The organism is Blautia sp. NSJ-175, assembly GCF_022867815.1.
GTDB classification, from domain to species: domain Bacteria; phylum Bacillota; class Clostridia; order Lachnospirales; family Lachnospiraceae; genus Blautia; species Blautia celeris.
Genome location: NZ_JALIFQ010000015.1, coordinates 1 through 57,671, shown reverse-complemented (window position 1 = coordinate 57,671; position 57,671 = coordinate 1). Strand labels below are relative to the sequence as shown.

52 protein-coding genes and 1 other annotated feature are annotated in these 57,671 nt (G+C 48.1%); of the genes, 48 read left to right on the top strand and 4 right to left on the bottom strand.

Features of this window, described 5'->3' with window-relative positions; all coding sequences use genetic code 11:
• Positions 1-293 precede the first annotated feature (293 nt).
• From cooS to rpsA, 22 genes are all read left to right on the top strand, one after another.
• Entirely contained in the window at positions 294-2,177 is a 1,884-nt protein-coding gene (gene cooS, locus MUB35_RS20825; protein ID WP_033141773.1) for an anaerobic carbon-monoxide dehydrogenase catalytic subunit, read from the top strand.
• Between the two features lie 18 nt (positions 2,178-2,195).
• Positions 2,196-2,642 (top strand): 4Fe-4S dicluster domain-containing protein, encoded by a 447-nt coding sequence (locus MUB35_RS20820; RefSeq protein WP_033141772.1) that lies wholly within the window; start codon positions 2,196-2,198, stop codon positions 2,640-2,642.
• 1 nt (position 2,643) lies between these two features.
• Entirely contained in the window at positions 2,644-3,870 is a 1,227-nt protein-coding gene (locus MUB35_RS20815) for an NAD(P)/FAD-dependent oxidoreductase (protein ID WP_244806772.1), read from the top strand.
• Positions 3,871-4,324: 454 nt separating this feature from the next.
• Positions 4,325-5,548, top strand: coding sequence for a tyrosine--tRNA ligase (tyrS, locus tag MUB35_RS20810; RefSeq protein ID WP_033141770.1), 1,224 nt, complete (start codon positions 4,325-4,327; stop codon positions 5,546-5,548).
• 367 nt (positions 5,549-5,915) lie between these two features.
• Entirely contained in the window at positions 5,916-7,232 is a 1,317-nt protein-coding gene (locus tag MUB35_RS20805; RefSeq protein ID WP_244806771.1) for a hypothetical protein, read from the top strand.
• A gap of 190 nt (positions 7,233-7,422) precedes the next feature.
• Positions 7,423-8,109, top strand: a complete 687-nt coding sequence (locus MUB35_RS20800) for a hypothetical protein (RefSeq protein WP_244806770.1) — start codon at positions 7,423-7,425, stop codon at positions 8,107-8,109.
• Positions 8,110-8,256: 147 nt separating this feature from the next.
• Positions 8,257-8,545, top strand: a binding site (T-box leader).
• A 75-nt stretch (positions 8,546-8,620) separates the two neighbouring features.
• Positions 8,621-10,087, top strand: coding sequence for an anthranilate synthase component I (gene trpE / locus MUB35_RS20795; protein ID WP_244806769.1), 1,467 nt, complete (start codon positions 8,621-8,623; stop codon positions 10,085-10,087).
• The gene (locus MUB35_RS20790) at positions 10,084-11,688 is read left to right on the top strand and encodes a bifunctional anthranilate synthase component II/anthranilate phosphoribosyltransferase (RefSeq protein WP_244806768.1); all 1,605 of its coding nucleotides are present in this window, start codon (positions 10,084-10,086) and stop codon (positions 11,686-11,688) included. The genes trpE and MUB35_RS20790 overlap by 4 nt, the downstream gene beginning before the upstream one ends.
• Positions 11,689-11,704: 16 nt before the next feature.
• Complete coding sequence (gene trpC / locus MUB35_RS20785) at positions 11,705-12,502, top strand: indole-3-glycerol phosphate synthase TrpC (protein WP_244806767.1); 798 nt, start codon at positions 11,705-11,707, stop codon at positions 12,500-12,502.
• Positions 12,492-13,151 (top strand): phosphoribosylanthranilate isomerase, encoded by a 660-nt coding sequence (locus MUB35_RS20780; protein WP_052099519.1) that lies wholly within the window; start codon positions 12,492-12,494, stop codon positions 13,149-13,151. Before trpC ends, MUB35_RS20780 begins: the two co-directional genes overlap by 11 nt.
• Before the next feature lie 60 nt (positions 13,152-13,211).
• Complete coding sequence (gene trpB, locus MUB35_RS20775; RefSeq protein WP_033141766.1) at positions 13,212-14,396, top strand: tryptophan synthase subunit beta; 1,185 nt, start codon at positions 13,212-13,214, stop codon at positions 14,394-14,396.
• Positions 14,389-15,171, top strand: a complete 783-nt coding sequence (trpA, locus tag MUB35_RS20770; RefSeq protein ID WP_244806766.1) for a tryptophan synthase subunit alpha — start codon at positions 14,389-14,391, stop codon at positions 15,169-15,171. The genes trpB and trpA overlap by 8 nt, the downstream gene beginning before the upstream one ends.
• Positions 15,172-15,469: 298 nt before the next feature.
• On the top strand, positions 15,470-16,906 hold the full coding sequence (locus MUB35_RS20765; protein ID WP_033141764.1) for an acyl-CoA carboxylase subunit beta: 1,437 nt from the start codon (positions 15,470-15,472) through the stop codon (positions 16,904-16,906).
• 14 nt (positions 16,907-16,920) lie between these two features.
• On the top strand, positions 16,921-17,688 hold the full coding sequence (locus MUB35_RS20760; protein ID WP_033141763.1) for an OadG family transporter subunit: 768 nt from the start codon (positions 16,921-16,923) through the stop codon (positions 17,686-17,688).
• Positions 17,689-17,706: 18 nt separating this feature from the next.
• Complete coding sequence (locus tag MUB35_RS20755; RefSeq protein WP_033141762.1) at positions 17,707-18,078, top strand: biotin/lipoyl-binding carrier protein; 372 nt, start codon at positions 17,707-17,709, stop codon at positions 18,076-18,078.
• A gap of 116 nt (positions 18,079-18,194) precedes the next feature.
• Positions 18,195-19,352, top strand: coding sequence for a sodium ion-translocating decarboxylase subunit beta (locus MUB35_RS20750; RefSeq protein WP_033141761.1), 1,158 nt, complete (start codon positions 18,195-18,197; stop codon positions 19,350-19,352).
• Positions 19,353-19,393: 41 nt separating this feature from the next.
• Entirely contained in the window at positions 19,394-20,806 is a 1,413-nt protein-coding gene (locus MUB35_RS20745) for an oxaloacetate decarboxylase subunit alpha (RefSeq protein ID WP_033141760.1), read from the top strand.
• Positions 20,807-20,973: 167 nt separating this feature from the next.
• On the top strand, positions 20,974-21,897 hold the full coding sequence (locus tag MUB35_RS20740; protein WP_033141759.1) for a MurR/RpiR family transcriptional regulator: 924 nt from the start codon (positions 20,974-20,976) through the stop codon (positions 21,895-21,897).
• Between the two features lie 24 nt (positions 21,898-21,921).
• Positions 21,922-23,160 carry an NAD(P)/FAD-dependent oxidoreductase gene (locus MUB35_RS20735; RefSeq protein WP_244806765.1) on the top strand — a complete coding sequence of 413 codons (1,239 nt, stop codon included), beginning with the start codon at positions 21,922-21,924 and terminating at the stop codon, positions 23,158-23,160.
• Between the two features lie 21 nt (positions 23,161-23,181).
• Complete coding sequence (gene cmk / locus MUB35_RS20730; RefSeq protein ID WP_244806764.1) at positions 23,182-23,850, top strand: (d)CMP kinase; 669 nt, start codon at positions 23,182-23,184, stop codon at positions 23,848-23,850.
• Between the two features lie 11 nt (positions 23,851-23,861).
• A complete protein-coding gene (gene ispH / locus MUB35_RS20725; RefSeq protein WP_033141756.1) occupies positions 23,862-24,713 on the top strand; it encodes a 4-hydroxy-3-methylbut-2-enyl diphosphate reductase in 852 nt (283 codons plus the stop codon).
• Positions 24,694-25,788, top strand: a complete 1,095-nt coding sequence (gene rpsA, locus MUB35_RS20720) for a 30S ribosomal protein S1 (RefSeq protein ID WP_033141755.1) — start codon at positions 24,694-24,696, stop codon at positions 25,786-25,788. The genes ispH and rpsA overlap by 20 nt, the downstream gene beginning before the upstream one ends.
• A gap of 104 nt (positions 25,789-25,892) precedes the next feature.
• On the opposite strand, the gene MUB35_RS20715 is transcribed toward rpsA, so the two are convergent.
• A complete protein-coding gene (locus MUB35_RS20715; protein ID WP_244806763.1) occupies positions 25,893-27,008 on the bottom strand; it encodes a ribonuclease H-like domain-containing protein in 1,116 nt (371 codons plus the stop codon).
• A 175-nt stretch (positions 27,009-27,183) separates the two neighbouring features.
• Here MUB35_RS20715 and MUB35_RS20710 point away from each other — a divergent pair, with 175 nt between their 5' ends.
• The 21 genes from MUB35_RS20710 (at position 27,184) to MUB35_RS20610 (ending at position 46,742) form a co-directional block, all read left to right on the top strand.
• On the top strand, positions 27,184-28,083 hold the full coding sequence (locus MUB35_RS20710) for a putative ABC transporter permease (RefSeq protein ID WP_033141754.1): 900 nt from the start codon (positions 27,184-27,186) through the stop codon (positions 28,081-28,083).
• Between the two features lie 38 nt (positions 28,084-28,121).
• A complete protein-coding gene (gene rsxC, locus MUB35_RS20705) occupies positions 28,122-29,444 on the top strand; it encodes an electron transport complex subunit RsxC (protein ID WP_033141753.1) in 1,323 nt (440 codons plus the stop codon).
• Between the two features lie 12 nt (positions 29,445-29,456).
• Positions 29,457-30,416: an RnfABCDGE type electron transport complex subunit D gene (locus MUB35_RS20700; protein WP_033141752.1), complete on the top strand. Its 960-nt coding sequence runs from the start codon at positions 29,457-29,459 to the stop codon at positions 30,414-30,416.
• Positions 30,413-31,027, top strand: coding sequence for an RnfABCDGE type electron transport complex subunit G (locus tag MUB35_RS20695; RefSeq protein WP_033141751.1), 615 nt, complete (start codon positions 30,413-30,415; stop codon positions 31,025-31,027). The genes MUB35_RS20700 and MUB35_RS20695 overlap by 4 nt, the downstream gene beginning before the upstream one ends.
• 1 nt (position 31,028) lies before the next feature.
• The gene (rsxE, locus tag MUB35_RS20690; protein WP_033141750.1) at positions 31,029-31,730 is read left to right on the top strand and encodes an electron transport complex subunit RsxE; all 702 of its coding nucleotides are present in this window, start codon (positions 31,029-31,031) and stop codon (positions 31,728-31,730) included.
• Between the two features lie 12 nt (positions 31,731-31,742).
• A complete protein-coding gene (locus MUB35_RS20685) occupies positions 31,743-32,324 on the top strand; it encodes an electron transport complex protein RnfA (protein ID WP_033141749.1) in 582 nt (193 codons plus the stop codon).
• A gap of 13 nt (positions 32,325-32,337) precedes the next feature.
• Entirely contained in the window at positions 32,338-33,126 is a 789-nt protein-coding gene (locus MUB35_RS20680) for an RnfABCDGE type electron transport complex subunit B (RefSeq protein WP_033141748.1), read from the top strand.
• Positions 33,126-34,139 (top strand): FAD:protein FMN transferase, encoded by a 1,014-nt coding sequence (locus MUB35_RS20675; protein WP_244806762.1) that lies wholly within the window; start codon positions 33,126-33,128, stop codon positions 34,137-34,139. Before MUB35_RS20680 ends, MUB35_RS20675 begins: the two co-directional genes overlap by 1 nt.
• 101 nt (positions 34,140-34,240) lie before the next feature.
• A complete protein-coding gene (locus tag MUB35_RS20670; RefSeq protein ID WP_052099517.1) occupies positions 34,241-34,612 on the top strand; it encodes a NusG domain II-containing protein in 372 nt (123 codons plus the stop codon).
• A 61-nt stretch (positions 34,613-34,673) separates the two neighbouring features.
• Positions 34,674-35,165, top strand: a complete 492-nt coding sequence (locus MUB35_RS20665) for a Gx transporter family protein (protein WP_244806761.1) — start codon at positions 34,674-34,676, stop codon at positions 35,163-35,165.
• Entirely contained in the window at positions 35,162-35,779 is a 618-nt protein-coding gene (gene ruvA, locus MUB35_RS20660) for a Holliday junction branch migration protein RuvA (RefSeq protein ID WP_033141746.1), read from the top strand. Before MUB35_RS20665 ends, ruvA begins: the two co-directional genes overlap by 4 nt.
• A gap of 12 nt (positions 35,780-35,791) precedes the next feature.
• Complete coding sequence (ruvB, locus tag MUB35_RS20655; protein WP_033141745.1) at positions 35,792-36,796, top strand: Holliday junction branch migration DNA helicase RuvB; 1,005 nt, start codon at positions 35,792-35,794, stop codon at positions 36,794-36,796.
• Positions 36,797-36,918: 122 nt separating this feature from the next.
• Positions 36,919-37,329 (top strand): cell division protein ZapA, encoded by a 411-nt coding sequence (locus tag MUB35_RS20650; RefSeq protein WP_033141744.1) that lies wholly within the window; start codon positions 36,919-36,921, stop codon positions 37,327-37,329.
• 102 nt (positions 37,330-37,431) lie between these two features.
• Positions 37,432-39,645, top strand: a complete 2,214-nt coding sequence (locus MUB35_RS20645; RefSeq protein ID WP_244806760.1) for a U32 family peptidase — start codon at positions 37,432-37,434, stop codon at positions 39,643-39,645.
• A gap of 8 nt (positions 39,646-39,653) precedes the next feature.
• Positions 39,654-41,045: an FtsW/RodA/SpoVE family cell cycle protein gene (locus tag MUB35_RS20640; RefSeq protein WP_033141742.1), complete on the top strand. Its 1,392-nt coding sequence runs from the start codon at positions 39,654-39,656 to the stop codon at positions 41,043-41,045.
• Positions 40,957-42,453 (top strand): peptidoglycan D,D-transpeptidase FtsI family protein, encoded by a 1,497-nt coding sequence (locus tag MUB35_RS20635; protein ID WP_148392725.1) that lies wholly within the window; start codon positions 40,957-40,959, stop codon positions 42,451-42,453. The genes MUB35_RS20640 and MUB35_RS20635 overlap by 89 nt, the downstream gene beginning before the upstream one ends.
• A gap of 279 nt (positions 42,454-42,732) precedes the next feature.
• On the top strand, positions 42,733-43,185 hold the full coding sequence (locus MUB35_RS20630; RefSeq protein WP_033141740.1) for an NUDIX hydrolase: 453 nt from the start codon (positions 42,733-42,735) through the stop codon (positions 43,183-43,185).
• Between the two features lie 118 nt (positions 43,186-43,303).
• Positions 43,304-44,830 carry a polyphosphate:AMP phosphotransferase gene (gene pap / locus MUB35_RS20625; protein ID WP_103732087.1) on the top strand — a complete coding sequence of 509 codons (1,527 nt, stop codon included), beginning with the start codon at positions 43,304-43,306 and terminating at the stop codon, positions 44,828-44,830.
• 60 nt (positions 44,831-44,890) lie between these two features.
• Positions 44,891-45,229 carry a hypothetical protein gene (locus tag MUB35_RS20620; protein WP_033141738.1) on the top strand — a complete coding sequence of 113 codons (339 nt, stop codon included), beginning with the start codon at positions 44,891-44,893 and terminating at the stop codon, positions 45,227-45,229.
• Between the two features lie 11 nt (positions 45,230-45,240).
• Positions 45,241-46,287, top strand: a complete 1,047-nt coding sequence (locus MUB35_RS20615; protein ID WP_244806759.1) for a hypothetical protein — start codon at positions 45,241-45,243, stop codon at positions 46,285-46,287.
• 20 nt (positions 46,288-46,307) lie between these two features.
• Positions 46,308-46,742, top strand: coding sequence for a GerW family sporulation protein (locus MUB35_RS20610; RefSeq protein WP_033141736.1), 435 nt, complete (start codon positions 46,308-46,310; stop codon positions 46,740-46,742).
• 295 nt (positions 46,743-47,037) lie between these two features.
• Here MUB35_RS20610 and rpmB read toward each other — a convergent pair whose 3' ends face one another.
• Positions 47,038-47,226, bottom strand: coding sequence for a 50S ribosomal protein L28 (gene rpmB / locus MUB35_RS20605; RefSeq protein WP_018598007.1), 189 nt, complete (start codon positions 47,224-47,226; stop codon positions 47,038-47,040).
• 217 nt (positions 47,227-47,443) lie between these two features.
• Here rpmB and MUB35_RS20600 point away from each other — a divergent pair, with 217 nt between their 5' ends.
• The 5 genes from MUB35_RS20600 to MUB35_RS20580 all read left to right on the top strand — a co-directional run bounded on the left by MUB35_RS20600 (position 47,444) and on the right by MUB35_RS20580 (position 55,954).
• Positions 47,444-47,800, top strand: coding sequence for an Asp23/Gls24 family envelope stress response protein (locus MUB35_RS20600; protein WP_033141735.1), 357 nt, complete (start codon positions 47,444-47,446; stop codon positions 47,798-47,800).
• An 18-nt stretch (positions 47,801-47,818) separates the two neighbouring features.
• Positions 47,819-49,468 (top strand): DAK2 domain-containing protein, encoded by a 1,650-nt coding sequence (locus MUB35_RS20595; RefSeq protein WP_244806758.1) that lies wholly within the window; start codon positions 47,819-47,821, stop codon positions 49,466-49,468.
• Between the two features lie 108 nt (positions 49,469-49,576).
• Positions 49,577-51,634 carry an ATP-dependent DNA helicase RecG gene (recG, locus tag MUB35_RS20590; RefSeq protein WP_244806757.1) on the top strand — a complete coding sequence of 686 codons (2,058 nt, stop codon included), beginning with the start codon at positions 49,577-49,579 and terminating at the stop codon, positions 51,632-51,634.
• An 18-nt stretch (positions 51,635-51,652) separates the two neighbouring features.
• Positions 51,653-55,450: an ABC transporter permease gene (locus tag MUB35_RS20585; RefSeq protein WP_244806756.1), complete on the top strand. Its 3,798-nt coding sequence runs from the start codon at positions 51,653-51,655 to the stop codon at positions 55,448-55,450.
• 84 nt (positions 55,451-55,534) lie between these two features.
• Positions 55,535-55,954 carry a DUF6465 family protein gene (locus MUB35_RS20580; RefSeq protein WP_033141731.1) on the top strand — a complete coding sequence of 140 codons (420 nt, stop codon included), beginning with the start codon at positions 55,535-55,537 and terminating at the stop codon, positions 55,952-55,954.
• 133 nt (positions 55,955-56,087) lie between these two features.
• Here MUB35_RS20580 and MUB35_RS20575 read toward each other — a convergent pair whose 3' ends face one another.
• The gene (locus MUB35_RS20575) at positions 56,088-56,309 is read right to left on the bottom strand and encodes an alpha/beta-type small acid-soluble spore protein (protein ID WP_033141730.1); all 222 of its coding nucleotides are present in this window, start codon (positions 56,307-56,309) and stop codon (positions 56,088-56,090) included.
• Between the two features lie 367 nt (positions 56,310-56,676).
• On the bottom strand, positions 56,677-57,671 hold a 995-nt coding region (locus MUB35_RS20570; protein ID WP_244806755.1), incomplete at its 5' end, for a tyrosine-type recombinase/integrase.

The window sequence follows — 57,671 nt, the reverse complement described above, 5'->3', positions numbered from 1 at the left end:
CCTTAGAGCTCTTCACTAAGTGCTTGCTAACGTGTGGATCTTGAAAGATTCTCTAAACGCTCTTAAACGTCCGTACAGGGAAACCTGCGGCCAGGTCCGGCTGTTTTTCTGGGATGGGACATGTTGAAAAAATTGGGCGGCAGGTTTAGTAATGCGGATGAAAGAGATAAGAAAAAAATTTTTACGGTTATACTTGACTAATTTTATCTAGATTGTTATAATATTAACAGTCAAGGAAATATTTAGGTAAAAGGATAGTTATTTAATTATTTATTTTTAGGAGGATATTTAAGATGAATCAGTGTTTTGGTTGTAACACATGTGCTAGTGCGGATAAGAAGCTGGAGGGGTATATCCGGGAGCTGCCGATGGAGACTTCACATCACAGGGTGGAAGGGCAGAGCACGAAGTGCGGGTTTGGTCTGCAGGGTGTCTGCTGCAGGCTTTGTGCAAATGGGCCCTGCCGGATCACACCTAAGGCGCCGAGAGGAATCTGTGGTGCTACGGCAGATGTGATCGTGGCTCGTAACTTCCTGAGGGCTGTGGCAAGCGGGTCAGGGTGTTATATACATATTGTGGAAAATACGGCGCTGAATGTGAAGAAGACAGCTATGGCAAAAGGGGAGATCAAAGGAGAAAAATCCCTGAAGAGGCTGGCTGAGATTTTCGGTGTGGAAGGCAAAGATAAATGGGAAACTGCGCAGATCGTTGCCCAGAAGGTGCTGGATGATCTGTATAAACCGGAATATGAGAAGATGGAGCTGGTTGAGAAGATGGCTTACGCTCCCAGATTCCAGAGATGGCAGGAGCTTGGAATCCTGCCGGGCGGCGCGAAAGGCGAGGTGTTCCATGGAGTTGTAAAATGCTCTACTAACCTGAACTCAGATCCGGTGGATATGCTGACAGATTGTCTGAAGCTGGGTATTTCCACAGGTATTTACGGACTGACACTGACGAATCTTCTGAATGATGTGCTGCTGGGTGAGCCGGAGCTCAGACTGGCGCCTGTGGGACTCAGGGTGATCGATCCGGATTATATAAATATTATGATCACAGGACATCAGCACACGATCTTTGTGGATCTGCAGGAGAGGCTGACTTCAAAAGAGGCTGTGGAGAAGGCAAAGGCTGCCGGAGCAAAAGGATTTAAGCTGGTTGGATGTACCTGTGTGGGACAGGATCTGCAGCTTCGCGGGGCGCATTACACAGAGGTGTTTGACGGTCATGCGGGAAACAATTACAGCAGTGAGGCTGTGCTGGCTACAGGCGGTATTGATGCGGTGCTCTCTGAGTTTAACTGTACACTTCCCGGTATTGAGCCTATCTGTGAGGAGCTGAAGATCAAACAGATCTGTCTGGATGATGTGGCGAAGAAGGCAAATGCAGAGCTGAAACCTTATGTATTTGAAGAGAGAGAAAAACAGAGTGAAGAGATCATAGATGAGATCGTTGCGGCTTACAAAGCAAGAAGAGGCAGTGTGCCCATGAATCTTCTGCCCGAACATGGAAATGACAACACCCTTACAGGTGTCAGCGAAGTGTCCTTAAAGGAATTCCTGGGCGGCAATTGGAAACCGCTGATCGACCTGATCGTTTCAGGTGATATCAAGGGTATTGCCGGTGTGGTTGGATGTTCTAATCTGACAGCGGGCGGCCATGATGTGCTGACAGTGGAAATGACAAAAGAGCTGATTGCAAAGGATATTCTGGTACTGACAGCAGGCTGTTCTTCAGGAGGTATTGAGAACTGCGGACTGATGACTCCGGAGGCTGCGAAATATGCAGGTCCGAAGCTGCGCGCTGTATGTGAGAAACTGAATATTCCTCCGGTATTGAACTTTGGACCATGTCTTGCGATCGGACGTCTGGAGATTGTTGCTACAGAGCTGGCAGAGGCAATCGGTGTTGATATTCCGAAGCTTCCTCTGGTACTGTCTGCTGCACAGTGGCTTGAGGAGCAGGCTCTGGCGGATGGATGCTTTGGCCTGGCTCTGGGACTGCCGCTGCATCTGGGACTGCCGCCTTTTGTGACAGGAAGCAAAGTGGTGACAAAAGTGCTGACAGAGGATATGAAATCCCTCACAGGCGGGCAGGTTATTATCAATGGTGATGCAAAAGAGAGCGCTGAGATTCTGGATAAAATTATCGAGGAAAAACGTGCAGGCTTAAATATCTGATACAGGGGGGATGCGGTTATGAAGAGAATTATGGTGGATGCCAGCAAATGTGACGGCTGTAAAAGCTGCTCCCTGGCCTGCATGCAGGCGCACCGGGAAACACCGGGGACAATTTACGACCTAGACGTGACAGACATTTCCAACGAGACCAGAAACTTTATATATAAAAATCCGCAGGGCGGCTATACTCCTATTTTCTGCCGCCACTGTGATCAGCCGGAGTGTGTGATGTCCTGTATGAGCGGGGCACTTACAAAGGATGAGAAGACCGGGCATGTGCTGTACAATGAGGAAAAATGCGGTTCCTGTTTCATGTGTGTCATGAACTGTCCGTACGGAGTTTTAAAACCGGATGAAAAGACGCATTTAAAAGTGATCAAATGTGATTTCTGCATTGACAAAGGCGAGGAACCCAGTTGTGTAAAAGCCTGTCCAAAAGAGGCTATCTGGGTAGAGGAGGTGTAGCATGGGATATGTGATTTTAGGCGTGGGTGCTGCGGGCATTACTGCGGCAAAGACCATCCGGAAAGCAGAGAAAGAGGCGGAGATCACCATGATCTCCACGGACCGACAGGTACATTCCCGCTGTATGCTGCACAAATATTTGAGCCATGAGCGGACAGCCGAAAAGCTGAGCTTTGTACCGGAAGATTTTTTTGAGACCAACAGGATTCACTGGATAAAAGGAAAAACCGTTACAGGTCTCGATACTGCAAAAAAGAAAGTTATATTGGAAGACGGCGGGGAAGTTCCCTATGATAAGCTGCTGATCGCCACAGGCGCTGGGAGCTTTATCCCTCCTGTGGGAAATTTGCGGGAAGCTGCCAATGTATTCGGGCTGCGTCATCTGCGCGATGCGGAAGCAATTGATAAAATGGCAGAAAGCGCAGAGCAGATTGTCATCATCGGTTCCGGCCTGGTGGGGCTGGATGCGGCTTACGGTCTGATGGAAACAGGAAAGAAGGTATCCATTGTGGAGATGGCAGATCAGATTCTGCCTATCCAGCTTGATAAAACGGGTGCTCTCGAATATCAGAAACGTTTTGAGGCGGCAGGTGCTTCCTTTTATCTGGGAAGAAAAGCCGCTGAGACGAAAATGGATAAAAACGGCAGGATCACGGAGGTGATTCTTGACAATGGAGAGTCACTGCCGTGTGATATGGTGATCGTGGCGGCGGGTGTGAGAAGTGCCACCGCAGGTCTTGATGGTGAAGGAATCGTGGTTGACAGAGGCATGAAGGTCAATGATTATCTGCAGACCGGTGCTGCCGATGTCTATGCTGCCGGGGATGTGACAGGGCTTTCCGGTATCTGGCCAAATGCCCAGAAACAGGGAGAGACGGCTGCCCTCAATATGATGGGGGGAAATGTGGAATATGAGGATCGGTTTGCAATCAAGAATACCATTAATTTCTTTGGGCTGGTATCTCTCTGTGTAGGTCTGATCGTTCCGGAAACTACCGATGTGGTGATCGCCAGAGAAGATGCAAGCAATTATAAACGCGTGATAATCCGTGGCGGAAAAGTAGTGGGTGTGCTTCTTCAGGGAGATATTTCCCATGCAGGTATCTGGCAGTATCTCATTAAAAATGAGATTTCCATTTCAGGGATTGAAAAGGATATCTTTGATCTGAATTTCGGTGATTTTTACGGAATCAGAGAGAACGGGGAATATACCTGGCGCACAGCGTGATGATGACCTGTGATTTTTATAAAAAAGGGCTTGACAAACTGAAGTTTTAACGGGTATACTTGGTGACATATACAGAAATGCTGTGATGGGAACAAGTAATCCCCGTGGGCTTCCACAGAAAGCTGCCGGCTGATGAGAGGCGCGGAAGGAAGCGGACGATGAATACCTCCCTGAGCTTCACACCGAACAGTGGTTATGCTGCGGACAGCAGTGTAAGGCTTAAGTAGGCTGTGACGGAGTGGCACACGTTATCGTGCAGATGAGTATCGCCTTGTCAAAAGGCCGTACTTACTGAGGCAGACGATGTGAATCGTCTGTGAAAAAAGGTGGTAACACGGAAGCAGATACAGCTCCCGTCCTTTGTAAAGAGGACGGGAGCTTTTTACTGCGCGCAGGTGTGCGGATACCGCTTTCGTCCGGTTAGAATTTACAGATAAGTAAAGGAGAAAACACTATGAAAATCTATGAAGAACTGACTGCCAGAGGCCTGATCGCACAGGTGACAGATGAAGAAGAGATCCGTGAGCTGGTGAACAATGGAAAAGCAACATTTTACATCGGTTTTGATCCTACAGCCGACAGTCTGCATGTGGGACATTTTATGGCGCTGTGCCTGATGAAGCGTCTGCAGATGGCAGGCAACAAGCCGATCGCCTTACTCGGCGGCGGCACCGGCATGATCGGAGATCCTTCAGGAAGAAGCGACATGCGCCAGATGATGACAGAGGAGACGATCCAGTATAACTGTGACTGTTTCAGAAAACAGATGAGCCGTTTTATTGATTTTTCAGAGGGAAAAGCCCTTATGGTAAATAATGCAGACTGGCTTCTGGACCTCAATTATGTGGAGATGTTGAGAGAAGTGGGCGCTCATTTTTCCGTAAACAATATGCTTCGCGCAGAGTGCTACAAACAGCGCATGGAAAAGGGACTGAGTTTCTTTGAATTTAACTACATGATCATGCAGAGCTATGACTTTTATATGCTGTACAAGAACTACGGCTGTAATATGCAGTTCGGCGGGGATGACCAGTGGAGCAACATGCTGGGCGGTACAGAGCTGATCCGCCGTAAGCTTGGAAAAGACGCCTATGCTATGACCATTACCCTGCTTCTGAACTCAGAGGGCAAGAAGATGGGCAAAACCCAGTCAGGAGCTGTCTGGCTGGATCCCAATAAGACATCACCTTTTGACTTTTATCAGTATTGGAGAAATGTCAGCGACGCAGATGTGCTGAAATGTCTGCGCATGCTTACATTCCTGCCTTTAGAGCAGATTGATGAGATGGACAAATGGGAGGGCAGCCAGCTCAATACAGCAAAAGAGATTCTGGCTTATGAGCTGACCAGCCTGGTACATGGCGAGGAAGAGGCCGGAAAATCCCAGGAGGCAGCAAGAGCTTTATTTACCAGCGGAAATGCAGCAGATATGCCGTCAGCCGTCATTGAACAGTCAGATCTGCAGGACGGAAATATTGACCTTATTTCACTTCTGCACAAGAGCGGATTGGTGGGCAGCCGTTCCGAGGGAAGAAGAGCCATCGAACAGGGCGGCGTTGCCATTGACGGTGAGAAGATCACAGATGTAAAATATCTGGTTCCGGGAGAAAAACTGGACGGGGACGGAATCGTTCTGAAACGCGGAAAGAAAAATTTCCGGAAAGTGACAATAAAATAAAGCCATAAGGATTCGGTCAACAGAGCCGCAGCAGGTATTCGTCCATAAGAATTATCTTATAATAGGACGGATATCTGCTGTGAACTGTGTCAGCCGTTACGTTTTGTGCAAAATCATCAAATTATTTTTTCTTTGTTAATGCCATTGCATTTTAACTCAGAATATGGTAATCTGGATTTACGAAAAGGTCAGCGCTGAACAATCGAAAACGCGCAGAAAACAATTCTAAAATTAAGACAATATGACACACATTTCCAAATTCTATGGAATTCCCATATTATTTCCAATTATAAAGATTCAGAGCAAAGGAATACCAACATTGTTTTTCTGATTGCGAAGCGCCTGCCGGAACAGAGAGGTTATGAGAATGAACAAAAAAGGAATGATATTTGAAGGGCTGAAAGTGCGCAATGAGATTAAAAAGGCAATGTATCAGGAGGAAAATCTGCCGGACCGCATACAGGAGGAGAACCGTTACCTGACAGAAGCGGAAGGCGAGGACACAGGTAAAAGTGTGCTTAAATGTGAGCGGGAACTGACACGTGTTCTGGAAAAGCTGATGAATGAGGATGGGGAGGAAATCTGCCTTGATGTGACCTATTTTCTGGTTTTTGCAGCAGCGCAGAATCCTGTCTGCCAGGAGGAACTGAAGACACTTACACCGGAGCAGATTCTTGAATATCAGAAGATTTTTTTGGACAATGGGTATCATGGAGAGTATTTCTTGTCCTGCCTGGGCTATGAGGAATATTATTATGCACAGGTGCTCTTTGGCATGCTGGAAGTGATGCGGGAGGGAAGCAGAGAGAAAGCGGAGGATGCTTACAGGCTGTTTATGGGGCTTATCCGCAAAGGCTGGCACAGTGCCAGAAAGGAACTTTTTAAAGAAGAGACCCTGGAGTTTCAGTGTATACAGGAATGGGCAGAACCTTATACAGAACAGCCGGCCATGGGAATGAGCCAGATATGTGTTATTTATCTGCTGGCAGAAGCCTGTCATGTGGAGATAAGGAAAAATGTGAATTATTACCTGATACTGGAGTGTATGATTGACAGAAATACGATCTGGGACAGCAAAAAAGAGGAGATTCTGGAATATGAGGTCTGGGGAAGGCAGGGATATGCGGACAGCAGTTTCAGCAGAATGCTGGCGGAGACTGTACGGAATCCGTTTCAGGCAGTGCTGGGATTTCAGGTGGAAGGATATGAAGAGTTCGATTGTTACCTCCAGAATCTTTTCCATTTGGGAGGCATTGACAGAAATGTGCTTGGCGGGGAAGTGCTGGATGAGAGGACGCGTGAGATTCTTCTGGAGATCGGTGAATTTGAAGAAAAATCCGGTTTGGAGAAGTACATTTACTCCCTTTACATTGTTTTGCTGTCCGGTTATGTAAAAAAATGCCTGGATAAGATCCTTGAAAATAATCCGGCCAGATGGCAGAGGTGCGTAGACCGGGAGGCAGAAGAAAAAGATACTTTAAAAAAACAGATCAATGAGCTGGAAGTACACTGCAGAAGCGTAAAGAAGAGAAACCGTGAACTGGAAGAAAAATTGGAGCAGGCAGAACGAACCGTACGCCGCAAAGAGAACCAGATGCAGCGCGCAGTAAAGCAGCACCAGTCTGAAAAACAGGAATTGATAAAGCTGAGAGAGCGCCAATATAATACCGGAAAAGCGGGCTGATGACTTTTGCATAATAGTCTGCAAAAGGGCAATGCTGTAAATTGCGAAAGCAATATTTTTAGCAGAATTAACAAAATATTATATGCAAAAATAGGCACTATTTTTTAACAGTATAAATGGATTTTATCAGCAAAGTATGATATACTTTGAATACAAGAAAGGTCAGTAAAACAATATGAGAGAAAACCAATTGTTAGAGTTAATATATGAGGAATTGACTGTCGTAAAAAATAATACGGAATCTATGAAAGAGGACATTGTTACATTAAATGAAAATGTCAGTATTTTGAAAGAGGATGTCAATGAACTAAAGGGAGATGTAAATGCCCTGAAGAAAGATGTCAGTGTCTTAAAAGAAGACGTCAGTGAGTTAAAAGAAGATGTCAGTGTCTTAAAAGAAGACGTCAGTGAGTTAAAAGAAGATGTCAGCGTCCTGAAGGAAGACGTCAGTGAGTTAAAAGAAGATGTCAACGTCCTGAAGGAAGACGTCAGTGAGTTAAAAGAAGATGTCAGCGTCCTGAAGGAAGACGTAAATGGATTAAAAGAAGATGTTAGTGTCCTGAAAGAAGATGTAAATGGGTTAAAAGAAGATGTCAGTGTCTTGAAAGAAGATGTCAACGGTTTAAAGGAGGATGTCGGAATCCTGAAAGTAGATGTCAGCGGATTAAAAGAGGACGTGATTCTTCTGAAAAAGGACGTCAATCATTTAAAGGAGGAAGTCACCAGAATAAAAGCAGCGCAGGCTCGTACGGACCGCCGGATTTCTTTCATTTACAAAGAATTGAAAAATATGGATGATGCCATATTGGGAGAGGTTGAAAGAGTACATGAAATCCTGGACCGCCATGCAGCGGACGGGAGTAAACATTTCGCATAATTTACACGTGCACTTCTAAACGGGCAGTGTTTCATTATTCTATGAAATGCTGCCCGTTGTCTCTGCTCTCTGCAGAAAATTAAAATCAACTATTGACAAATAAAACACATGGCATTATAATTGAAAAAAAGTTGAATTGATTAACACTTTAAACCGATGAACAAGAGGAGTAGGTAAGAATATTTACTTCCAGAGAGCCGTTGCTGGTGGGAATGCGGCAGTAAGAGTTTTTACTGAATGGACTTGTGAGGGCAGCTTGAAACCTTTGTGATCCGAATAGGATTTGGGAGAAGGAAGTAGACGCTGACGGGGAGCTTATCCGTTATCAAGGAGCAGTGTATGATAGTACATGAAAGAGCGGTTCATATTACGTTAAGTATATGAGCAATATGGGTGGTACCGCAGGAGTTTTGAATTTACAGCTCTTGTCCCATTGGAGAAATCTGATGGGGCAGGAGCTTTTTTATTTACAGAAAAACCTGATCTCGCTCTTTGGAAAGGGAGGAAAAACATGACGATTACACCAGACTGCAACACAATCCTGAAACTGGCAGAAAAATATTCCATTGTACCTGTATGCAGAGAAATCTATGCGGATGTTACAACACCTATTACGCTGCTCCGCAAACTTACAGGGTTCTCGAAAAGATACTATCTTCTGGAGAGTATCGAGGGCGGGGAGACTTGGGGAAGATATTCCTTTTTGGGATATGACCCGGTCATGCGGGTAACCTGCAGGGACCGCAAAGTATATATAGAAAAGCAGGGGAAGACAGAAACTGTGGAGACAGAAAAGCCTCTGCATGTACTGAGAGAAATCATGAAAGATTACAAGTCTCCGAGGCTTTCCGGTATGCCTCCGTTTACCGGCGGTTTTGTGGGATATTTCGCATATTCCATGGTGGGCTATGCGGAACCGGTACTCAATATTAAAAAAGGCACATTTCCGGATTATGATGTGATGCTTTTTGACAAGGTGATCGCCTATGACCATCTGAAACAGAAAATCTGTATCATTGTCAATATGCGGACTGATAAAGTGATGGAGAATTACGGGGAAGCCACAGCGGAGATCGCCAGAATTGCCGGACTGATCAAAAGTGCACCGGTGCCTGCCATAGCCGGTGAACCGGAGCAGATAGATTTCACCTGCAATGTAAGCAGAGAAGAATACTGCAGCATTGTGGAGAAAACGAAAGAATACATAAGAGACGGAGATATCTTCCAGGCTGTCATTTCCAGACAGTTCAGCAGCCCTATGAAGGGAAGTCTCCTGAATGCCTACCGGGTCCTGCGCACCACGAACCCGTCCCCATACATGGTATATCTCCACTTTGATGAGGAGGAGCTGATGAGTACCTCACCGGAAACACTGGTCCGTCTTCAGGACGGCAGACTGATAACCTTCCCGGTGGCAGGCTCCAGACCAAGGGGCATGGATGCAGAGGAGGATGAAGCTCTTGAGAGGGACCTTCTGCAGGACGAAAAGGAGCTGTCAGAGCACAATATGCTGGTGGATCTGGGAAGAAACGACCTGGGACGTATCAGCCGGTTTGGCTCTGTGGAAGTGACGAAATACATGATGATTCACCGCTACTCGAAAATTATGCACATCTGTTCCCAGGTGGAAGGTTCCATCCGGGAGGATAAGGATGCACTGGATGCCATTGAGGCTGTGCTTCCGGCAGGAACTCTTTCCGGAGCTCCGAAAATCAGAGCTTGTGAGATCATTGAGGAGCTGGAAAGCACAGAGAGAGGTGTATATGGCGGTGCCATCGGTTATTTGGATTTTGCCGGCAATCTGGACACCTGCATTGCCATCCGCATGGCAGTCAAAAAGGACGGAAAGGTCTATGTGCAGGCCGGCGGCGGAATTGTGGCAGACAGTGTATCGGAGCTTGAATATGAAGAATCGGCAAATAAAGCGGCAGCGGTTATGCAGGCCATCCAAAATGCCGGGGAGGTGGATGAGTTATGATAGCATTGATTGACAATTACGACAGTTTTACTTACAACCTGGTACAGATGATAGGAACTATTAACCCTGACATCCGCGTGATCCGGAATGATGAGATGACAGTGGAGGAAATCGCCGCATTACAGCCTTCCCACATCATCCTCTCACCGGGACCCGGATACCCAAAAGATGCAGGCGTATGTGAAGCCGTCATTCAGAGACTGCAGGGCAGAGTTCCCATCCTGGGGGTCTGCCTGGGACATCAGGCAATCTGTGAGGTGTATGGTGCCAGGATCGGCCATGCCAGACATCTGATGCACGGCAAAAAAAGCAGGGTGCGCATTCAGACGGAAAGCCCTGTCTTCGCAGGCATGGAGGAGGAGATTGATGCAGCCAGGTACCATTCCCTCATAGCAGAAGACGGTACCATCCCTGACTGTCTGCAGGTATTATCCACAGATGTGGAGAACGGGGAAATCATGGCAGTGGGCCATAGGGAATATCCGGTGTACGGACTCCAGTTCCATCCGGAATCCATACTCACACCAAAAGGAAAAAGCATATTGGAGAATTTTTTAAATATAAAAGCCGGAAGAGGAGATAAGATCATGATCAAAGAGGCAATTCACACACTGATGGACGGTAAGGATTTAAGCTATGAAGTGGCAAAGGCAGTTATGCACGAAATGATGGACGGCATTGCCACACAGGCCCAGATGGGAGCTTTTCTGGCTGCGCTGCGCATGCAGGGCGAGAGTATTGACGAGATCACGGCATTTGCTGAGGTCATGAGGGAAAAAGGAATTAAGATAAAGCCGGAGAGAGAGGTCATAGATATTGTGGGAACCGGCGGAGATGAGGCGGGAACATTCAATATTTCCACAACTGCCGCATTTGTGGTTGCAGCAGGCGGTGTACCCGTGGCAAAACACGGAAACCGCAGCGTATCCAGTAAAAGCGGTGCTGCGGATGTTCTGGAACATCTGGGCGCCAATGTGGCTCTGGATGCAAAGCAGAATGAGACGATCCTCAATAAGACCGGCATGTGCTTCATGTTTGCGCCTGTTTACCACTCCTCCATGAAATATGCAGCTCCGGTCAGAAAGGAGATGGGGGTCCGTACAGTCTTCAATATTTTGGGCCCTCTGTCCAATCCGGCAGCTGCCACCATGCAGCTTCTGGGTGTATATGACAAAAACCTGGTGGAGCCGCTGGCTAAGGTGCTGGGCAATCTGGGCGTGACAAGAGGTGTGGCCGTGTGCGGCGAAGATGGCCTGGATGAGATCACCCTGACCGGGGAAACTACAGTCTGCGAAATACGTTTCGGCGAGACTTCCTGCTACACCATTTCACCGGAACAGTTTGGCATGGAGCGCTGTGAGCTGGCCCAACTGGTGGGTGGTTCCCCTGCAGACAATGCCCAGATCACAAGAGACATTTTATCAGGCCGTGAGACCGGTCCAAAGCGCGACGTGGTTCTTTTAAACGCGGGTATGAGTCTCTATCTGGGAATTGACGGCATTACTCTGCAGGAGGGTATTAATATGGCAAGAGAGTTGATAGAGAGCGGAAAAGCGCAGGCGAAATTCGATGAGTTTGTTAAGGCCACAAGAGAACAGTAAAGGAGGGGACTGCAAAATGATTCTGGAGCAGATAGCAAGAGATACAAAGATCCGCGTGACAAATCAGAAAAAGAAGGTTCCCCTCGGAACGCTGAAAAAAACCGCATACAGCATGGAGACAGAGACAGGATTTCCTTTTGAAAAAGCACTGGCAAAAGAAGGTCTCAGTTTCATTTGCGAGGTGAAAAAAGCGTCTCCCTCAAAGGGAATCATTGCAGAGGATTTTCCTTATCTGGATATTGCCAGGGAATATGAGGTAGCTGGGGCAGACGCCATTTCCTGTCTGACAGAGCCGAAATATTTTCTGGGCCGTGACAGCTATCTGAAGGAAATCGCGGAAACTGTAAAGATCCCGGTTCTCAGGAAAGATTTTGTGGTGGAGGAATACCAGATTTATGAGGCAAAGGTCCTGGGAGCCGGCGCTGTGCTCTTAATCTGCGCCCTCATAGAACCGGAGCTTTTAAAGCGTTATATCCAGGTGTGCGACACCCTGGGGCTTTCCGCTTTGGTGGAGGCCCACGACGAGAAGGAAATCTCCCATGCTGTGTGGGCGGGAGCCAGAGTCATTGGCGTAAATAACCGCAACCTAAAAGATTTTAGTGTAGATGTGGGAAACAGCACAAAGCTTCGCGCTCTGGCGCCGAAAGAAGTTCTGTTTGTGGCAGAGAGCGGTATCAAGGGACCTGAGGACATTGTTCGTTTAAAAGAAAATGAAGTGGATGCGGTGCTGATCGGCGAGACACTGATGAAGAGCAGAGACAAGAAAAAAATGCTCTCTTACCTGAAAGGGGAGGGAACATCCGATGGGCAGTAAAGTGAAGATCTGCGGTCTTGTAAGGCCGGAGGATATTGAAACGGCAAATCTGTGCCGGCCGGATTATATCGGATTCGTCTTTGCGGACAGCCGGCGCCGGGTTTCGATAGAGCAGGCGGAGTGTTTGAGAGCAGGACTGGCGGACGGGATTCTGGCAGTCGGCGTCTTTGTAAACGCCCCGGCACAGGAAGCGGCCCGGATCGCCGAAAAGGGGATCATAGATATCATTCAGCTTCATGGAGATGAGGATGAAGCCTATATTCGGACTATAAAAAAATATACCCGGAAACCGGTCATAAAAGCTGTCCGTGTACAGAGCCGAGAACAGATTCTAAAGGCCGAAGAACTGCCCTGTGAATATCTGCTTCTCGATACATATACAAAGGGGCAGTATGGCGGAAGCGGAAAAGGGTTTGACCTGTCCCTGATTCCAAGCCTCAAAAGACCTTTTTTTCTGGCCGGCGGCCTGAATGCTGAAAATGTATCAGGTGCACTGAGAGAAAGCGGCGCGTTTGCCGCAGATGTAAGCAGTGCGGTTGAGACAGGAGGATATAAGGACAGGGAAAAGGTTGAGGCATTTATCCGGGCAGTACGGGAGCAGCAGACAGATACCTGCCGCCACTACTCTTTTGCACGGTCAGCGCAGTAAATGCGCAGACCTGACTGAACAGTTACAAAGGATCGATCATATAAGGAAGAGGATGAAGAGATGAGTAAAGGAAGATTTGGTAATTACGGAGGGCAGTACATTCCGGAGACACTTATGAACGCAGTACATGAACTGGAGGAGGCATATGAAAAATACAGCAAAGACCCGGAGTTTAACAGGGAACTGGACGATCTGCTGAAAAATTATGCCGGACGTCCTTCCCTGCTGTATTATGCAGAGAAGATGACAAAAGATCTGGGAGGCGCTAAGATCTATCTGAAGAGGGAGGATTTAAATCACACAGGTTCCCACAAGATCAACAATGTCTTGGGACAGGTGCTCCTTGCCAAAAAGATGGGCAAAACAAGAGTCATCGCTGAGACGGGAGCAGGACAGCACGGGGTTGCCACAGCTACGGCAGCAGCACTTATGGGGCTTGAATGTGAAGTCTTCATGGGACGCGAGGACACGGACCGCCAGGCTTTGAATGTATACCGCATGGAACTTCTGGGGGCGAAGGTACACCCTGTTGACAGCGGCACCGCGACTTTGAAGGATGCGGTAAATGAGACCATGAGGGAATGGACCAGAAGGATGGATGACACCCTGTATGTGCTGGGGTCTGTTATGGGGCCTCACCCCTTCCCCATGATCGTCCGCGATTTCCAGAAAATCATCGGAAAAGAGATCAAGGAGCAGCTGCAGGAAAAGGAAGGCAGACTTCCGGATGCTGTGATCGCCTGTGTGGGCGGCGGCAGCAATGCCATGGGAGCCTTTTATGAATTTATCCGGGAGGAGCAGGTACAGCTTATCGGATGTGAAGCGGCAGGCCTTGGCGTGGATACAGAAAAGCATGCTGCCACCATCGCCAGAGGTTCAGAAGGTGTCTTCCACGGCATGAAATCCCTGTTCTGCCAGGATGCGTACGGACAGATCGCGCCGGTATATTCCATCTCCGCGGGGCTTGATTACCCCGGCATCGGACCGGAACACGCCAATTTGAATGAGACAGGCAGAGCAGAATATGTGCCGATCACAGACGTGGAGGCAGTGGAGGCATTTGAATACCTCTCAAGGACCGAGGGCATTATCCCGGCCATAGAAAGCGCCCATGCAGTGGCATACGCAAGAAAACTGGCACCAACTATGGACAAAGATAAAATCATTGTTGTAAATATTTCCGGCAGAGGCGATAAGGATGTGGCTGCCATAGCACGATACAGAGGAGTGGAGATCTATGAATAAAATACAGCAGGCATTTGAAAACAAAAAAGCATTTATTCCCTTTATCACAGGCGGGGACCCCACGCTTGACGTGACAGAGCAGCTTCTGTACGCCATGGAGTCGGCAGGGGCTGACCTGATCGAGATCGGCATACCGTTTTCCGATCCCACAGCGGAAGGCCCTGTGATCCAGGAGGCCAACGAGAGAGCTCTGAAAGCGGGATGCACAACAGATAAATTGTTTGACATGATACAAAGGGCGAGAAAGAAAGTCACTGTGCCTATCGTATTTCTGACTTACGTGAATCCTATTTTTACATACGGCAAGGAGCGCTTCATGAAAAGATGTGTGGAGTGCGGGATAGACGGCATCATTGTTCCGGATATGCCCTATGAGGAAAGACAGGAGCTGGCACCTGCCTGCGACGCCTACGGGATTGATATCATCCCCCTCATAGCGCCCACGTCAAAGAACCGCATCACCATGATCGCAAAGGCAGCAAAAGGCTATATCTACTGTGTCTCCTCCTTGGGAGTGACCGGGGTGAGAAGTGAGATCAGGACAGACATCGGTGCCATGGTGGAGCTAGTCCGTCAGGCTACGGATGTACCGTGCGCAGTGGGGTTCGGAATATCTACCCCCGAGCAGGCGTATCACATGGCAAAGGTTTCAGACGGAGCCATCGTGGGTTCTGCAATTGTTAAAATTGTGGCAAAATACGGAAAAGATTGTGTGCCTTATGTGGCTCAGTATGTAAAAGAAATGAAGGCGGCAGTGGACCGGGCAAAGGGTTGAAAACAGCGGAGGATGGGCAGTTCCATCCTCCCTTTTTATGCAGAAAAATCCATATGGCGGAATATTACCTGCGCGTATTATGCAAGTCTGACAAAAAACATACACAATAATTAAATATTTCACAAATTCTTGTTGAAAAATTCCCGGAAAAAGGGTACAATTATAATCGGCAGAAATTGGTTTTGTCTTTTAACTCAACAAAGTAAAACCAGGAGGCGATTTCTGCATGAAAGCCGGATTATCACGCAGATTTTTCGTGCAGAATCCAGGTAAATAATAAAAAATGGAGGGCTGATAAATGAGTAATACAGCACAAAGCTTGGCAAGTAAAAGAATTGCTTCTTTACTTGATGAGAACAGTTTTGTTGAAATCGGCGGCTGTGTCACAGCCAGAAACACAGATTTCAACTTATCTGAAAAGGAAACACCGGCAGACGGTGTCATCACCGGTTACGGTGTCATTGACGGCAGCCTGGTGTATGTGTACAGCCAGGATGCTTCCGTTCTGAACGGAACCATCGGTGAAATGCATGCCAAAAAGATTGTCAGACTTTACGACCTGGCAATGAAGACAGGCGCTCCGGTGATCGGACTTGTGGACTGTGCAGGTCTGAGACTGCAGGAAGCTACAGACGCACTGAACGCTTTTGGCGAAATTTACACCAAACAGGTTATGGCGTCAGGTGTGATTCCGCAGATCACAGGTATCTTCGGGACCTGCGGCGGCGGTCTTGCAATCGTTCCGGCTCTTACCGATTTCACCTTCATGGAGGAGAAGAGCGGTAAACTGTTTGTAAACTCCCCCAACGCTTTAGAGGGAAATGAAATTTCCAAATGTGATACATCCAGCGCAAAATACCAGAGCGAAGAGGCTGGCCTGGTAGATGTTCTGGGAAGTGAGGAGGAAATCCTTGCACAGATGAGACTGCTGATATCTATGCTGCCTTCCAACTACGAAGACAATTCTTCCTATGAAGACTGCACTGATGATCTGAACCGTGTATGCCCGGAACTGGAAAACTGTGTTGGTGATACTGCCATTGCTCTTTCCCAGATCGCGGACAACAATGAGTTCTTTGAGGTAAAAGCTGCATACGCAAAAGACATGGTGACAGGCTTCATCCGTCTGAACGGCGCTACTGTGGGCTGCGTTGCCAACAGAAGCGAAGTTTACAACGATGAAGGGGAGAAGACAGAGTCCTTTGACAAGGTTCTCTCTGTGAGAGGATGCAAGAAAGCAGCAGATTTCGTTAAATTCTGTGACGCTTTTGAAATTCCGGTACTGTCTCTGACAAATGTAAAAGGCTACAAAGCTACAAAATGCTCAGAAGCCAACATTGCCAAGGCAGCGGCACAGCTTACTTACGCATTTACAAATGCAACCGTACCGAAGGTGAACATCGTGATCGGTGAAGCGTTCGGAAGTGCATATCTGGCAATGAACAGCAAATCCACAGGAGCGGACATGGTATTTGCATGGCCGGGCGCTCAGATCGGTATGATGGACGCGCGTCTTGCAGCTAAGATCATGTATGCAGACAGCGATGCTGCTACGATCAATGAAAAGGCCGCTGAATATGCTGACTTACAGTCAAGCGCAATGGCTGCTGCCAAGAGAGGTTATGTGGATTCCATCATCGAGGCAGAAGATACAAGAAAATATGTGATTGGTGCTTTTGAAATGTTATTCACAAAGAGAGAAGATCGTCCCAGCAAGAAACACGGCACGGTTTAGGCGAGGTGAATCATATGAAGCAGACATGGAAAAAATTAATTGGTTTAATCCTGATCGGAGTATGCGTCCTGGCTATGACAGCCTGCGGCAGCAGCAAAGACTCCACAGGCGGTTTGAAAAAGCTGGACGATGCCACCGTTGACTCTCTGGTGGAGAGCTTCGGAAGTGTTGTCGGCAACATTGCCAATCTGGATGAGGAATCCATCGCAAGCCTGATGGAAGGTGACGATGCCTTCAGTGCTTCCGCAGCCAGCGCATGGGACGGAGCCGGAGAAGATCTGGGAACATATGTTGAGACAACCAAGGGCGAGGTGGAGGACAAAGACGGCAGCTATATTCTTACGCTGACCTGTACTTTTGAGAAACGCAGTGCAGACTGCATCTTTACTTTGGACAAAAACGGCAATCCTCTCAGCGTGACTATTGACCCGCAGTACTCAATGGGCGAAAAAATGGCACAGGCAGGACAGAATACACTTCTGGGTGTTGGTACTGTTTTTGTAATGCTTATCTTCCTGTGCTTTGTTATTTCCTTAATGAAATACATTCCGGGCTTTGTAGAGTCCTTTGGCAAGAAGAAAGCTGTTCCGGAAGAGATTCAAGTTCCGGCTGCCCCGGCTGCTCCTGTTATTCCTGAAGCAGCGGAAGAAGAGGTTGTGGATGACGGTGAGCTGATTGCAGTCATTGCAGCGGCGATCGCAGCATCTGAAAATACATCTACAGACAGTTTTGTAGTTCGTTCCATCAGAAAATCAACAAAAAGAAATTGGCAGAGAGCCTAATCACAGGAGGAAATGGTTATGAAATCTTATACAATTACAGTTAATGGCGTTGCATACGATGTAACAGTGGAAGAGGGCGCAGGAAACGCAGCAGCTCCTGCGGCAGCACCGAAAGCTGCTCCAAAAGCGGCACCGAAAGCTGCTCCGGCAGCAAAACCTGCAGCATCTGCAGCAGGCGCAGTGGCAGTTACCGCATCTGTTCCCGGTAAAGTATTCAAAGTGGAAGCAAGTGTGGGACAGGCAGTAAAAGCCGGCGATAACATTGTCATCCTGGAAGCCATGAAAATGGAAATTCCGGTTGTTGCTCCGCAGGACGGTACCATTGCAAGTATTGACGTGGCAGTTGGTGATTCCGTAGAAAACGGCGATACACTGGCATCCATGAACTAGAATTTGCAAGCATTTGTAAATTCCCGACAGCTAAGAGATAAATCTTGCTGATACAATAGAAAGCACACATCGAGAACTTTCTATTGTCACGAATACGAACAATGGGAGGTAATATAATGTCTAACGTTACAGATACACTGTCTAACCTGCTCCACCAGACAGCGTTTTTCAATCTGACATGGGGAAATTACCTTATGATTTTAGTTGCCTTTGTTTTCCTTTTCCTGGCAATTAAAAAAGGATTTGAACCGCTTCTTCTGGTGCCGATTGCTTTCGGTATGCTGTTGGTTAATATCTATCCTGATATTATGGCACAGCCATACACGGATGCAGCAGGAATCGAGCACGCAGGTGGACTTCTTCACTATTTTTATCTGATGGATGAATGGAGTATTCTTCCGTCCCTGATCTTCATGGGTGTTGGTGCCATGACAGACTTTGGCCCGCTGATCGCAAACCCCAAGAGCTTTCTTATGGGTGCGGCAGCACAGCTGGGTATCTACATGGCGTACTTCCTGGCTATCTTCATGGGATTCAACGGAAAGGCAGCAGCGGCTATCTCCATTATCGGCGGTGCTGACGGCCCGACCTCCATCTTCCTGGCAGGTAAACTGGGGCAGACAATGCTCATGGGACCCATTGCGGTGGCGGCATATTCCTATATGTCCCTGGTTCCGATCATCCAGCCGCCGATCATGAAACTTCTCACAACAGAGAAGGAGCGCAAGATCAAAATGGAACAGCTCCGTCCGGTTTCCAAACTGGAAAAGATCCTGTTCCCGATCATCATCACCGTTGTTGTTTGTCTGATTCTTCCTACAACAGCTCCGCTGGTTGGTATGTTAATGCTTGGTAATCTGTTCCGCGAATCAGGTGTTGTAAAACAGCTGAGCGAGACAGCTTCCAATGCCCTTATGTATATTGTAGTTATCTTACTGGGAACTTCCGTAGGTGCTTCCACAAGCGCTGAGGCATTCCTGAAACTGGACACTCTGAAAATCGTCGTATTAGGTCTGGTCGCATTCGCAGTCGGTACGGCAGGCGGTGTGCTCCTCGGTAAGTTAATGTGCAAACTGTCCGGCGGCAAGATCAACCCGTTGATCGGTTCTGCCGGTGTATCTGCTGTTCCTATGGCAGCCCGTGTATCCCAGAAGGTCGGTGCTGAGGCAGACCCCACCAACTTCCTGCTGATGCATGCAATGGGCCCGAACGTCGCAGGTGTTATCGGTACTGCGGTAGCGGCCGGTACCTTCATGGCAATTTTCGGTGTTTAACAGTATGAAAACATGTTTTAAAAATTTAGGAGGAAATTAAGATGGCAGAGGTAGTAAAAAAACCGATTAAGATTACTGAAACAATCTTACGTGATGCACATCAGTCCCTGATTGCGACCAGAATGTCCACAGAGCAGATGCTGCCCATCGTAGATAAATTGGATAAAGTGGGTTACCACTCCGTAGAATGCTGGGGCGGTGCCACCTTTGACGCGTCCCTTCGTTTCTTAAAAGAAGATCCGTGGGAGAGACTGCGTAAGTTCCGTGATGGTTTCAAGAACACGAAACTGCAGATGCTGTTCCGCGGCCAGAATATTCTGGGATACCGTCCTTATGCAGATGACGTGGTAGAGTATTTCGTACAGAAATCTGTTGCAAACGGTATTGATATCATCCGTATTTTTGACTGTCTCAACGATTTAAGAAACCTGCAGACAGCCGTAAAAGCATCCAACAAAGAAAAAGGACATGCACAGGTTGCCCTGTCCTATACCCTGGGCGATGCTTACACCCTGGACTACTGGGTAGATATGGCAAAAAGAGTAGAGGATATGGGTGCGAATTCCATCTGTATCAAGGATATGGCAGGTCTGCTTGTTCCGTACAAGGCAACTGAGCTGGTAACTGCTCTGAAAGCTGCTGTAGATATTCCGATCCAGCTTCACACACACTACACCTCAGGTGTAGCTTCCATGACCTACTTAAAAGCAGTAGAGGCAGGCGTTGACGTAATTGACACCGCTATGTCTCCTTTCGCTCTGGGAACTTCCCAGCCGGCTACAGAGGTTATGGTTGAGACCTTTAAAGGAACACCTTACGATACAGGATTTGACCAGAACCTTCTGGCGGAGATTGCTGACTACTTCCGTCCGATCCGTGACGAAGCTCTGGACAGCGGCCTGCTGAATCCCAAGAACCTGGGTGTTAATATTAAGACTCTGCTGTATCAGGTACCGGGCGGTATGCTCTCCAACCTGACCAGCCAGTTAAAAGAACAGCACGCAGAAGACAAATTCTACGATGTTCTGGAAGAAGTGCCGAGAGTGCGTAAGGACCTGGGCGAGCCGCCTCTGGTTACACCGTCCTCACAGATCGTTGGTACACAGGCTGTATTCAACGTGATCATGGGCGAGCGCTACAAAATGGTTACAAAAGAGACAAAAGACGTTCTCAGCGGAAAATACGGTGCTACAGTAAAACCGTTCAATCCTGAAGTACAGAAGAAATGTATCGGTGACACAGAGCCGATCACATGCCGTCCGGCTGATTTGATCCCGGATGAGCTGGATACTTTAAGAAGTGAAATGGCACAGTGGTCCGAGCAGGAAGAGGACGTATTGTCTTATGCATTATTCCCGCAGGTTGCTACCGAGTTCTTCAAGTACAGAGAAGCACAGGAGACGAAGGTAGATCCGAAAGCTGCGGATACAGAGAACGGGGCTTATCCTGTTTAATGTTCAGCATAGAAAGGCGAAGGTGCCGTAACTGACGGTGCCTTTGGCCTTTTTTTCTTTTTTTAGTGAAAAATCTTCGGATTTGTGATATTATAACCCATGTATGGGCAAAAACCGCTCATAAATTACGAAATACCCTACGGGTATGTTTTGAAGAGGGGACAGACATGGGTAATGCGGAAAATTTACTCAGTAAGATGAATAAACAGTACCAGAGCTTCAGCAAGGGGCAGAAAAAACTGGCCACATACATCAATGACAATTACGACAAGGCTGCTTTTCTGACTGCCGCCAGGCTGGGAGAGACCGTCGGAGTCAGTGAGTCTACGGTGGTGCGGTTTGCTATCCATCTGGGGTATAAAGGGTATCCGGAGTTCCAGAAGGCTTTAGAGGAGCTGGTGAGGAATAAGCTGAACTCCATACAGCGGATGGAAGTGACTTACGGCAGGGTTCCCCAGTCGGAGATTCTGGATACGGTGCTGCATTCGGATATTGATAAGATCAAGCTGACAATGGAGCATATAGACCACAGTGCCTTTGAACTGGCTGTGGAGACAATCCTCAAAGCGAAAAGTATTTATATTGTAGGGATACGAAGCTGTGCTCCACTGGCAAGCTTTCTGGGATTTTATTTTAATCTTTTGTTTGATCACGTACATCTGATGCATACGAACAGCTCCAGTGAGCTGTTTGAACAGATGATCCATATCAGCGGGGATGATGTTATCATCGGAATCAGTTTTCCGAGGTATTCCATGCGGACTTTGAAAGCCCTGGAATTCGCCAATAACAGGAGTGCCAAGGTGATCACCCTGACAGACAGTATCCATTCTCCGATGAATCTGTATTCCTCCTGTAACCTGATCGCTAGAAGTGATATGGCTTCTATTGTGGACTCGCTGGTGGCGCCGCTGAGTGTGATCAATGCACTGGTGGTTGCGCTCTGTATGAGAAAGCAGAAGGAAGTGGTGGCAACTTTGGAGGATCTGGAGAAGATTTGGGACGAATATCAGGTTTATAATAATGACGAGATCAATATGGCTGACGGACAGGACATAGAACTGAAAAATCCGGGCGGCATGGAGGATTAGATTACGCGAATAAAGGAGCCCGCAATGGCAAAAATAATCATTATCGGCGGCGGAGCTGCCGGCATGTTCGCATCTGTGTTTCTGGCTGAGAAAGGTCATCAGGTGCATGTGTTTGAAAAAAATGAAAAATTAGGCAAAAAGCTTTTTATTACCGGAAAAGGACGCTGTAATGTCACAAATGACTGTGACCCGGAGACGTTCTTTGAATCCGTGGTATCCAATCCGAAATTTTTGTACAGCGCCTACTATGGGTATACCAGCCAGGATGTGACCGCATTTTTTTCTTCCCTGGGTGTTAAGCTGAAGACGGAAAGGGGAAACAGGGTATTTCCCCTATCGGACCACTCCTCGGATATTATCCGGGCACTGGAGGCCAGGATGCGCGAGGCGGGTGTGAAAGTACATCTGCATGCTGAGGCGGCAGGACTTCTCCTCAAGGACGGCTGCGCTGTGGGAATCAGGCTTTCGGACGGAGCAGAGATTTTGGGAGATAAGGTGATCGTGGCATGCGGAGGATATTCTTATCAGGCCACCGGCTCCACCGGGGACGGCTACCGCTTTGCAAAAGAGGCAGGGCATACGGTTACGGAACTGTTTCCCGCTCTGGTACCTCTGGAGGTCAGGGAGGCTTATGCAGGCCGGATGCAGGGGCTGGCGCTTAAAAATGTCCGTTTTACGGTGAAGGACGGGAAAAAGGTGCTCTATGATGAGTTCGGGGAACTTCTTTTTACACATTTCGGCATCTCCGGACCTTTGGTGCTGACAGCCAGCTCAAAGATCGCGAAAAGGCTGAAAAAGAAAGAGCTGCAGGGATATATTGACGTAAAGGCGGCACTGTCCGAGGAACAGCTCGATGCCAGGATCCTGCGGGATTTTGAGGAGAACAGGAACCGGCAGTTTAAAAACTCCATAGGAAGTCTGTTTCCGGCTAAAATGGAGCCTGTTATGCTGGAGCTTTCCGGGATACCTCCGGAAAAGAAAGTCAATGAGATCACCAGGGAGGAGAGGCGGCATTTTGTCTCTCTGATCAAGGCGCTGCCGCTGACCATAACAGGGCTGCGGGATTTTAAGGAAGCAATCATCACCCAGGGCGGTGTGAAGACCGGGGAGATTTCCCCGGGAAGCATGGAGTCAAAAAAAGTTAAGGGTCTTTATTTTATCGGAGAGGTTCTGGACCTGGATGCGGTGACAGGCGGATTCAATCTGCAGATTGCCTGGTCCACGGCATTCGCGGCGGCTTCCTCCATAAATGAGAGTATATAAACAAAGGAGATTTAAAATAAGATGGCATTTAACATTGCGATTGACGGTCCGGCAGGTGCCGGTAAAAGCACCATAGCCAGAGCGCTTGCAAAAAGGCTTTCCTACATCTATGTGGATACAGGGGCCATGTACCGCGCTATGGCGCTTTACTTGCTGAGAGAGGGCATATCCGCAGAGGACAGCGGCAGGATAGAAGAGGCCTGTGAACGTGTGGATATCTCTATTATATATGAGGACAATGTTCAGAAGGTGCTTTTGAACGGCGAGGACGTAAGCAGCCTTATACGCAGCGAGGAGGTTGGGAATATGGCCTCCAAAAGCGCGCAGAACGGCAGAGTCCGGGAGAAGCTGGTAGAGCTGCAGAGACAGCTGGCGTCTAAGACAGATGTGGTGATGGACGGCAGAGACATCGGCACCTGTGTACTGCCCGGGGCAGATGTGAAAATATATCTGACGGCCAGTGTCCACACAAGGGCGGTAAGGCGTTATAAAGAATATCTGGAAAAGGGTATGGAAGCGGATCTGGCTCAGATTGAAGAAGATATCGAGAAGCGGGATCATCAGGATATGAACCGGGAGATCTCGCCGCTTAAGAAGGCAGAGGACGCGGTCCTTCTGGATTCTTCCGACATGACAATTGAGGAAGTTTTGGATGCCATGACCGCTGTCTGTGAAAAGAAAAAGAGCTGAAGGAGCTGGGAATGGAAGTAAAAACAGCGAAAAGCGCCGGCTTCTGTTTTGGTGTGAAGCGGGCAGTGGAAAAAGCATATGAGGTTGCCGGGGAGAAAAAATCCGGTGTGTATACCTATGGGTCTATCATTCACAATGAAGAAGTGGTGGGAGATCTGGAAAAGAGAGGCGTCTCGGTTCTGAACAGTGAAGAGGAGCTTAAGGCCCTCTCCGAAGGAACTGTTATCATCCGATCCCATGGAGTGCCGAGAAGGATTTACGAGGTACTCAGGGAAAAAGGACTGGACTATGTGGATGTGACCTGTCCCTTTGTGCTGAAGATTCACAGGATCGTGGAGCGGGAAAGCCGTGCAGGACGTCATATTGTCATCATCGGAAATAAAGACCACCCTGAGGTGGAAGCGACCCGGGGCTGGTGTGAAGGTCCATCCACGGTCATTGAAACAAGGGAAGAGGCCGAAAAATTCCTTCTGGAAGGCCATGAAAAGGTATGTATTGTATCGCAGACGACATTTAATTACAAGAATTTTCAAGAACTAGTTGAAATTTTAGCCAAAAAGAGGTATGATAGACTTGTTTTAAATACGATTTGCAATGCAACCAATGAGCGACAGGCAGAAGCGGCAGAGATTGCAAAGACAGTAGACGCCATGATTGTCATAGGAGGCAAACATAGTTCGAACACCCAAAAGCTGTTCGAGATATGTAAAGGCGTATGTAAAAACACATACTATATACAGACACTTGCTGACTTGGATTCTGATAGTTTTCGATCCATTCAATGTGTAGGTATTACAGCAGGGGCTTCAACCCCAAATAAAATAATTGAGGAGGTTTCAAAACATGTCAGAATTAAGTTTTGAACAGATGTTAGACGAATCATTTAAGACAATCAGAAATGGGGAGGTAGTCGAAGGTACTGTCATCGGTGTTAAAGAAGATGAGATTATCCTGAACATTGGCTATAAAGCAGATGGTATCATCACAAGAAACGAATATTCCAACGATTCTAATCTTGACCTGACTACAGTAGTTTCCGTAGGAGACACCATGGAGGCAAAGGTTCTGAAAGTCAACGACGGCGAAGGACAGGTTCTCTTGACATACAAGAGACTGGCAGCTGAGAAAGGCAATAAGAGACTGGAGGAAGCTTTTGAAAATAAAGAAGTCCTGACAGCAAAAGTAACACAGGTTCTGGACGGCGGTTTAAGTGTTGTCTTAGATGAGGCAAGAGTGTTCATTCCGGCAAGTCTGGTATCCGATTCTTATGAAAAAGACCTGACAAAATATCAGGATCAGGAAATTGACTTTGTGATCACAGAGTTCAACCCGAGAAGACGCCGTATCATCGGTGACCGCAAACAGCTTCTGATGGCTAAAAAAGCTGAGATGCAGAAAGAGCTGTTCGAGAGAATCCATCCGGGTGATGTGGTTGAGGGAACAATCAAAAACGTAACAGATTTCGGTGCTTTCATTGATTTAGGCGGAGCTGACGGCCTGCTTCACATCTCTGAGATGTCCTGGGGCAGAGTAGAGAACCCGAAAAAGGTATTCAAAGCCGGTGAGCCGATCAAAGTGCTGATCAAAGATATCAACGGTGATAAGATTGCCCTGAGCCTGAAATTCGAGGATCAGAACCCATGGCTGGATGCAGCAGAAAAATACGCTGCAGGCAACATCGTGGAAGGCAGAATCGCACGTATGACAGATTTCGGTGCATTCATTGAGCTGGAGCCCGGTGTAGATGCTTTACTGCATGTATCCCAGATTTCCAGAGCACACGTGGACAAACCGTCTGATGTATTATCCGTAGGACAGATTGTTACAGCAAAAGTTGTAGACTTCAACGGAGAAGAGAAAAAGATCAGCCTGAGTATGAAAGCTCTGGAGCCGGCTTCTGAAGACAGAGAAGAAGCTGCTTACGACACAGAGGAATAAGAAACAGAAATAAAAAAGGCGGGAGTGCTGTGCGCATTCTCTGCCCTGTAACATAAAAGGCCGGCAGCGAAGCACATTCGCTGCCGGCCTTATTTCCTTTTTTATCAGACACGTATCTGGCTTTTCAGATATTCAGACAGAAAAGAAATCTGCATTTCCGGATTTCTAAGAAAGCTGTCTGTCCACTGGATATAGCAGTCGCCGGATTCATAGGAGGATTTTAAAAGAGGGATTTGGGGAGCGCCGAAAGCCCGGAGAAAATAACCGCTCACCCTTTTGCAGCAGTTGGAGGCTTTGGCTTTTTCCCGGCAGGCCGGGTCCACGTATACGCCCACACTTTTGTGGACTGCTTCATCTTCCAGTGGAAGATAGTAATAATTCTTATAGTCAGGATAATAATATTTTAAAGTGCCTTCCAAAAGAGGCATTTTCATTTTGCAGCAGTCCTTTTCCAGAGTAACATAAGCGCAGGGCAGTGAAAAAGAGAGCCGGGTGGGAAAGGAGAGCGGAAGCTGCACAGTAAAGAGGACTTCCTGAAGGAGGCTTCCGTCCATGGCCCTGTCTGTCACTGCCGTTATATCCCGCATCCGGAAATTCCCCCTGAGAAGGGCCAGAAGGGCGCCGAAGGCTAAAAGGCAGCCCATGCCCTCCACGTCATCATGATTGTGAAGGAACAGGAGGTTTAAAAGTGTCTCCCCGCCTGTTTTGGCATAGGTGCGGTAGACCTTGATCAGTTCCTTTCCGTCCATAGCGTCCTGCCGTCTGTACCCTGCCAGCGGCTCTAAGGATTTCTGGCGGAAATTTTCGGTCTGCAGGATCGTGCGCAGGGGGCGGAGTGTCCGGTACAGATCCACAGACACAGCGTCTTTGAAGGGCGATGTAAGCCGGTAGCTTTGATATTTGTGCTGCAGGTAGGGAATATCAAAGGTGCTGCCGTTAAAGTGCAGGAAACAGCGTTTCCGGGCGCACAGAGACTGAAAGGCTTCCAGCACGGCGTATTCCTCCTTCTCATTCTCCTTTTGGGCGAGAAACTGTATCATTTCCCATTTCCCGTCTGTACAAAGAGCAGCACCGATCAGATACACCCGGCTGTTTCTATGGCTCAGACCGGTGGTCTCAATATCAAAAAATAAAATGTCATCTTCTTCAATATCTGCGGGAAGAAAGAGTTTAGCACTTTCTGGCAGAAATTGATAATTAAATATCTTGTTTGTTAGCATTTTAACAATAACCTTTCTGATTGTATCAAAAATAATACGAAAAATAGCCAAATCATTGTAGCAGTTTTTTGAAAATAATGTTATATTATATAAAGACGTAATAAATACCCAATGGGGCATCTCTGACTTATGTATAGCAAATATGCCCCTGAAGGGACATAAGAAGGAGGCGTCTATGGATTTTAAAGTTGCAGGAATCTCTCTGTATTATATCATAAACTGGTTTTTTATCTATAGTTTTTTAGGATGGGTGTGGGAATCCTGTTACGTTTCTGTAAAATCAAAAAAACCTGTGAACAGAGGCTTTATCAACGGTCCGTTCTGTACCATTTACGGGTTCGGCGCTGTCAGCGTCTATCTGATTCTGAAAGACTTTGATCAGAATCTTCTGGTGCTCTACATAGGAGGCGTGGTGGTTGCCACTGTGCTGGAATATATAACCGGATGGCTCATGGAGACGATCTTCCATACCAGATGGTGGGATTACAGCAAAAAAAAGTGCAACCTGCACGGGTATATCTGTCTCGGTTCTTCCCTTGCCTGGGGTGTCTTCACCGTTCTGCTCTTTGAGGTGTTCCATCCTTTTGTGGAATGGCTGACCAATCTTTACCCTGTTTCCATCGGAAAGATTGCCGTGAGCGTTGTGGCGGTTCTGTACAGTGCGGATTTTGTTACCTCCGCAGTGGCAGCATTCGGCATCAGCAAGAAATTAGCAAAACTGGAGGATATGATGGAAGAGCTGACCGCATACCTGCAGACTACAAAACTATATGAGACAAAAGAAGAAATCAGCGACAGACTGGAAGAAATCAGAGCTTTCAACCTGGCCGAGGCTGCGGAAAAAATCGGTACAAAGAAAGCGGAGTTCTCAAAACTGTTGGAGGAGCGCTTTTCTCTATCTGAAAACTATCTGGAAAAGAAAGCGGAGCTTGAGAGACGTATGGATGAATTCTCAGAAAAATACTTATCTGCAAGGAAAAAATCCAACATTGTCGGAAAACGTATGATCCATGCTTATCCTGGACTGCGTGCAGAGTTCCGGCGCTATAAAGAAAGAAAAGCCAAAAAACATTAACTGGCTTCTTAATTATTCAATTAAAGGAGGGACTACACATGGCGTTTTTAACCTTTAAGGGCGGCGTACACCCTTATGATGGAAAAGAACTGTCAAAAGACAAGCCTATCACGGATTACCTGCCGAAACAAGAGCTGGTCTATCCGCTATCACAGCACATAGGCGCACCTGCAAAGGCCATTGTGGCAAAAGGTGACCATGTACTGGCCGGGCAGAAAATTGCTGAGACGGGAGGTTTTGTTTCCTCACCCATTCACGCATCCGTTTCCGGTACCGTAACTGCAGTTGGCAAAGTGCGGAACAATATGGGGAACATGGTGGATGCTGTTACTGTGGAGAATGACGGGAAATACGAGAGTATTGAAATGCAGAAAGTGGACTCTCTGGATGCACTTTCCAAAGAGGAGATCATCAAAAGGATTCAGGACGGCGGTGTTGTAGGTATGGGCGGAGCTGGTTTCCCTACCCATGTGAAGCTGTCTCCGAAGGAACCGGACAAAATTGAGTATGTTCTGGTAAACGGAGCGGAATGTGAGCCGTATCTGACCTCAGATTACCGCAGGATGATGGAACAGCCTGAACTGGTAGTGGGAGGGCTGAAATGCATGCTGAAGCTTTTTGACAATGCAAAGGGATGTATCTGCATTGAGGACAACAAACCGGATTGTGTCGCAAAGATGACAGAGATCGTAAAGGATGAGCCGCGCATAGAGGTAAAGACCCTCAAGACAAAATACCCTCAGGGCGCTGAGCGCTGTCTGATCAATGCCGTTACGGAGCGGGAGCTGAATTCATCCATGCTTCCTGCGGACGTGGGCTGCGTGGTGGACAATGTGGATACGGTCTGCGCCATCTGCAGGGCTGTCATGGAGGGACGCCCCGTAATAGAGAAGATCGTCACTGTGACAGGGGACGGTATTGCAAATCCCCAGAACTTCCGGGTAAAGACCGGAACCAGTTTCGCGGAACTGATCGAGGCAGCCGGGGGCTTTAAAGGCTCTGTGGAGAAAGTGATCTCCGGCGGCCCCATGATGGGCTTTGCCATGTTTGATTACCATGTGCCCATTGTGAAGACTTCATCTGCCATTCTGTGTCTGACAAAAGACGTGGTGGCAGCCAATGAGGAGTCGGCCTGTATCAACTGCGGACGCTGCGTCAGCGGATGTCCCGCAAGGCTTGTTCCGTCCCGTCTGGCAACATATGCGGAGGAGGGACAGGAAGAACTTTTTGTGAAATTCAATGGTATGGAGTGTGTGGAGTGCGGATGCTGCAGTTTTGTCTGTCCGGCAAAGAGGCCTCTGACCCAGTCTGTCCGGTCCATGAGAAAAATGGTTCTTGCCAACAGGAAAAAGCCAAAGTAGGAGGAGAATAACATGAGTGACTTATTACATATTTCATCTTCGCCTCATGTGCGGTCGAAGGTGAGCACCAGCGGCATTATGGGCACGGTACTGCTCGCGCTGCTGCCGGCAGCTTTATTTGGTATCTATAATTTCGGGCCTCACGCGCTTCTGCTGATTCTCATATCCATGGCGACCTGCGTGGCTACAGAGGCCGTGTATGAACACTTTATGCACAAAAAACTGACGATCAAAGACTACAGCGCGGCTGTGACCGGCCTTCTTCTGGCCCTGAACCTGCCGCCGTCCGCACCCTGGTGGATTCCGGTCATCGGCGGTGTGTTTGCTGTCTTAGTGGTAAAACAGCTCTTCGGCGGACTGGGACAGAACTTTATGAACCCGGCTTTGGCGGCAAGATGCTTCCTTTTGATCTCTTTTACAGGCAGGATGACAAACTTTGCCGTACCTGAAAGTGCCTGGGGAAATGTGGTGGATACCGTGTCAGGTGCTACCCCTCTGGCAGCTTTAAAGGCAGGGGAGAGTGTTGATATCATGAGCCTGTTTCTGGGCAATGTACAGGGAACCATTGGTGAGACTTCTGCCCTGGCTATTTTGGTCGGCGCGGCCATTCTGCTGGGAACAAAAGTGATTGACTGCAGGATTCCGCTCACCTATATCGGTACCTTTGCCGTATTTGTGCTGCTGTTCGGCGGACACGGCTTTGATATAAACTATCTTGCAGCCCATCTCTTCGGCGGCGGTCTGATGCTGGGTGCCTGGTTCATGGCAACGGATTACGTGACCACACCGATCACGAAAAAGGGACAGTTGGTGTACGGTGTCTGTCTCGGCGTATTTACCGGACTTTTCCGTATTTTCGGCGGTTCAGCGGAAGGTGTTTCCTACGCCATCATTTTCTGCAACCTTCTGGTGCCTCTCATTGAGCGTGTCACCATGCCGGTTGCATTCGGAAAAGGAGGTAAGAAAGCATGAAAAAGAACACGATTTTAAAAGATACGCTGATTCTTACCGTCATAACCCTGATTTCCGGCCTGCTTTTGGGTCTGGTCTATCAGATCACAATAGATCCGATCGCTGAGCAGAAGGAGAAGGAAAAACAGGAGGCTTATATGGCTGTTTTCGCGGACGCAGACTCCTTTGAGCTGTGTGTTCCGGCGGAAGATGCGGATCTGGCAGCTTATCTGTCAGAGAACGGCTACACAGCCCAGACAGTCAACGAAGTGATGAAAGCTCTGGACGCACAGGGCGAAGTGCTGGGATATGCCATCAATATGACCACATCCGAAGGATACGGCGGAGATATTACCTTTTCCATGGGAATCCAGAATGACGGCACCATGAACGGGATTGAAATCCTGGAGATCGGCGAGACTGCCGGCCTTGGCATGAATGCTCAGAAAGATGATTTCAAGAATCAGTTTAAAGATAAAAAAGTCGATAAATTTGAAGTGACCAAAACCGGATCGCAGTCAGACAGCCAGATTGATGCCTTAAGCGGCGCAACCATCACATCCAAGGCTATGACAGGCGGCGTCAATGCCGGTCTGTGTGCATTCCAGTATGTAGTAGAGGAGGCTAAATAGGATGAGAGAAAATTCACCTGCGGAGCGTTTATATAACGGTATCATCAAAGAAAATCCTACCTTTGTCCTGGTACTGGGTATGTGTCCGACTCTGGCAGTTACAACGGCAGCCATCAATGGTATCGGCATGGGCCTTACCACTACCGTGGTGCTCATGATGTCCAATCTGTTCATTTCCCTTCTTCGGAATATCATTCCGGATAAGGTGCGTATGCCCGCTTACATTGTGATCGTGGCATCCTTTGTTACTGTGGTACAGCTTTTGCTGGAAGGATTCATCCCTTCCCTCTATGATTCCCTGGGAATCTATATTCCCCTTATCGTAGTAAACTGTATCATTCTGGGAAGAGCGGAATCTTTTGCTTCCAAGAATACTCCTGTGGCTTCCATCTTCGACGGTATCGGCATGGGTCTTGGCTTTACCCTTTCCATTACCATCCTGGCAGCTTTCCGTGAACTGATCGGTGCGGGAACCGTGTTCGGATTCCAGGTTATGCCGGGCGCTTATGAGCCGGCAACGATTTTCATCCTGGCACCGGGAGCCTTTTTCGTACTGGCATTTCTGGCAGCCCTGCGCGCCAGAATACAGGATAAGAAGCCAAAAGAAGAACAGCATCCTGTACACTGTATGGAAGGCGGCTGTGCAACCTGCGGCAACAAATCCTGCAGCGGCAAATTTTACGACAACACGGAGAAGAAATAGGAGGATAGGAGCATGAAAGAATTATTGATTATTGCGGTCGGCGCTGCAGTAGTAAACAACGTTGTGCTGAGCCAATTCCTGGGATTGTGTCCGTTCTTCGGCGTTTCCAAGAAAATTGAGACCGCAGCGGGTATGGGCGGAGCAGTTGTCTTTGTTATCACGCTGTCCTCCCTGGTCACCAGTCTGATTTATAAGTATCTGCTGGCAAATCCACATGTGAATATGCAGTTCCTGCAGACAATTGTCTTTATTCTGGTCATTGCAGCCCTGGTACAGTTCGTGGAGATGTTCCTGAAAAAGTCCATGCAGGCCCTTTATCAGAGTCTGGGTGTGTATCTGCCTTTGATCACCACCAACTGCGCGGTTCTCGGCGTAGCGGTCATCAATGTGCAGAAGGAGTACAATGTGCTTCAGAGTACCGTAAATGGTTTTGCCACAGCCGTTGGCTTCACCATCTCCATTGTACTTATGGCGGGTCTGCGTGAGAAGATGGAATACAATGATATTCCGAAATATTTCCAGGGATTTCCCATGGTACTGTTGACAGCCGGTCTGATGGCCATTGCTTTCTTTGGCTTCTCCGGCATAATCTAAGGAGGCGCGAGATATGGTTACAGGAATTGTAATTGCGGCGGTTTTGGTAGGCGGCGTAGGCCTCTTTATCGGAGTGTTCCTGGGAGTAGCAGGAAAGAAATTTGCCGTAGAAGTAGATGAAAAAGAAATATTAGTCAGGGAAGAGCTTCCGGGCAACAACTGCGGCGGCTGCGGATATCCGGGCTGCGACGGCCTTGCGGCAGCAATCGCAAAAGGCGAGGCGCCTGTGAATGCCTGTCCCGTAGGCGGTGCGCCTGTGGCAGCCAAGATTGGTGCAGTCATGGGAGAAGAAGTGGGAGAGACAGTGCGCATGACTGCATTCGTAAAATGTGCCGGTGACTGTGAAAAAACAACGGAATTATACGAATATACAGGAGTTTCGGATTGTAAGATGATCTCCCAGATGCAGAACGGCGGAGCAAAATCCTGCAGCTTTGGCTGTCTGGGTTCCGGAAGCTGTGTCAAGGTTTGTCCTTTTGACGCGATACATATAGTGAACGGCATTGCTCTTGTGGACAAGGAAAAATGTAAAGCCTGCGGAAAATGTGTGGCAGCCTGTCCAAGACATCTGATCGAGCTGATCCCTTATGAGCAGAAGCACGCGGTCGCCTGCAGCTCCAAAGAAAAAGGAAAAGCAGTCATGAATGCCTGCAAGGTGGGCTGTATCGCCTGCAAAAAATGTGAGCGAGAATGTCCGGCACAGGCCATCACCATTGAGGACAATCTGGCGCACATTGATTCTGAAAAATGCACCAACTGCGGCAAGTGTCAGGAAACCTGCCCGAGAAAGATTATCTGCTGATGAATAAGAAACAAATATTTATTTTCATATGTCTGACTGCAGTCTGCCTTTTGGTGGGCGGCTGCGGTCAGAAAAAAAAGGACATGGTGTCAAAAAAGGGATTCTTTTTTGACACCATGATTTCTGTTTCTATCCTTTGTGAGGAGCAGGAGCAGGGAGAGCATGTGCTGGATGAGGCATTTGCCAAATGTGCTGAATATGAGGATATATTCAGCCGGACAAAAGAAAACAGTGAGCTTTACCGTCTGAATCACAGAACAGAGAGCGAGGCAGTGGTGTCCGAGGATTTATATGCGCTGCTCTCCTGTGCGAAGGAGTATTATGAGGTGACAGGCGGAAGATTTGATATCTCAGTGGCACCGCTGTCGGATCTGTGGGATTTTAAAAATGAAGATCCAAAGGTTCCCGATGAGGAGGAGATAAAAAAGACACTTGAAAAAGTGGGGTATTCCCGGGTGCATCTGGAAGCAGGGGATAAAGTGAAATTTGATGATCCGAATACCATGCTGGATTTGGGCGCGCTGGCCAAGGGGTATATTGCGGACAGGCTGAAAGAGTATCTGGTATCAGAGGGAATCGAGAGCGGGTATATCAATCTGGGGGGGAATGTGCTGACCATCGGGGGAAAAGAGGATGGGAGTCCCTGGGAGATTGGGATACAGAAGCCGTTTGCCGAGAGGAATGAGATTGTGGCTTATGTGGATGCGGCGGGGAGTTCCGTGGTGTCGTCAGGGATTTATGAGAGATACTTTGAAGCTGACGGAGAGTTGTATTACCATGTGCTGGACCCGGAAACAGGATATCCGGTGGAGACGGATCTGGCGCAGGTGACGATTTTGTCAAAGAGTTCGCTTGAGGGGGATGCGCTTAGTACCAGTTGTCTGATACTTGGGTATGAGAAAGGGAGGAAATTGATTGAGAATACGGCGGGGGTTGAGGCCGTGTTTGTGAGGAAAGATGGGAAGGTGGAGGCTACGGATGGGGTGGAGCTTAAAGGGGACGGAAAAGACTGACACCCCGCCCTCCCCGCCTTATCCAGTCCCTATTGCCACCAAAATCCCCCTCTTGCGAACGTATATTTGCATTTTGGTTCTTCTTATGTTAGAATGTTAAAATGAAAATGAAAAAAAGAGATATAGGACTGATTGGCATTGTATTGCTGATCGCTTTTTTATGCTGGTTTATTCCCTATGTACGGGGGCAGTTTACATATGAAAAGGCACAGCTTCGTATTACCGTGGACGGGGAAGAGTATGGGGTGTATTCGCTGGAGGAAGACCAGGTCATCCGTATAGGGGATACGAATGTGTGTGAGATAAAGGATGGGTATGTGACGATGACGGAGGCGGACTGTCCGGATCATCTCTGTATGAAGCAGAAGAGGATTTCAAAGACCGGCGGTACGATTGTCTGTCTGCCTAACCGGGTAGTGCTGGAGATTGTAAGCAGGGAGTCCTCGGAGGGGCCGGATGTGGTGGCGTCATAGAGAGAGGATAAGATTCAAGGGCAGCGGTGTAAGACTGTTGAGGATGCAGGGAGATAAGGATATGAAGAAGACAGCGTATATGGGGCTGTTTGCAGCGGCTGCCATTATATTCGGGTATGTGGAGACCCTGCTGCCGGTTTTTGCGGGCATTCCCGGGATTAAGCTGGGGCTGGCAAATCTGGTCACTGTGATTCTGCTGTACCTTTTCGGATGGAGAGAGGCGGCAGTTGTCTCTTTTATCAGAATACTGGTGATTGGATTTATGTTTGGAAATCTGTTTTCCATATTGTTCAGTCTGGCAGGGGCGGGGCTGAGCCTGCTGGTCATGGTGCTCTTGAAAAAGAACGGCGGTTTTTCCGTGGCAGGTGTGAGTATTGCCGGCGGTGTGACACACAATATCGGACAGATTCTGATCGCAGTCTGCGTGGTGGAGAATGTGAATCTTTTTTACTATCTTCCTGTACTTCTCATAGCAGGGCTTCTGACCGGACTGCTGATTGGTATTCTGTCCGGTGAGATTATGAAACGAATACCTGGAAAGGACTTGACATGATTGCATACTTAAAAGGCGAAGTGGTTGAAATAGAAGAGGAAAAACTGATTCTGGAGTGCGGAAATATAGGATATAATGTCTCCATGCCCGCCTCTGCCCTGGACGGCACCCTGCGTCCGGGACAGGAAGTGAAAATACATACACATCTCCATGTGCGGGAGGATGCCATGCAGTTGTATGGCTTTCTCACGCGGGATGATCTGAAAATGTTCCGGATGCTTCTTGGTGTCAGCGGGATCGGGCCGAAGGCGGCTCTTGGGATTCTCTCCGGGCTGTCCGCAGATGAGCTGCGTTTTGCAGTGCTTTCGGATGATGTGAAGACGATTTCTAGAGCGCCCGGTGTGGGGAAGAAGACAGCGCAGAAGATGATCCTGGAGCTGAAGGACAAGCTGGACTTACAAGAGGCGTTTGATACGAAGACCATGCATGTGCAGGAAGCCTCCCAGACGGAGACCGGGGACCTTGTGGATGCCAAAAAGGAAGCTGTGCAGGCCCTCACCGCGCTTGGGTATTCCGGCAGCGAGGCTTTGCGGGCTGTGAAGCAGGTGGATGTGACTTCCCACATGAACGTGGAGGAGATACTGAAACTGGCATTGAAAAAAATGAATTTTTAGCGGGATGAGAGCATGGATAAAAAAAGAGTGATTACCACAGACGTAATAGAAGAAGACTTGAAAATAGAGGGAAATCTGCGCCCGCAGTACCTGGATGACTATATCGGCCAGGAGAAGGCAAAGAATAACCTGAAGGTATACATAGAAGCTGCTAAACAGAGAAATGATGCGCTGGACCATGTGCTGTTCTACGGCCCTCCGGGACTGGGCAAGACCACACTGGCAGGTATCATAGCTAATGAGCTGGGTGTACATATGAAAGTGACCAGCGGTCCGGCCATTGAAAAGCCCGGGGAGATGGCGGCAATCCTCAACAACCTGCAGGAGCATGATGTGCTTTTTGTAGATGAGATCCACAGGCTGAACCGACAGGTGGAAGAAGTGCTCTATCCGGCCATGGAGGACTATGCCATTGACATTATGATAGGAAAGGGCACGGCTGCCCGTTCCATCCGTCTGGACCTTCCGAAATTTACACTGGTGGGGGCCACCACCAGGGCAGGTCTTCTGACTGCGCCTCTTCGTGACCGGTTCGGGGTGGTACATCACCTGGAGTTTTACACGGAAGAGGAGTTGAAGACCATTATACTGCATTCTGCAAATGTGCTTGGAGTGGAGATTGACGAGGAGGGGGCCTGGGAGATGGCAAAACGTTCCCGTGGGACCCCGAGGCTTGCAAACCGGCTTTTAAAGAGAGTCAGAGACTTTGCCCAGGTGCGGTATGACGGGAAGATCACAAAAGAGGTTGCTGATTTTGCCATGGACCTTCTGGAGGTGGACAGATATGGGCTTGACCAGACAGACCGGCTTCTGCTCACCACTGTGATTCAGCGTTTTTCCGGCGGACCTGTGGGTCTGGATACCCTTGCCGCAGCCATCGGTGAGGATTCCGGCACCATTGAGGACGTCTACGAACCCTATCTGATCAAGAATGGATTTCTGCTCCGTACCCCCAGAGGAAGGGTGGCAAGCGAGCTGGCATACCACCATTTGGGGCTGAATCAGACAGGGGAATGAGAAAAAGGTTGTTTTTCTGCATATTTCGATTATAATAGACAGTGGAAATAAAATGCAGATGATGGAAAGGGCGCTTTGCGGACTTTCTGTTGTCATGAATGAAAATCGGGAGGAGCCCTTGAATGGCAGTAAAGAATACTACACAGGTTTTAATCGGAGGCAAGATTATTACCCTGAGCGGATATGAAAGTGAAGAATACCTGCAGAAGGTTGCATCTTATATGAATAATAAAATGACGGAACTGGGACAGCTCCCAGGTTACAGCCGTCAGTCCGTGGAGACAAAACACACGCTTTTGAGCCTGAATGTGGCAGATGATTACTTTAAGGCCAAACGTCAGGCGGAGATTTTCGAGGAGGACCTGGAGGCAAAGGACAGAGAAATGTATGATCTGAAGCATGACCTGATCACCAGCCAGGTACAGCTTGAGAATGCCAGAAAAGACGTGGCGCTGAAGAATGAGCAGATGGATAAGCTGCAGAACAGAATAGAGGAACTGGAAAAAGAACTGGAAGAATTTTTAAAACAATAGTGAGCATGCTTAAAACTTCCGGAACACAGAATGATAGGGCGCGCTTCGGACAGAAGTAACACGCCCTTTTTCTATCAACAGGAATTTTGGAGGAGACAGATTATGAGAGCAGAACTGCTGGCACCTGCCGGTTCTTATGAGGGGCTTCGTGCCGCTGTCCAAGCGGGGGCGGATGCGGTCTATATTGGAGGTCAGATGTTCGGGGCCAGGGCGTACGCCAACAACCCGGACACAGACGAACTGCTTGAAGCCATTGATTTTACCCACCTGCACGGAAAGAAAATATATATGACCGTGAATACTCTGCTTAAAAACAGAGAGCTGGAAGAACAGTTGTACACCTATCTGGCTCCTTATTATGAACAGGGCGTGGACGCTGTTATTGTACAGGACTATGGCGTTCTCTCTTTTATCAGAAGGGAATTTCCCGGGCTGCCCATCCATGTGAGTACCCAGATGGCGGTGACCGGGCCGAAGGGGGCAGCTCTTATGAAGGAGGCAGGGGCATCCAGGATCGTGACTGCCCGTGAGCTGTCCCTTCAGGAGATTCGTGAGATCTATGAGGAGACAGGGATGGAGATCGAGAGCTTTATTCACGGCGCACTCTGTTACTCCTATTCCGGTATGTGCCTGTTCTCCAGTATGCTGGGAGGAAGAAGCGGCAACAGGGGAAGATGTGCACAGCCCTGCAGGCTTCCCTATGAAGTGTACGACGGAGAGAAAAGGCTGGGAAGTAAGAAGGAGGAATATCCTCTGAGTCCAAAAGATATGTGCACCATTGACATTCTGCCGGAGATCTTGGACGCGGGAGTCTATTCCCTGAAAATAGAGGGGCGCATGAAAAAGCCGGAATATGCGGCAGGCGTCACAAGGATTTACCGAAAATATCTGGATCTGTATAAAGAGAACCCCAAAAGCTTTCGTGTCCTGGACAGCGACAGGCAGGAGCTTTTAAAGTTATACCAGAGAGATGGGTTCAACGAGGGCTATTATAAACAGCACAATGGCAGAAATATGATGGCTGTGCAGAATCTAAAGGCCCGGGACAGCCGGGAAAAGGGACCGGGAAAACGGGATGAAGACTTATTTTCGCAATTGAAAGTTCAATATGTTGACAAGAAATTGCAAGAAAAAATTTACGGAAATGTAATCCTCTTTTGCGGCAGCCCTGCTATACTGGATTTGGAGTACGGAAACCGCCACGTACAGGTGGAAGGGGAAACCGTACAGGAAGCCAGGAAGCAGCCCCTTGACGCAGAACGGGTGAAAAAGCAGATGGAGAAGACAGGGAACACCCCGTTTGTATTTGAACACTTGGATGTGCAGACAGATGAGCAGGGATTTCTGCCCATGCAGAGTCTGAATGAATTGCGCAGAAAAGGCCTGGAAGCGCTGGAAAAAGAGTGCCTGCAGCCCTTCAGACGCGTGCTGGATGTACGGAGGATGGATGGCGGGGAGAAGAAAACATCCCCAAAACCGGAAAAAAGCAGGGGTTCCAAAAAGTTTTACGTATCTGTGGAGACATGGGAACAAATGGAGGAGGCCTTGAGACGGCCGGAAGTGGATGGTATTTACTGCAGCATATCCATGTTCTGGGGCGATAGTTTTGAGGAAAAGACCAGGTATGCCGTGGAGTATATAAAGGAATTCGGCAAGGAGTGTTATCTGGCATTTCCCTATATCCAGAGAGAGAAAAATCTGGAGAGCAAAGAGGCAGAACTTATGAATCTGGCGGGGTGTCTGGATGGGTTCCTGGTGCGGAATCTGGAAGAGCTGGGGTATGTAAAGAGTCTGGGACTTGCAGAGAAAGCGGTGTGTGATCACTCTTTATATGCGTTTAATGACGCGTCAAAAGCTTTTCTGGAAGACCGGGGTGTGCTGCGCACCACGGTTCCTTTGGAGCAGAACGGCGGGGAGATACGCCGCAGAGATAATGCGGGCAGCGAGTGGATTGTCTACGGGTATTACCCTATGATGATATCTGCCCAGTGTCTGAAGAAGACATATAACGCCTGTGATAAAAAGAGCGGAACTGTGCGGCTGAAAGACAGGTACGGGAATTATTTTACCGCCCAGTGCGTGTGTGATTTCTGTTATAATGTGATTTACAACAGCGTTCCCACAGGTCTTTTAAAGGAGGCAGAGCAGATAAAAGCCTTATCTGTTTCGGCATTCCGTATGAACTTTACGATAGAAGGGAAAGCTGAAACTGGAAGACTGCTCGATTTGTTTCTGGATGTTTACAAGAAAAATAAAAACGTGCCGGATCAGGTGCCTGAATTTACAAAAGGGCATTTTAAACGGGGCGTGGAGTAGGTGAAGATTTGATTAATTTAATTGTAGAACTTTCAAAATATCTGCTGCTTATACTGGCGGCTCTCTATACGCTGGAGAGTTTCAGTGTGTTTAAATACAAGGCTGAGGATGATAAGCGGTATATTTTAAGAAAACAGCTTATTGTGATCTTCTTTATGGATTTTGTGGCTTTCCTTGTTATTTTCCTGAAGACGGAGAAGATGGAGGTCATATATTTCTTTGGAGCACAGCTTTTGTATTTTATTGTGGTTCAGGTACTTTACCGAATCTTTTACAAGAAGGCGTCATTGCTTTTGCTGAACCATATGTGCATGCTGCTCTCTGTGGGCTTTATCATGCTGGCAAGGCTGGATACGGAATCTGCGGTGCGGCAGTTTCAGATCGTGGTGATCGCTACGGTTATTGCCATGGTGATACCGGTCATGATAAGAAAACTGACCTTTTTAAATAAGTGGACCTGGTTCTATGCCGGGGCGGGCATGCTGCTGCTTTTGGTAGTTCTGGTCCTGGGCAAGAATGTCAACGGGGCGAAGATCAATATTTCTCTGGGTGGATTCGCGTTCCAGCCCTCGGAGTTTGTGAAGATCATCTTTGTATTTTTTGTTGCCTGCAGGCTGTACAGGAAAAGAGCTACGTTTCAGGATCATGTGATCACAACGGCAGTGGCTGCCGCTTATGTGCTGGTACTGGTCATATCCAAGGACCTTGGAAGTGCTCTGGTTTTTTTCATCACATACGTGGTCATGCTGTATGTGGCTACCAAAAAGCCTCTGTATCTGCTGGCGGGGCTTGGCTCCGGCTGCGTGGCGGCTGTGGGCGCCTACTTCCTCTTCGGACATGTGCGCCAGAGGGTAGTTGCCTGGAAAAATCCCTTCTCTGTCTATGAAGGGGCGGGATATCAAATTGTGCAGGGGCTGTTTGCCATCGGTACAGGAAGTCTGTTTGGCATGGGGCTTTGCCAGGGTTCCCCCAATATGATTCCCTTTGTTAAGCAGGACTATATGTTTGCTGCGATCTGTGAGGAGATGGGGGTTCTCTTTGCCATGTGCCTGATCCTGATCTGTATGAGTATGTTTTTGCTGGTGGTGAATATCTCCCTGCAGATCAAGAAACCGTTTTATAAACTGATCGCGCTGGGACTGGGAACGGAATATGCGTTTCAGGTGTTTCTTACCATCGGCGGTGTGACAAAATTTATCCCCATGACGGGAATCACCCTTCCCCTTGTCAGCTACGGCGGAAGCTCTGTGTTAAGCACGATCATCATGCTGGCGATTATCCAGGGGTTATATATTTTGAGAGAAGACGAGGATGAAGAACTTGAAAAGCAGAAAGAAAAAAGAAGAGAAGCGTCTCTTAAAGGAAGAGAAGGCGTTAGAGAAAAAAGAATTAAAGGCTAAGAAGGCCCGGAACCGGGAATATGCCATAGTCAGTTATTTTTTCGTATGCATCTTTATTTCTTTGATTGGCTATATGGTTTATTTCCAGGTGGTGAAGCGGGAGGGCGTGATCAGCAGTCCCTATAACACCAGGCAGGACCAGTTCGAGGACCGGGTGGTCCGCGGCAGCATCCTGTCCTCTGACGGACAGACTCTGGCCTATACACAGGTAAATGACGACGGTTCGGAAACCAGGGTATATCCCTACAGCAATGTGTTTGCCCATGTGGTTGGATATGATGCCAACGGCAAAAACGGCTTGGAATCCCTGGCGAATTTCCAGCTCATGACTTCCCATGACGGCTATCTCTCACAGGCGGCTAATGAACTGAAAAGTGAAAAGAACCTGGGAGACAATGTGGTCAGCACCCTGAATGCCTCCCTGCAGCAGACAGCCTATAATGCTCTGGGAGACAACAGAGGCGCTGTTGTGGTCATGGACCCTCGAACAGGAGCGGTTCTGGCATCTGTGAGCAAGCCGGATTTCAATCCCAATACTGTGGCCCAAGACTGGGATTATCTGGTCAGCGACAACTCAAACAGCAGCCTGCTGAACCGGGCAACACAGGGCGCTTATCCGCCGGGGTCCACATTCAAGATCGTCACAGCCCTGGCCTACCTGAAAGCCCACGGCAGCATAGACGGCTATTATTATAACTGTGACGGCAGCATTACCATGGATGACCATACTATCACCTGCTATGACGGGGAAGTGCATGGGGAGGAGGATTTCACCACGGCTTTCGCGGAATCCTGCAACAGTGCCTTTGCCAGCATCGGTGTGGATCTGGGAAAATCAAAGCTGACACAGACGGCGGAGAGCCTTTTATTTAACAGCAAGCTCCCCGTTCCCATTGAATACAACAAGAGCAGATTCGACTTGGGTGAGCATCCGGGCAACCCGCTCCTTATGCAGACCTCCATCGGTCAGGGAAACACCCTGGTCTCTCCCATGCATATGGCCATGATCGTCAGTGCCATTGCCAATGACGGCGTGCTGATGAAACCATATTATGTGGACCATGTAGAGAATGTGAACGGGGATGTGGTGAAGTCCACCAAGCCGGCGGAATACAAACAGCTTATGGAGAGCAGTGAGGCCCGTGTGATGCAGAACCTCATGGAAGAGGTGGTAAACAGAGGAACCGCGTCCTCCTTAAGCGGCGAGAACTACAGCGCCGCCGGCAAGACAGGATCCGCGGAGTATTACGGCGCAGACGGGGACATAAAGACCCATTCCTGGTTTGTAGGATACTCCACCATGGGAGATGCCCAGATCGCCATCGCAGTCATAGCAGAAGGCGCCGGAACCGGCAGCTCCGTAGCAGTCCCCATTGCCCATGAGGTCTTCAATGAATTTTATTATTAGATTTATATAACTTTCCGCCCTGCACCCTTATTTTACCCACTATGAAACGCATACGGGAAAGCTAAAAACCAGGAAGAGGGAGGGAGCAGGTTAGCTCCGTGGCAGCGCAACGCTTCGCTCACAGACATTCATCCCCGCTCCCTCCCTCTTCCGTCCGCCTTAATTCCCCCCCATTGCAGTTTCCATTTATCCCTTGCACAGGTATCCAAAAAGAGGTATACTGATAACAACGAAACACAACGCTGGCCCGGAAAAGGGTCGTACAGGAGGACTTGCACTATGATTGAAGCAACGAGCTGTGGCGGGGTGGTAATATATCGGGGAAAGATACTGACCCTGTACAAATCCTATAAGCACAAATATGAGGGCTGGGTTTTGCCAAAGGGTACAGTAGAGGAAGGCGAAGACTATAAGGATACGGCACTGCGCGAAGTGAAGGAGGAGGCAGGTGTAGCAGCTAATATCATCAAATATGTAGGAAAAAGCCAGTATAGTTTTTGTGTGCCGGAAGATACTGTGGAAAAGGATGTCTACTGGTATCTCATGGCCGCCAGCAGCTATTACAGCCGGCCCCAGAGAGACGAATATTTTGTAGATTCCGGTTTTTACAAGTTCCATGAAGCTTACCATCTATTACGGTTTTCCAACGAAAAGCAGATTCTGGAAAAGGCTTATAATGAATACCTGGATTTGAAAAAATCAAATCTGTGGGGAAACAAAAAGTATTTTTAGTTATTCAGCTGATGAGAAGGGACTGGTTTTTCCAGCCCCTTTTTGTACTTTTACAGGTGTAGATTCAGACAGTAACTATTAACAGCCGCGCTTTCATAAAAATGGAGGAGGTAGCCAGATGTTAGAACAGATTGATTTGACAAAAGAGATGGGGAAAGAAGAGTACAAAGAAAAGATGGAGGCTCTGGAAGGGACACTTTCGCGTCTGCAGAGGGAATGCAGGGATTTGGGAATCCCGGTCATGATTCTCTTTGAAGGGTTTGGGGCAGCGGGAAAGGGCGTGCAGATCAATAAACTGATACATCCGCTGGATCCCAGGGGGTTTAAAGTTTTTGCTATCAAACAGGAGTCAAAAGAGGAGCGCATGTACCCGTTTTTGTGGCGTTTCTGGACTAAGACGCCGGAAAAAGGCAGGATCGCCATTTTTGATACAAGCTGGTACAGGAGAGTTTCCGTGGACAGGTTTGAGGAGAAGATTTCACCGGAAGAGCTTATGTATGCCTATCAGGAGATCAATACATTTGAGAAGACGCTGACAGATGACGGCGCTGTGCTGATCAAGTTCTTTATGCACATCAGCAGAAAAGAACAGAAAAAGCGTTTTGACGGACTTCTGGATAATAAAGAGACAGCGTGGAGAGTCAGCAAGGCTGATTTGAAGCGCAACGAGGAGTATGGCACCTATAAAGCCATGCTGGAGGAAATGCTGGAGAAGACAGAGACAGAGTGTGCCCCCTGGACCATTATCGAGGCCACGGACCGCCGCTTTGCCACGGTGAAGATTCTTTCCTCTGTTATCGAGAGTCTGACAGAGAAGATAGAGGAAGTTAAGACGGAAAAGCTGGCGAAAGAAGAGGCGCGTAAGGCGGAGGCCGGTGCGGGTGAAGCCGTGAAGGAATACGAACCACTGTCCAGGAAAGTCCTGGAATCCTCCACCCTCAGCAAAGCTGATCTGACACTGTCCTACACAAAGGAAGAATATAAGAAGAAATTAAAAAATCTGCAGGACCGCATGGCAATCCTCCACAGTGAGCTGTACAGCCGCAGAATCCCCGTTGTGTTGGGATTTGAGGGATGGGATGCGGGAGGCAAGGGCGGCGCCATCAAGCGTCTTACAGAGGCCATGGATCCCAGAGGATATGTGGTGAATCCTACGGCGGCTCCCTCTGCTGTGGAGAAGAACCACCATTATCTGTGGCGCTTTTGGAAGGACATGCCAAAGGCAGGCCATGTTGCCATATTTGACCGGACCTGGTACGGAAGGGTGATGGTGGAGCGGATCGAGGGATTCTGCACCAAAGAAGAATGGCAGCGGGCCTACAAGGAGATCAATGATATGGAAGCCCATCTGGCCCATTCCGGAGCGATCGTGCTGAAATTCTGGATGCATATTGACAAGGATGAGCAGGAGCGGAGATTCAAAGAGCGCATGGAAAATCCGGAAAAACAGTGGAAGATCACAGACGAAGACTGGAGAAACCGGGAAAAATGGGATCAGTACGAGGAGGCAGTCAACGAGATGGTCATCCGTACCTCAACCTCCTATGCACCATGGATCATCGTGGAGGGCAATGACAAATATTATGCCCGCATCAAAGTGCTGGAATCTGTTGTGAATGCAATTGAAAGAAGGCTGAAAGAATAGGAATCCGTAGCCATTCCGCTGGCCGGAACGTTGCAGGACTCTGATTAAGGATGGAAATTTATGCTAAACTGGTATAAGAATCTGTATGTTGGCGATAATGCAAAAAAGAAACAAAAAAAGCTGATACGGAAGATCAATCAGGGTGCAGGGGTCATTGATATTTATCTGGTGACCCTTGCAGTCAACCCGGCAAATTCCCTGGAAATTATATCTGCAAATTATTTGCTGCAGAAGCCGATCAGGAGAAATTGTCCCATGATCGTGGGACTCTGTTCGGGATATTACGAGGCTGTGGAGCTGGTGGAACAGATTGCAGAAGAAGTCTATGAGGAGACAGGCGCCATGGATATCCGCGGCTGGCTCCTTGAAAAAGCAGCCCGGGTGAAAAAAAGAGACTGACAGGTGAGAAGATGATGCTGATACATATAATTTTGGGTATACTAAAAATAATCGGAATTCTGCTGCTGGTGATATTGTGTCTGCTTCTTCTCCTTCTGCTGTCGCTGGTCTTTGTACCGGTGCGCTACTACGGAAGCGCTTTCCGGGAGGAGGGAAAGTACGAGGGAAAAGTGAGGATTTCCTGGCTGTTCCATCTGATCTTTGTCACAGCCAGATACGGTTCCGGGACGGAAGGGTTACAGCTTTCCATCCGTTTTTTGGGAATACCCGTGGATGTGGTATTGAAAAAAATCGCTGCCTGGAGGCAGAAACGACAGAAGAAAAAACCTGAGCTGACAGCAGCGGAGGAGAAAAAAACACCACCGGGGGAAGGCACGGAAACAGAAGAACAGGCAGCTATTCCGGCAAAAGAGCCCCGCAGCGCACAGCAGGCCCTGTTGGAGACTGAGAAGGAAAGCAGCGTAAATGCTGTCGGGACAGAGAAGGACGCTGAGACAAAAAACTCCGCGGAGACAAAAGACTTCGCAGAGAAGAAGAAACCGGCTGAGAAGAAGAAACCGGCTGAGAAAAAGAGTCCGGCTGCGAAACTCCGCAGTGTTTTTGAAAAAATTTCGGAGATCATAAAAAAACTTCTTGGGCTTCCCGGGAAAATAAAAGCGGCTTTTGTAAATTTCAGGCGGACAGCCAAAGAGATTTATGGTAAAATAGAGCAAATCAGGGAACTGCTGGCCTCGGAATCCTTTCTGGGTGCCAAGACATTGGTATTTGGAGAACTGGGTATCATAATGAGGCATGTGCGGCCCAGAAAAATAAAAGGCGACATTTATTTTGGATTTGATGATCCGGCGCTTACAGGGCAGGTGCTGGCAGGAGCCAGTATTTTCTATCCTCTTTACGGCAGAGGACTTTCCCTGCATCCGTATTTTGACAGAGTCATACTGGAAGGACGCGCACAGATCTGGGGAAGAATGTACGGGTTTATGTTTCTCCGTACGGTCTGGAAACTGTTCAGGGATGCCAATGTCAGGGATTTGAGAAAAAAATTTAAAAACAAGTAAACATTAAGGAGGAAATAACTATGGCTTCAGATAATAGTTTCAAGACAACGGTGGATTCCCTCTTCAAGGGAATGGACAGCTTTATCACAACGAAAACAGTGGTAGGGGAGGCGATCACTGTGGGAGACACCATTATCCTTCCGCTGATTGACGTATCCTTCGGCGTGGCTGCAGGTGCATTTGCCGATGACAAGAAGAACAACGGCGGCGGCGGTATGGGCGGCAAGGTCTCCCCAAGCGCAGTGCTGGTGATCTCAGGCGGCAGTACAAAACTGGTCAATGTGAAGAACCAGGACGGCCTTACCAAAATTCTGGATATGGTTCCCGATTTTGTAAATAAATTTACGGACGGCAAAAAAGAGGAAGCGGCAGCAGCAAAAGAGCCTGCAAAGAAAGCAGAATCCGAGAAGAAAGAGGCTGAGGAAGCAGATACAGAAGATAAAACAGAAGAGTAAAGAGGATACAGGACATAAAAAAGCCGCCGGGATGTCATTCATGGCGGCTTTGTGCATATATTAAAGTAAACAGGCAAAAGGAGAAACAGAGAGACTGTGCAGAGACTCATTGGATTTTTACTGTTTTGGATTGGAGTAGGGCTGTTTCTTGCCTTGATATTTCCAAAGAGCTTCCTTATGGTATTACTTGCGGCACTGTGCATGCTGGTGGGATACAACCTGTTCTGCTGCTGAATGAATATAGAAGAGGACAAAAAAAGACCTTGTCTCATCGGACAAGGCCTTTCCTCATTCTTTACGCTCTCTCCACTTTGCCGCTTCTTAAGCAGGAAGTACAAACATACATTTTCTTTGCAGCACCGTTTGCTGTTTTTACTTTAACAGATTTGATGTTGGATTTCCACATCTTGTTTGATCTTCTATGGGAATGGCTCACGTTGTTCCCGAAATGAGCACCTTTTTCACAAATTGCACACTTTGCCATGGTAGCACCTCCTTAACATAGAATAAGTCCGTGTATACAAACTCACAACAATAGTTATTTTAACAGAAGATAACAGGATTTGCAAGTGAAAATATAAAAATTTTAAATTAATATTTCGTTTTTGGGAAAGATATGTTAGAATGGTTCTATGAAAAAGCGGCAGACCGGGGAATACCCCGGGCGGCGGCAAAGAAAAAAGCTATGGAGGTGTCCGTGCATGGATGGACTTGTTGATACAGGATTAGGTAAAATAATGATTGATACGGATGTCATCGCTACTTATGCGGGAAGCGTGGCAGTCGAATGTTTTGGAATCGTAGGCATGGCGGCAGTCAGCATGAAGGACGGGCTGGTTAAGCTCCTGAAGAAAGACAGCCTGAAGCATGGAATCAATGTCATCATCACCGATAATAAAATCACTCTGGAATTTCACGTGATCGTCGCGTACGGCGTCAGCATCTCTGCCGTGTCCGACAATCTCATCAGCAATGTGAAATACCGCGTGGAGGAATTTACCGGTTTGACTATAGAGAAGATCAATATCCTTGTAGAGGGCGTAAGAGTAATCGATTAATTAAGGAGGAAACTTGTTTTGAATACCAATACCGTTGACGCGAAGATGCTTGGCAGGATGTTTCTGGCCGGTGCCAAAAATCTGGAAGCTAAGAAAGAATGGATTAATGAACTGAATGTATTCCCTGTACCGGACGGTGACACGGGAACGAATATGACGCTGACGATTCTGTCTGCCGCTTCTGAAGTAAGTGCTCTTGAGAATCCAACCATGAAGACACTGGCTAAGGCCATCTCTTCCGGTTCCCTGCGCGGGGCAAGAGGAAATTCGGGAGTTATCCTTTCTCAGCTTTTGAGAGGTTTTACAAAAACCATTGAACATTATGATACAGTGGATGCACCTGCCTTTGCAAAAGCGTTTGAAAAGGGTGTGGAAACCGCCTATAAAGCTGTTATGAAGCCAAAAGAGGGTACAATCCTGACAGTTGCCAAGGGCGCGGCTGACAAGGCTCTGGAGATCGCAGAGGACTGCAGGGATCTCAGCAGTTTCTTTGCGGATGTGATCGCCCATGCGGAGCATGTGCTCTCCAGAACACCGGATATGCTTCCTGTTTTAAAAGAGGCAGGCGTTGTGGACTCCGGCGGACAGGGACTGGTGGAGGTTCTGAAAGGTGCCTATGACGGCTATCTGGGCAAAGAGATCGACATGAATTTTGAAAAGCCCAAGTCCTCAGGCATGAGCAAACCGGTGTCCGCGGAGGAGAGCAATATCAAATTCGGCTACTGCACAGAATTTATCATCATGCTGGAAAAGGAATTTCCGGAAAAAGAGGAGCAGACTTTCAAAGAATATCTCATGTCCATTGGAGATTCCCTGGTAGTTGTGGCGGATGATGAAATCGTGAAGGTGCATGTACATACCAATGATCCTGGTATGGCAATCCAAAAAGCCCTGACTTACGGCCAGCTCTCCAACATGAAGATTGACAATATGCGCCTGGAACACCATGAAAAGGTGATCAAAGAGGCTGAGAAGCTGGCAGCACAGCAAAGAGAAGCCGTTCCGGAAAAAGAGGTGGGATTCATCTCTGTATCGGTAGGCGACGGCATGGGAGATATCTTCCGGGATCTGGGCGCTGACTATCTGATCGAAGGCGGCCAGACCATGAATCCAAGTACAGAGGACGTGCTGAAAGCCGTTGAGCAGGTACATGCAAAGAATATTTTCGTGTTCCCCAACAATAAAAACATCATTCTGGCAGCCAACCAGGCAAGGGATCTGACAGAAGATAAGAATATCATTGTCATTCCGACCAAGACCATACCTCAGGGTATCACGGCGATGATCAATTATGTGCCGGAGAAGACGGTGGAGCAGAATACAGAGGAGATGCTGCAGTGCATCGGCAATGTGAAGACCGGTCAGGTCACTTATGCGGTGAGGGATACGAAGATCGATGATAAGGAGATTCGCCAGGGCAACATTATGGGAATCGGTGACCATGGCATTTTAGCTGTGGGCGAGGGCGTGGAAGGCATTACCATGGAGACCATTGACGCTATGGTGGATGAGGACACGGAGATCATCAGTGTATACTATGGGTCTGATGTGAGTGCAGAGGATGCACAGCGCCTGGGTGAGAAGCTGGAGGAGCGCTACCCGGATTTTGATGTGGAAGTAAACGACGGCGGTCAGCCGATCTATTATTATGTGGTATCCGTGGAATAACCTGCGGGATTGAAAAATAAGAGGTGTGGACGCGGCTTTGCCTGCTGAAACACCTCTTCTTTACACAAAAAGAAAGACAGCGTGTGAGCCGGAGATGGAGTTACAAAGATGAGAGAAGCAGATGCGATCCGTTCCATCAAGGGGATTGGAGAGAAGACAGAAAAATTATTTGCAAAACTTGGGATACGAAGCGTAGGCGACCTGCTTAGGTACTATCCCAGGGATTACGAGGAATACGCGCAGCCGGTAAGCCTGGCAGAGCTAAAGCCGGGCAAAAAAGCTGCTGTGGCCGGAAGGATAGCCGGAAAAGTGGGGGTGCGCAGTACAGGCAGGCTCACTGTGGTGACGGCAGCTCTGAAAGAGGAGGGACAAAGCCTTTCCCTGACATGGTATAACATGCCCTTTTTAAGAAACACCATAGCCTCGGGAAGCTGCTACATATTTCGTGGAATGGTCACAGAGAAGAAGGGCCGCCTTACCATGGAGCACCCGGAAGTGTTTACCCCCGAAAAGTACGGGGAAATGCTGCACACCCTGAACCCCATATACGGCCTGACAAAGGGACTGACCAACAAGCTGGTAGTCAAGACCATGCATCAGGCATTGGAGGAGAAGGAGATTGTGCAGGAATATCTGCCTGAGGATTTCCGCAGCCACTATCATCTGGCAGAGTATAATTTTGCAATATCGGAAATTCATTTTCCCAGAGATAAAAAGAATATGCTTCTTGGCAGGAGAAGACTTGTTTTTGATGAATTTTTGTTTTTTATACTGGCTGTGCGCATGATGAAAGAGAAGACCCAGGACGCAGTCAGCCATTTTAACATAAAGCCGGTCTGGGAGACAGAGAATGTCATAGAAAACCTTCCCTATCCCCTGACCAATGCCCAGAGGCGTGTCTGGGGAGAGATAGAGCGGGATATGACAGGCCATTCCCTTATGTCAAGGCTGGTGCAGGGGGATGTGGGAAGCGGCAAGACCATTATCGCGTTCTTATCCATGATACTGGCAGCCGTAAACGGTTACCAGTCTGCCCTTATGGTCCCCACAGAGGTTCTGGCAGCCCAGCATTTTGAGGCGCTGAAGAAGCTGCTGGAGGAGCAGGGGCTTGCTTATGAACCGGTGCTGCTGACAGGTTCCTGTACTGTGAAGGAAAAGCGGCTGATCTATGAGAAGATATCCTCAGGACAAACCAGAATGGTTGTGGGTACCCATGCCCTGATCCAGGAGAAGGTGCAGTATGAGAATCTGGCCCTGGTGGTCACCGATGAACAGCACCGCTTCGGGGTCAGCCAGAGGGATGATCTCTCTAAAAAGGGGGAGAAGCCACACGTTCTTGTCATGAGTGCCACACCCATACCAAGGACCCTGGCGATCATTTTGTACGGGGATTTGGATATCTCCGTGATTGACGAGCTTCCGGCCAGAAGGCTGCCCATAAAAAACTGTGTGGTGGATATTTCTTACCGTCCGAAAGCATATGCTTTTATGGAGCGGGAGATTCAGGCAGGAAGACAGGTCTATGTCATCTGCCCCATGGTGGAGGAGAGCGAGGGTCTGGAAGCGGAAAATGTACTGGATTATACACAGCGCCTGCGAGATATCATGCCTCCGCAGATCAGGGTGGAACCTCTTCACGGAAGAATGAAGCCTGCCGAAAAAAATAAGATCATGAGTGCTTTTGCATCCAATGAGATACAGATACTGGTCTCCACCACAGTGGTTGAGGTCGGCGTAAATGTTCCAAATGCCACTGTCATGATGGTGGAGAATGCGGAGCGGTTTGGCCTGGCCCAGCTTCACCAGCTCAGGGGACGCGTAGGACGAGGAGAACATCAGTCGTACTGTATCTTTATGCAGGGGCAGGATGCCCGGGAGACAAAGGAGCGTCTGGAGATCCTGGTAAAATCCAATGACGGCTTTGAGATCGCAGGGGAGGATCTGCGGCTTCGGGGACCCGGGGATCTGTTCGGAATCCGGCAGAGCGGGGATATGGAATTTGCGCTGGCTGACATTTACCAGGATGCACAGGTGCTGAAGGAGGCCAGTGAGGCGGGAGGCGCGATCCTCAAGCTGGACCCGGATCTGTCACTGGAACAACACAGAAGGCTCAGAGAACGTCTTCTGGATTATGCGAAGGAACGGCTGGAGCTGCCGGGACTATAGAGAAAAAGGTGTGACAGCATGAAGAAGAATGCGTTAGCAAAAGATTTTTTTATGGAGATAAAAAAGACAAGGAACCGGTTTCTGTCCATAATGCTTATTGCGGCACTGGGCGTGGCCTTTTTTGCCGGTGTAAGGGCAGCGGCTCCGGATATGAATATGTCGGCAGACCTTCTGTATGACAAGAGCAATTTCATGGATATCCGCGTGCTGAGTGACCTGGGCCTGACGGAGAAGGACATAGATGCGATTCGGGATATAAAGGGTGTGGAGTCCGTGCGGGGCGGCTACAGCGCGGATGTGCTGTGCAGTACGGAAGAAGCACAGCTTGTTGTGCGCATGATGTCAGCCTATGAGGATATCAATAAGATAACAGTAAAGCAGGGCCGTATGCCCGAAAAAAAGGATGAATGCCTTGCGGATGAACGGTTCTTGAGTCTTTCCGGATATAAAATCGGAGATACGATCTCTGTGAAATCCGGTACAGATGATGACATAGCAGATACGCTTGCTGTCACAGAATACAAGATTGTGGGAAGCGGAACGACTGCCTATTATCTCAGCCTGGACAGGGGCACCAGCAAAATAGGAAACGGCGAGCTGAGCAGTTTTCTGGTCATTCCGGCAGAAAGCTTTTCCCTGGAGGTCTATACAGAGGCTGTGATACGGGTGGCGGGAGCAAAAGAGCTTTTATCAGGTTCAGATAAGTACGAGGATACCGTAAAAGAGGTGGAGGACCATCTGGATGCCATAGCGGACGGACGCTGTGATATCCGCTACGAGTCTGTCTATCGGGAAGGACAGGAAAAGCTGGATGATGCATCCGCAGAGATAGAGGAGAACCAGCAGAAGCTGGAGGATGCCAAAAAGGAATTGGATGACGGGGAAAAAGAACTTGCGGACGCCCAGCAAAAGCTTGACGATGCCAAAAAAGAGCTGCAGACAGCCAGGGATAAACTGACTGACGGGGAGGCTCAGCTTGCGGATGGGGAAGCACAGGCCGCAGACGGGGAGAACCAGCTTGCAGACGGCTGGAATACCTACTATGAAAATGCCTCCACACTGGAGGAGAAGAGCCGGGAGCTGGAGGAGGCAGAAGCCCAGACAGCGGACGGCGAGAATCAGATCGCAGAGGGATGGCAGGAGCTTGACACACAGAAGGCAGCTCTTTCTGACGGACGCAGCCAGTTGGAGGAAGGCAAAGCCCAGATCGCCCAGGGCAGACAGCAGCTTACAGACGGCATTGCCCAGACGGAGGCAGGCATTGCTCAGGTAGAGCAGAAGATTCAGGAGATAGAGGCCGGACTCCCGGCTGTCCGGGACGGCATAGCAAAGGTTACGGACGGCATTCATCAGGCGGAAGCAGGGATCGCGGATCTGGAACAGAAGCAGGCGGTTGTTCAGGCAGGAATCGCCCAGTTGGAAGAGCAGCTTGCCGCTGTTCCCCCTGAGGCAGAGGATATCCGGCAGCAGTTGGAGGCGCAGTTAAATGAGGCCAGAGAGCAGGAAGCCCAGATTGAGGCAGGTATCTCTGCGGCCTCAGGACAGCTTGCGGATCTTCAGAATACCCTGCAGCAGTTAGAGGAGCAGAAAGCCCAGATGGACAATGCCTTACCTCAGTTAAAAGAGCAGCAGCAGACCCTGCCGGCTGCACTGGAGGGGCTGAAAAAGCAGCTCGACCAACTTGATGCCCAGGCGGAAACCCTGGCAGAAAAGGAGGCAGAGCTTGCAGACGGAGAGGACCAGATTGCCCAGGCAGAGGTACTGTTTACGGAAAAGGAAGCAGAACTTGCAGCGGGAAAGGCCCAGATAGAGGACGGGGCAGCTCAGCTTGCGGATGGAGAAAATCAGCTTGATGAGGCCAGGGAGCTTCTGGAATCCAAAGAGCAGGAGCTTGCGGACGCAAAGGCTCAGATCGCGCAGTCAAGAAAAGAGCTTGAGGATGGAAAGGCCCAGCTTGCGGACGGGGAGAAGGAGATCGCGGACGGGGAGTCTGAGATTGAAAAGAACCGGAAGAAGCTTGCGGACGGACGCAGGGAATATGAGGAAAAGAAGGCGGATGCGGATGAGAAGATTGCAGATGCCAGGCAGAAGGTAGCAGACGGGCAGAAGGATCTGGATGATCTGGAGGTGCCAAAATGGTATATTCTCAACCGTGATTTCATACAGACTTATGTGGAATACGAGCAGGATGCAGACAGGATAAAGGCCATAGGAGACGTATTTCCGGCGATCTTTTTCCTGGTCGCAGCCCTGATATGCCTTACCACCATGACAAGAATGGTGGAGGAGGAGAGAACCCAGATCGGAACGCTGAAAGCACTTGGATACAGCAAACTCTCCATCGCGGCAAAGTATCTGTGTTACGCGCTTCTGGCATCCCTCATAGGCAGTCTGGCGGGACTGGTGGCAGGGCAGAAGATACTGCCCCCTGTCATCATCAATGCCTATGGTATCCTCTACAACAATCTTCCTGAGGCGGTGGCACCGCTGCACGCGGGATATTCCATATCCTCCACTCTGCTGGCCATTGCCTGTACTACCGCGGCAGCCGGAATCGCCTGTTATAAGGAACTGATGTCCACACCGGCAACCCTGATGCGTCCCGCGGCTCCGAAGTCGGGGAAAAGAGTGCTGCTGGAACGTGTGGGAATCATTTGGAACCACCTGAGCTTTACCAACAAGTCCACGGTCCGGAACCTGTTCCGGTATAAAAAGCGGTTTTTCATGACGGTTCTGGGCATCGGCGGCTGTATGGGACTTTTGCTGGTGGGATTCGGCGTGAAGGATTCGGTCCGCTCCATCGGTACGATCCAGTACAATGACCTGTTGTCCTACCACGCAGAGATTGTATTAGAGGATAAAACCACACCGGAGGAAAAAGAGGAAGTGATGGACGCCATGGAAAAGGATAAGGATATCAAATCCTTTATGGCAGTTTACAAGACCTCCATGGATATCGAAAATGAGAAAGAGGATGTGACCAAAAGCGCCTATGTGATGGTGCCTGAGAATGCAAAGGAATTTAAAAAATATGCCGACCTGTGCAGCCGTACGACGAAGGAGCATTACGAGCTTTCCGATGACGGGATCATCATATCAGAGAAGCTGGCAAAGCTGCTGGATGTGAAGGAGGGCGACACTGTGGTTCTGAAGGAGGAGGAGACAGATCATTTTGAGGTGAAGGTTTCCCATATCACGGAGAACTATTTCCTCCATTACATCTACATCTCTCCTGAGCTGTACGGCAAAGTATTCGGGGAAACGCCGGAATTTGTGGACTATCTCACAATCAATACTTCCACGGACAGCGCATTTGAAGACAGCATGCAGGAGAAATATATGGCCTATGATCAGGTATCTGAGGTCTCATTTATTACAAAGACAGCGGACAGGATCGCCAATATGCTGAAAAGCCTGGATACGGTCATCTATGTGCTGGTCATCGCCGCGGGTCTTCTGGCATTTGTTGTTCTGTACAATCTGAATAATATTAATATCAGTGAGCGTATCAGGGAGCTGGCAACCCTGAAGGTTCTGGGTTTTTATGATATGGAGGTATCCAGATACGTGCTCAGGGAGAATGTGTGCCTGACTTTGATTGGTTGTTTTCTGGGAATTTTCTTCGGAAAAATCCTGCATCGGTTCGTGATTCTGACTGCCGAGACAGATATTATGATGTTCGGCAGAGACATAGAAATCATCAGTTTTGTGTACAGTATCCTGATCACTTTATTCTTTTCAGCAGTGGTAAATTTCTTCATGCATTTCCGTCTGAAAAAGGTGGATATGGTGGAGTCCATGAAAAGTGTAGAGTAAAAAACTTGAAATTTTCCCGGAAAAGGTATATGATTAACGGGAAAATCGAAATTTCAAAGGGTATGTAAAAGGAGGAGATTTATTATGCCTATTAAGAAATCAACGACAAAAGCAGCTGCGACAGAGGCTGTGAAGACAACGACCGAAGAGAAGAAGACAGAGGCAGCAAAAGCTGCAGAACCAGTAAAAGCTGCAAAAACACCAGAGAAAAAACAGCCTGTAAAACGTGCCGCTGCAAAGAAAGCCGTAGCTGAGAAAAAAGCAGCCGTAAAACCTGCCGCAAAAGCTGCGGAAGCAAAGAAATTTGTTTATGTTCAGTGCCTGGGCAACGAATACAAGGTTGAAGATATTGAAAACAGTGTAAAAAAAGCATGGATGGACGAGACCGGAAAAAAAGAGAGCGACATCAAAGAAATGCAGATTTACATCAAACCGGAAGAGAACGCCGCTTACTATGTGATCAACAATGAATACAAAGAAGGCGGAAATAAAGTGGATTTATAAGAACTTATTTTCAACGGGTTTTATGTAAAAGGAAAAGAGGGAGCTCCTTCATGCGGAAGAAGCGCCCTCTTTTTTGAATGAGTGATCATTCAACTTTTTTCTGAGAAAGTATGTTTCTCAGGCAGGACGAAGATTAAAGCTGAGTAGATCCGCTTGACATCTGTCTTTCCTGTGCTTCGATCATTTTCTTAACCATATAACCACCAACGGAACCGTTCTGTTTGGAAGTCAGGTTTCCGTTGTAACCGTCTGTAAGCGGTACACCTAACTCGTTGGCTACCTCATATTTGAAACGGTTTAATGCACTCTTTGCTTCGGGTACTGCTGCGCTGTTAGAAGAATTTGTGTTAGACATGTTTTTCTTCCTCCTTAAATGTTTTGTTTTTTTGTTACAATGGTAGTATGTGATTTATTACTTTTTTTACACCTAGAAGTTCTTTCAAGTTTTGACAAATTTTGTGAATTGTATTACAATAGTGATTCGGTGAATAAAACATTTAATTTGCGTAAGGGGATTTGTATAATTCTGTAAAATATGTATAAAATTTTTGTTAAAATTATATATGTCTTTTTGACTATCTTTTTATATCTTCTTAAATGTCCGCAAAGCCTTATTTTATCGGCTCTACGGGCATTTTGCTTTTGTGGTAAACCTCACATATCTAGGTCTATCTTCTTATATTTTCGCTATCAAGCGTGGTTAAAATCGTGGTAAATACTTCTTATGCAATTAGACGCTGAACCTCTGATTTTGCGGTATCTATGGACGCATGAGCATACCAGTTCATTGTGATACTGATGTTTGAATGTCCCATGATATACTGTAAATCTTTCGGGTTCATGTTCTTGCTTGCCAATCTTGTGCAGAATGTATGGCGTAGCGTATGTGGTGTGATATGTGGCAAAGGGTTATCCTTATGGTGCTTGTTGTATTTCTTTACTATACGGACAAAAAGCATATTGTAATCAATCGCAACTTTGGGCTTGCCTTTATGATTGACAAATAGAAAGTTGCCTCGTCCGTCTATCACAAATGGTTCTGCCTTTGGGCGTTTCTTTATAACCCGTTGAAATGCCTGTATCGTTTCTCTACTTAATGGCACTTGCCTTGTTCCGCTTTTTGTCTTAGGCGTTTCAATATAATAGCCCTGTTCCTTGCTCTTTAATAACTGATGGTTGATAACCACAACTTCATGGATAAAATCAATGTCCATGATTGTTAGTCCGCACAGTTCCGAGATACGAAGTCCTGTCTTTAACAGTATCAGCACATCATCATAATACTTGTGATACACATTGTCCGTCTTGATGAATGAGAGTAGGGCTTGTTCCTGTTCCTCTGTCAATGCGACTTTCTCTTTGGTATCATTTTCTAGGACTTCACTTAACTTGAAATCAAAAGGGTTTTTCCTTACACAATCGTCTTGTATGGCGATATAGAATGACGCTTTTAACGAGCGTTTATGGTTGTTAATGGTGTTATAGGAAAAGCCTTTGTCTTTCATGCGTAACGCCCATTCCTTAGCGTCAGAGGGTTTTATCGTATCAATGCTCCTAGCACCTAACTTGTCCTCTTTCAATAACCGCATGAGCTGTTCCCGTTGTTTCTGTGTGCTTTTCTTCACATTTGCCCTCTGTGCGTTCTGTTTGGCGTAGAGTTGGCAAAGCGTCATTTTCTTGCCTGTGCTGTCGATACCGTCCTCAATATCCCGTCTTA

What these genes read in the sequence shown, in the direction of transcription:
- cooS (WP_033141773.1), top strand. Translation starts at nt 294, where the DNA reads ATGAATCAGTGTTTTGGTTGTAACACATGTGCTAGTGCGGATAAGAAG.
- MUB35_RS20820 (WP_033141772.1), top strand. Translation starts at nt 2,196, where the DNA reads ATGAAGAGAATTATGGTGGATGCCAGCAAATGTGACGGCTGTAAAAGC.
- MUB35_RS20815 (WP_244806772.1), top strand. Translation starts at nt 2,644, where the DNA reads ATGGGATATGTGATTTTAGGCGTGGGTGCTGCGGGCATTACTGCGGCA.
- tyrS (WP_033141770.1), top strand. Translation starts at nt 4,325, where the DNA reads ATGAAAATCTATGAAGAACTGACTGCCAGAGGCCTGATCGCACAGGTG.
- MUB35_RS20805 (WP_244806771.1), top strand. Translation starts at nt 5,916, where the DNA reads ATGAACAAAAAAGGAATGATATTTGAAGGGCTGAAAGTGCGCAATGAG.
- trpE (WP_244806769.1), top strand. Translation starts at nt 8,621, where the DNA reads ATGACGATTACACCAGACTGCAACACAATCCTGAAACTGGCAGAAAAA.
- MUB35_RS20790 (WP_244806768.1), top strand. Translation starts at nt 10,084, where the DNA reads ATGATAGCATTGATTGACAATTACGACAGTTTTACTTACAACCTGGTA.
- trpC (WP_244806767.1), top strand. Translation starts at nt 11,705, where the DNA reads ATGATTCTGGAGCAGATAGCAAGAGATACAAAGATCCGCGTGACAAAT.
- MUB35_RS20780 (WP_052099519.1), top strand. Translation starts at nt 12,492, where the DNA reads ATGGGCAGTAAAGTGAAGATCTGCGGTCTTGTAAGGCCGGAGGATATT.
- trpB (WP_033141766.1), top strand. Translation starts at nt 13,212, where the DNA reads ATGAGTAAAGGAAGATTTGGTAATTACGGAGGGCAGTACATTCCGGAG.
- trpA (WP_244806766.1), top strand. Translation starts at nt 14,389, where the DNA reads ATGAATAAAATACAGCAGGCATTTGAAAACAAAAAAGCATTTATTCCC.
- MUB35_RS20765 (WP_033141764.1), top strand. Translation starts at nt 15,470, where the DNA reads ATGAGTAATACAGCACAAAGCTTGGCAAGTAAAAGAATTGCTTCTTTA.
- MUB35_RS20760 (WP_033141763.1), top strand. Translation starts at nt 16,921, where the DNA reads ATGAAGCAGACATGGAAAAAATTAATTGGTTTAATCCTGATCGGAGTA.
- MUB35_RS20755 (WP_033141762.1), top strand. Translation starts at nt 17,707, where the DNA reads ATGAAATCTTATACAATTACAGTTAATGGCGTTGCATACGATGTAACA.
- MUB35_RS20750 (WP_033141761.1), top strand. Translation starts at nt 18,195, where the DNA reads ATGTCTAACGTTACAGATACACTGTCTAACCTGCTCCACCAGACAGCG.
- MUB35_RS20745 (WP_033141760.1), top strand. Translation starts at nt 19,394, where the DNA reads ATGGCAGAGGTAGTAAAAAAACCGATTAAGATTACTGAAACAATCTTA.
- MUB35_RS20740 (WP_033141759.1), top strand. Translation starts at nt 20,974, where the DNA reads ATGGGTAATGCGGAAAATTTACTCAGTAAGATGAATAAACAGTACCAG.
- MUB35_RS20735 (WP_244806765.1), top strand. Translation starts at nt 21,922, where the DNA reads ATGGCAAAAATAATCATTATCGGCGGCGGAGCTGCCGGCATGTTCGCA.
- cmk (WP_244806764.1), top strand. Translation starts at nt 23,182, where the DNA reads ATGGCATTTAACATTGCGATTGACGGTCCGGCAGGTGCCGGTAAAAGC.
- ispH (WP_033141756.1), top strand. Translation starts at nt 23,862, where the DNA reads ATGGAAGTAAAAACAGCGAAAAGCGCCGGCTTCTGTTTTGGTGTGAAG.
- rpsA (WP_033141755.1), top strand. Translation starts at nt 24,694, where the DNA reads ATGTCAGAATTAAGTTTTGAACAGATGTTAGACGAATCATTTAAGACA.
- MUB35_RS20715 (WP_244806763.1), bottom strand. Translation starts at nt 27,008, where the DNA reads ATGCTAACAAACAAGATATTTAATTATCAATTTCTGCCAGAAAGTGCT.
- MUB35_RS20710 (WP_033141754.1), top strand. Translation starts at nt 27,184, where the DNA reads ATGGATTTTAAAGTTGCAGGAATCTCTCTGTATTATATCATAAACTGG.
- rsxC (WP_033141753.1), top strand. Translation starts at nt 28,122, where the DNA reads ATGGCGTTTTTAACCTTTAAGGGCGGCGTACACCCTTATGATGGAAAA.
- MUB35_RS20700 (WP_033141752.1), top strand. Translation starts at nt 29,457, where the DNA reads ATGAGTGACTTATTACATATTTCATCTTCGCCTCATGTGCGGTCGAAG.
- MUB35_RS20695 (WP_033141751.1), top strand. Translation starts at nt 30,413, where the DNA reads ATGAAAAAGAACACGATTTTAAAAGATACGCTGATTCTTACCGTCATA.
- rsxE (WP_033141750.1), top strand. Translation starts at nt 31,029, where the DNA reads ATGAGAGAAAATTCACCTGCGGAGCGTTTATATAACGGTATCATCAAA.
- MUB35_RS20685 (WP_033141749.1), top strand. Translation starts at nt 31,743, where the DNA reads ATGAAAGAATTATTGATTATTGCGGTCGGCGCTGCAGTAGTAAACAAC.
- MUB35_RS20680 (WP_033141748.1), top strand. Translation starts at nt 32,338, where the DNA reads ATGGTTACAGGAATTGTAATTGCGGCGGTTTTGGTAGGCGGCGTAGGC.
- MUB35_RS20675 (WP_244806762.1), top strand. Translation starts at nt 33,126, where the DNA reads ATGAATAAGAAACAAATATTTATTTTCATATGTCTGACTGCAGTCTGC.
- MUB35_RS20670 (WP_052099517.1), top strand. Translation starts at nt 34,241, where the DNA reads ATGAAAATGAAAAAAAGAGATATAGGACTGATTGGCATTGTATTGCTG.
- MUB35_RS20665 (WP_244806761.1), top strand. Translation starts at nt 34,674, where the DNA reads ATGAAGAAGACAGCGTATATGGGGCTGTTTGCAGCGGCTGCCATTATA.
- ruvA (WP_033141746.1), top strand. Translation starts at nt 35,162, where the DNA reads ATGATTGCATACTTAAAAGGCGAAGTGGTTGAAATAGAAGAGGAAAAA.
- ruvB (WP_033141745.1), top strand. Translation starts at nt 35,792, where the DNA reads ATGGATAAAAAAAGAGTGATTACCACAGACGTAATAGAAGAAGACTTG.
- MUB35_RS20650 (WP_033141744.1), top strand. Translation starts at nt 36,919, where the DNA reads ATGGCAGTAAAGAATACTACACAGGTTTTAATCGGAGGCAAGATTATT.
- MUB35_RS20645 (WP_244806760.1), top strand. Translation starts at nt 37,432, where the DNA reads ATGAGAGCAGAACTGCTGGCACCTGCCGGTTCTTATGAGGGGCTTCGT.
- MUB35_RS20635 (WP_148392725.1), top strand. Translation starts at nt 40,957, where the DNA reads ATGAAGAACTTGAAAAGCAGAAAGAAAAAAGAAGAGAAGCGTCTCTTA.
- MUB35_RS20630 (WP_033141740.1), top strand. Translation starts at nt 42,733, where the DNA reads ATGATTGAAGCAACGAGCTGTGGCGGGGTGGTAATATATCGGGGAAAG.
- pap (WP_103732087.1), top strand. Translation starts at nt 43,304, where the DNA reads ATGTTAGAACAGATTGATTTGACAAAAGAGATGGGGAAAGAAGAGTAC.
- MUB35_RS20620 (WP_033141738.1), top strand. Translation starts at nt 44,891, where the DNA reads ATGCTAAACTGGTATAAGAATCTGTATGTTGGCGATAATGCAAAAAAG.
- MUB35_RS20615 (WP_244806759.1), top strand. Translation starts at nt 45,241, where the DNA reads ATGATGCTGATACATATAATTTTGGGTATACTAAAAATAATCGGAATT.
- MUB35_RS20610 (WP_033141736.1), top strand. Translation starts at nt 46,308, where the DNA reads ATGGCTTCAGATAATAGTTTCAAGACAACGGTGGATTCCCTCTTCAAG.
- rpmB (WP_018598007.1), bottom strand. Translation starts at nt 47,226, where the DNA reads ATGGCAAAGTGTGCAATTTGTGAAAAAGGTGCTCATTTCGGGAACAAC.
- MUB35_RS20600 (WP_033141735.1), top strand. Translation starts at nt 47,444, where the DNA reads ATGGATGGACTTGTTGATACAGGATTAGGTAAAATAATGATTGATACG.
- recG (WP_244806757.1), top strand. Translation starts at nt 49,577, where the DNA reads ATGAGAGAAGCAGATGCGATCCGTTCCATCAAGGGGATTGGAGAGAAG.
- MUB35_RS20585 (WP_244806756.1), top strand. Translation starts at nt 51,653, where the DNA reads ATGAAGAAGAATGCGTTAGCAAAAGATTTTTTTATGGAGATAAAAAAG.
- MUB35_RS20580 (WP_033141731.1), top strand. Translation starts at nt 55,535, where the DNA reads ATGCCTATTAAGAAATCAACGACAAAAGCAGCTGCGACAGAGGCTGTG.
- MUB35_RS20575 (WP_033141730.1), bottom strand. Translation starts at nt 56,309, where the DNA reads ATGTCTAACACAAATTCTTCTAACAGCGCAGCAGTACCCGAAGCAAAG.